General features: G+C 43.4%; 43 protein-coding genes. 18 read left to right on the top strand and 25 right to left on the bottom strand.

The genetic code is table 11. The features are described 5' to 3' along the window. Positions 1 to 165: 165 nt before the first annotated feature. Complete coding sequence (gene rfbD / locus K1M91_RS18220) at positions 166 to 1,053, bottom strand: dTDP-4-dehydrorhamnose reductase (RefSeq protein WP_232803691.1); 888 nt, start codon at positions 1,051 to 1,053, stop codon at positions 166 to 168. Between the two features lie 328 nt (positions 1,054 to 1,381). Between rfbD and K1M91_RS18215 the strand changes: the two genes are divergently transcribed. Next, positions 1,382 to 1,843: a cytochrome c5 family protein gene (locus K1M91_RS18215; protein WP_232803690.1), complete on the top strand. Its 462-nt coding sequence runs from the start codon at positions 1,382 to 1,384 to the stop codon at positions 1,841 to 1,843. 145 nt (positions 1,844 to 1,988) lie between these two features. Here K1M91_RS18215 and rep read toward each other — a convergent pair whose 3' ends face one another. Next, the gene (gene rep, locus K1M91_RS18210; RefSeq protein ID WP_232803689.1) at positions 1,989 to 4,007 is read right to left on the bottom strand and encodes a DNA helicase Rep; all 2,019 of its coding nucleotides are present in this window, start codon (positions 4,005 to 4,007) and stop codon (positions 1,989 to 1,991) included. A gap of 235 nt (positions 4,008 to 4,242) precedes the next feature. After that, the gene (locus K1M91_RS18205; RefSeq protein WP_232803688.1) at positions 4,243 to 5,010 is read right to left on the bottom strand and encodes a tRNA isopentenyl-2-thiomethyl-A-37 hydroxylase MiaE; all 768 of its coding nucleotides are present in this window, start codon (positions 5,008 to 5,010) and stop codon (positions 4,243 to 4,245) included. 205 nt (positions 5,011 to 5,215) lie between these two features. Between K1M91_RS18205 and K1M91_RS18200 the strand changes: the two genes are divergently transcribed. Next, the gene (locus K1M91_RS18200; RefSeq protein ID WP_232803687.1) at positions 5,216 to 6,367 is read left to right on the top strand and encodes a hypothetical protein; all 1,152 of its coding nucleotides are present in this window, start codon (positions 5,216 to 5,218) and stop codon (positions 6,365 to 6,367) included. 76 nt (positions 6,368 to 6,443) lie between these two features. Further along, the gene (locus tag K1M91_RS18195; RefSeq protein ID WP_232803686.1) at positions 6,444 to 7,082 is read left to right on the top strand and encodes a LysE family translocator; all 639 of its coding nucleotides are present in this window, start codon (positions 6,444 to 6,446) and stop codon (positions 7,080 to 7,082) included. Here the strand turns inward: K1M91_RS18195 and K1M91_RS18190 are convergent. Further along, positions 7,079 to 7,366, bottom strand: coding sequence for a hypothetical protein (locus K1M91_RS18190; RefSeq protein WP_232803685.1), 288 nt, complete (start codon positions 7,364 to 7,366; stop codon positions 7,079 to 7,081). The two genes, K1M91_RS18195 and K1M91_RS18190, sit on opposite strands and share 4 nt — an antisense overlap. Positions 7,367 to 7,922: 556 nt before the next feature. Between K1M91_RS18190 and K1M91_RS18185 the strand changes: the two genes are divergently transcribed. Further along, entirely contained in the window at positions 7,923 to 9,680 is a 1,758-nt protein-coding gene (locus K1M91_RS18185; protein ID WP_232803684.1) for a family 20 glycosylhydrolase, read from the top strand. Between the two features lie 472 nt (positions 9,681 to 10,152). Here the strand turns inward: K1M91_RS18185 and K1M91_RS18180 are convergent, their stop codons facing one another. From K1M91_RS18180 to K1M91_RS18160, 5 genes are all read right to left on the bottom strand, one after another. Continuing rightward, positions 10,153 to 10,857: an ABC transporter ATP-binding protein gene (locus tag K1M91_RS18180; protein ID WP_232803683.1), complete on the bottom strand. Its 705-nt coding sequence runs from the start codon at positions 10,855 to 10,857 to the stop codon at positions 10,153 to 10,155. Further along, positions 10,857 to 11,624, bottom strand: a complete 768-nt coding sequence (gene livG / locus K1M91_RS18175; RefSeq protein ID WP_232803682.1) for a high-affinity branched-chain amino acid ABC transporter ATP-binding protein LivG — start codon at positions 11,622 to 11,624, stop codon at positions 10,857 to 10,859. The genes K1M91_RS18180 and livG overlap by 1 nt, the downstream gene beginning before the upstream one ends. Next, the gene (locus tag K1M91_RS18170; RefSeq protein WP_232803681.1) at positions 11,617 to 12,885 is read right to left on the bottom strand and encodes a high-affinity branched-chain amino acid ABC transporter permease LivM; all 1,269 of its coding nucleotides are present in this window, start codon (positions 12,883 to 12,885) and stop codon (positions 11,617 to 11,619) included. Before K1M91_RS18170 ends, livG begins: the two co-directional genes overlap by 8 nt. Next, positions 12,882 to 13,808 (bottom strand): high-affinity branched-chain amino acid ABC transporter permease LivH, encoded by a 927-nt coding sequence (gene livH / locus K1M91_RS18165; RefSeq protein ID WP_232803680.1) that lies wholly within the window; start codon positions 13,806 to 13,808, stop codon positions 12,882 to 12,884. Before livH ends, K1M91_RS18170 begins: the two co-directional genes overlap by 4 nt. Positions 13,809 to 13,888: 80 nt before the next feature. After that, positions 13,889 to 15,007: a branched-chain amino acid ABC transporter substrate-binding protein gene (locus K1M91_RS18160; RefSeq protein ID WP_282561184.1), complete on the bottom strand. Its 1,119-nt coding sequence runs from the start codon at positions 15,005 to 15,007 to the stop codon at positions 13,889 to 13,891. Between the two features lie 405 nt (positions 15,008 to 15,412). Here K1M91_RS18160 and K1M91_RS18155 point away from each other — a divergent pair, with 405 nt between their 5' ends. The 11 genes from K1M91_RS18155 to K1M91_RS18105 all read left to right on the top strand — a co-directional run bounded on the left by K1M91_RS18155 (position 15,413) and on the right by K1M91_RS18105 (position 26,392). Then, positions 15,413 to 16,297, top strand: coding sequence for a substrate-binding domain-containing protein (locus K1M91_RS18155; protein WP_232803679.1), 885 nt, complete (start codon positions 15,413 to 15,415; stop codon positions 16,295 to 16,297). 101 nt (positions 16,298 to 16,398) lie between these two features. After that, complete coding sequence (rfaD, locus tag K1M91_RS18150) at positions 16,399 to 17,340, top strand: ADP-glyceromanno-heptose 6-epimerase (RefSeq protein WP_232803678.1); 942 nt, start codon at positions 16,399 to 16,401, stop codon at positions 17,338 to 17,340. A 10-nt stretch (positions 17,341 to 17,350) separates the two neighbouring features. Further along, positions 17,351 to 18,301, top strand: coding sequence for a lauroyl-Kdo(2)-lipid IV(A) myristoyltransferase (lpxM, locus tag K1M91_RS18145; protein WP_232803677.1), 951 nt, complete (start codon positions 17,351 to 17,353; stop codon positions 18,299 to 18,301). A gap of 10 nt (positions 18,302 to 18,311) precedes the next feature. Beyond that, complete coding sequence (locus K1M91_RS18140; protein WP_232803676.1) at positions 18,312 to 19,583, top strand: O-antigen ligase family protein; 1,272 nt, start codon at positions 18,312 to 18,314, stop codon at positions 19,581 to 19,583. Then, positions 19,580 to 20,656 carry a glycosyltransferase family 4 protein gene (locus K1M91_RS18135; protein WP_232803675.1) on the top strand — a complete coding sequence of 359 codons (1,077 nt, stop codon included), beginning with the start codon at positions 19,580 to 19,582 and terminating at the stop codon, positions 20,654 to 20,656. The genes K1M91_RS18140 and K1M91_RS18135 overlap by 4 nt, the downstream gene beginning before the upstream one ends. Positions 20,657 to 20,718: 62 nt before the next feature. Next, positions 20,719 to 21,099 (top strand): capsular biosynthesis protein, encoded by a 381-nt coding sequence (locus tag K1M91_RS18130; protein WP_232803674.1) that lies wholly within the window; start codon positions 20,719 to 20,721, stop codon positions 21,097 to 21,099. After that, positions 21,090 to 22,682 carry a capsular biosynthesis protein gene (locus tag K1M91_RS18125; protein ID WP_232803673.1) on the top strand — a complete coding sequence of 531 codons (1,593 nt, stop codon included), beginning with the start codon at positions 21,090 to 21,092 and terminating at the stop codon, positions 22,680 to 22,682. Before K1M91_RS18130 ends, K1M91_RS18125 begins: the two co-directional genes overlap by 10 nt. Positions 22,683 to 22,750: 68 nt before the next feature. After that, positions 22,751 to 23,695, top strand: a complete 945-nt coding sequence (locus K1M91_RS18120) for a glycosyltransferase (RefSeq protein ID WP_232803672.1) — start codon at positions 22,751 to 22,753, stop codon at positions 23,693 to 23,695. Positions 23,696 to 23,727: 32 nt separating this feature from the next. Then, entirely contained in the window at positions 23,728 to 24,747 is a 1,020-nt protein-coding gene (locus K1M91_RS18115) for a WavE lipopolysaccharide synthesis family protein (RefSeq protein WP_232803671.1), read from the top strand. Continuing rightward, positions 24,744 to 25,472, top strand: a complete 729-nt coding sequence (locus K1M91_RS18110) for a glycosyltransferase family 2 protein (protein ID WP_232803670.1) — start codon at positions 24,744 to 24,746, stop codon at positions 25,470 to 25,472. The genes K1M91_RS18115 and K1M91_RS18110 overlap by 4 nt, the downstream gene beginning before the upstream one ends. Then, positions 25,469 to 26,392, top strand: a complete 924-nt coding sequence (locus K1M91_RS18105) for a WavE lipopolysaccharide synthesis family protein (protein WP_232803669.1) — start codon at positions 25,469 to 25,471, stop codon at positions 26,390 to 26,392. The genes K1M91_RS18110 and K1M91_RS18105 overlap by 4 nt, the downstream gene beginning before the upstream one ends. A gap of 59 nt (positions 26,393 to 26,451) precedes the next feature. Here K1M91_RS18105 and K1M91_RS18100 read toward each other — a convergent pair whose 3' ends face one another. Together K1M91_RS18100 and K1M91_RS18095 are read right to left on the bottom strand one after the other, a co-directional pair. Further along, positions 26,452 to 27,216 (bottom strand): glycosyltransferase family 2 protein, encoded by a 765-nt coding sequence (locus K1M91_RS18100; protein ID WP_232803668.1) that lies wholly within the window; start codon positions 27,214 to 27,216, stop codon positions 26,452 to 26,454. Positions 27,217 to 27,219: 3 nt separating this feature from the next. Then, entirely contained in the window at positions 27,220 to 28,266 is a 1,047-nt protein-coding gene (locus tag K1M91_RS18095; protein WP_232803667.1) for a CDP-glycerol glycerophosphotransferase family protein, read from the bottom strand. 168 nt (positions 28,267 to 28,434) lie between these two features. On the opposite strand from K1M91_RS18095, the gene waaA reads away from it, so the two are divergent. After that, entirely contained in the window at positions 28,435 to 29,817 is a 1,383-nt protein-coding gene (gene waaA, locus K1M91_RS18090) for a lipid IV(A) 3-deoxy-D-manno-octulosonic acid transferase (RefSeq protein ID WP_232803666.1), read from the top strand. Between the two features lie 51 nt (positions 29,818 to 29,868). On the opposite strand, the gene K1M91_RS18085 is transcribed toward waaA, so the two are convergent. Continuing rightward, positions 29,869 to 30,570, bottom strand: coding sequence for a 3-deoxy-D-manno-octulosonic acid kinase (locus K1M91_RS18085; RefSeq protein WP_232803665.1), 702 nt, complete (start codon positions 30,568 to 30,570; stop codon positions 29,869 to 29,871). A 123-nt stretch (positions 30,571 to 30,693) separates the two neighbouring features. Between K1M91_RS18085 and K1M91_RS18080 the strand changes: the two genes are divergently transcribed. Continuing rightward, on the top strand, positions 30,694 to 31,737 hold the full coding sequence (locus K1M91_RS18080) for a glycosyltransferase family 9 protein (RefSeq protein WP_232803664.1): 1,044 nt from the start codon (positions 30,694 to 30,696) through the stop codon (positions 31,735 to 31,737). A gap of 163 nt (positions 31,738 to 31,900) precedes the next feature. On the opposite strand, the gene K1M91_RS18075 is transcribed toward K1M91_RS18080, so the two are convergent. Together K1M91_RS18075 and K1M91_RS18070 are read right to left on the bottom strand one after the other, a co-directional pair. Then, the gene (locus K1M91_RS18075; protein WP_232803663.1) at positions 31,901 to 33,181 is read right to left on the bottom strand and encodes a nucleotide sugar dehydrogenase; all 1,281 of its coding nucleotides are present in this window, start codon (positions 33,179 to 33,181) and stop codon (positions 31,901 to 31,903) included. Positions 33,182 to 33,301: 120 nt separating this feature from the next. Next, a complete protein-coding gene (locus K1M91_RS18070; RefSeq protein WP_232803662.1) occupies positions 33,302 to 34,294 on the bottom strand; it encodes a hypothetical protein in 993 nt (330 codons plus the stop codon). 137 nt (positions 34,295 to 34,431) lie between these two features. On the opposite strand from K1M91_RS18070, the gene coaD reads away from it, so the two are divergent. After that, a complete protein-coding gene (coaD, locus tag K1M91_RS18065; RefSeq protein ID WP_232803661.1) occupies positions 34,432 to 34,941 on the top strand; it encodes a pantetheine-phosphate adenylyltransferase in 510 nt (169 codons plus the stop codon). Between the two features lie 164 nt (positions 34,942 to 35,105). On the opposite strand, the gene mutM is transcribed toward coaD, so the two are convergent. From mutM to K1M91_RS18010, 11 genes are all read right to left on the bottom strand, one after another. Continuing rightward, positions 35,106 to 35,918, bottom strand: a complete 813-nt coding sequence (mutM, locus tag K1M91_RS18060) for a bifunctional DNA-formamidopyrimidine glycosylase/DNA-(apurinic or apyrimidinic site) lyase (RefSeq protein WP_232803660.1) — start codon at positions 35,916 to 35,918, stop codon at positions 35,106 to 35,108. Between the two features lie 85 nt (positions 35,919 to 36,003). Continuing rightward, a complete protein-coding gene (locus K1M91_RS18055; protein WP_232803659.1) occupies positions 36,004 to 36,474 on the bottom strand; it encodes a hypothetical protein in 471 nt (156 codons plus the stop codon). 80 nt (positions 36,475 to 36,554) lie between these two features. Then, the gene (locus tag K1M91_RS18050; RefSeq protein WP_232803658.1) at positions 36,555 to 37,622 is read right to left on the bottom strand and encodes a chemotaxis response regulator protein-glutamate methylesterase; all 1,068 of its coding nucleotides are present in this window, start codon (positions 37,620 to 37,622) and stop codon (positions 36,555 to 36,557) included. Positions 37,623 to 37,636: 14 nt separating this feature from the next. Further along, the gene (locus K1M91_RS18045; protein WP_232803657.1) at positions 37,637 to 38,239 is read right to left on the bottom strand and encodes a chemotaxis protein CheD; all 603 of its coding nucleotides are present in this window, start codon (positions 38,237 to 38,239) and stop codon (positions 37,637 to 37,639) included. Between the two features lies 1 nt (position 38,240). Further along, complete coding sequence (locus K1M91_RS18040; protein ID WP_232803656.1) at positions 38,241 to 39,083, bottom strand: CheR family methyltransferase; 843 nt, start codon at positions 39,081 to 39,083, stop codon at positions 38,241 to 38,243. Positions 39,084 to 39,113: 30 nt separating this feature from the next. Beyond that, positions 39,114 to 39,656: a chemotaxis protein CheW gene (locus K1M91_RS18035; RefSeq protein ID WP_232803655.1), complete on the bottom strand. Its 543-nt coding sequence runs from the start codon at positions 39,654 to 39,656 to the stop codon at positions 39,114 to 39,116. A 12-nt stretch (positions 39,657 to 39,668) separates the two neighbouring features. Further along, positions 39,669 to 41,636, bottom strand: a complete 1,968-nt coding sequence (locus K1M91_RS18030) for a methyl-accepting chemotaxis protein (protein ID WP_232803654.1) — start codon at positions 41,634 to 41,636, stop codon at positions 39,669 to 39,671. 53 nt (positions 41,637 to 41,689) lie between these two features. Then, on the bottom strand, positions 41,690 to 42,220 hold the full coding sequence (locus K1M91_RS18025) for a chemotaxis protein CheW (RefSeq protein ID WP_232803653.1): 531 nt from the start codon (positions 42,218 to 42,220) through the stop codon (positions 41,690 to 41,692). Between the two features lie 14 nt (positions 42,221 to 42,234). Then, complete coding sequence (locus tag K1M91_RS18020; RefSeq protein WP_232803652.1) at positions 42,235 to 44,412, bottom strand: chemotaxis protein CheA; 2,178 nt, start codon at positions 44,410 to 44,412, stop codon at positions 42,235 to 42,237. A 1-nt stretch (position 44,413) separates the two neighbouring features. After that, positions 44,414 to 44,737, bottom strand: a complete 324-nt coding sequence (locus K1M91_RS18015; protein WP_232803651.1) for an STAS domain-containing protein — start codon at positions 44,735 to 44,737, stop codon at positions 44,414 to 44,416. Positions 44,738 to 44,753: 16 nt separating this feature from the next. Beyond that, entirely contained in the window at positions 44,754 to 45,122 is a 369-nt protein-coding gene (locus K1M91_RS18010; protein WP_232803650.1) for a response regulator, read from the bottom strand. Positions 45,123 to 45,841 lie beyond the last annotated feature (719 nt).

Here is a 45,841-nt window from a genome sequence, read left to right as displayed (position 1 = left end):
TCGCGTAGTTCACTATGCCACAAAGGTGCTGGCCACAACGAACGTTTTGTATAAATACCCAACAATTCGCTGCAAAAGCAATCACGAAAGATCAACAGACCCGAGTTACTCATCGCACGAACTGCGCACTACCACACCAAAAAGTAGCTATAAAATCTAATAATTTTATTTAAACATAATTTCAGATAGCATCCGTTCAACTCCGATAGCCCAGTCGGGCAACTCTAAATCAAATGTTTGCTTAAACTTGCTGGTGTCTAACCGGGAGTTATGTGGACGTTTTGCTGGGGTGGGGAACGCACTGGTAGGTACGCCCTTTACTTCAGTAACAGCGAGTGTGATTCCTGCTTCACGGGCTTTACTAAATACCAATTTCGCGTAGTCATACCAAGTAGTGCTACCCGCAGCAACTAAATGATAAAGTCCAGCGACTTCCGGCTTACTCTTAGCAATACGGATCGCATGAGCGGAACAGTCAGCCAATAACTCCGCACCCGTTGGTGCACCAAACTGGTCATTAATTATTGACATATCACTGCGCTCCTGGCCAAGACGTAACATCGTTTTGGCAAAATTAGCCCCTCGTGCAGCATAAACCCAGCTAGTACGAAAAACGAGATGACGCGAACAAAGTGCTGCCGCATGCTCCCCTGCTAATTTAGTCTCACCATAAGTGTTAAGTGGCGACGTTTGATCCGTTTCAACCCAAGGTTGCTCACCACTACCGTCAAAAACGTAGTCCGTTGAATAATGCACTAACCAAGCACCTAATTTATTTGCTTCTAATGCAATACTCTTAACACTGGTGGCGTTGAGTAATTCAGCGAATGATTTTTCACTTTCAGCCTTATCAACTGCTGTGTGGGCTGCGGCATTAACGATAACATCCGGCTTAACTAAACGAACAGTCTCTGCCACACCGGCAGGATTACTGAAGTCACCACAATAGTCTGTTGAGTCAAAATCAACGGCCGTAAGGTGCCCTAATGGAGCTAATGAACGTTGCAACTCCCATCCTAATTGACCATTTTTACCAAATAATAGAATCTTCATTACATACACTCTCCATCATTTTGCTCAACCTCAAGTTGGTCAGCATTACTGTTAAAATTGTTACTCATACCACTTAACAAGAAGTTAGTTTTCGGGGGGAGTTACCCTGTGAGCATTGATTACATGGCATCGATCATAACTCGGATGCGCTACGACATGAATGATTAGTTGATTTTACAGCGTATTTTATAGTAGTGACATACTTTAAAGGAAGGGTGAACATATGCTCAAACCATTCTTAATCTGGGCGCAATTGTTTATCCCATGCAACATAGCGGTTATAATCGGCTAATATTCTAGGAAGATATAACAACAAGCCTGTAAAGGCATGACAACATTGGAGCAAATTGTGAGTAAATTTCAACACTTATTAACACTTCGTCAGCTAGCTATTGCCACCTTAGCCGTGTTCTCAACACTCAGCTTTGCTACCAGCGCAGACATGTCAGATGAAGCCATTGCAGATCGTATAAAACCTGTTGGTGATGTTTACCTTGATGGCGAGTTACCAGACGTAGCCCCCGCAACTGAAGCAGTAGCAGATGCAGGCCCACGTGATGGCGCCACGGTTTATAATACAAAATGTATGGCTTGTCATGCTACTGGCGCAGCTGGTGCACCAATTAAAGGTGATGCAGGCTTGTGGGCCCCACGCATTGCTCAAGGCAAAGAGACACTTTACACTCATGCGATCAATGGCTTTAATGCCATGCCTGCCAAAGGTACTTGTATGGATTGTTCTGATGATGAAATCAAAGCCGCTGTTGATTTTATGATTAGCGGTCTATAACAACCCCATATTCGGTGTAGGAGCGTCAGTAATGGCGCGATATTGAGCACTCTTTATCGCTGAATGACTTTTGCTCCTACTTATTGAGTATTCGCAGTAAAGCACCAGTGATAACGCACGCTTCATCGCGGAATAAACTCCTCGCCTAAGATTTGTTGAATAACGCTCTTAAATTCGCAATTCCCTTTTGTCCTTTCTCTTGTTTTTGCTCTTTGGTTTGCGTTTGTTGGCCGGTTTTTTCCCATACCACATCATCTTGTGGCAGTTCATGCAGGAAACGACTTGGCTCAGGGCGCAGTGACTCACCATATTGACGACGTTCACGGCACAAGGTGAAGGTCAGCTCTTGTTGAGCCCGAGTGATCCCAACATAAGCGAGGCGACGCTCTTCTTCGATATTGTCTTCATCAATACTGGTTTGATGGGGCAAAAAGCCTTCTTCCATGCCTATCATAAACACAAACGGGAATTCTAAGCCTTTTGAGGCATGTAACGTCATCAGTTGCACTTGATCAGCTTCGTCCTCACCTTCGTTGCGCTCCATCATGTCGCGCAGCATTAAACGGTTAACCACTTGTGCCAAGGTGAACGGCTCTTCTAAGTCATCGCCTTCTAACCAACCAGTGACCCAGCGAAATAGCTCGGATACGTTTTTCATGCGCATTTCCGCCGCTTTGGGGCTAGGGCTGGTTTCGTAAAGCCAATCTTCATAATGAATTGTACGTACCATATCACGTACCGCATCCACCGCACTGCCACGCTCGGCTTGATCTTTAAGCTCCACTAACCAGCGGCTAAAGTTGCGCACCGACTGCAGGCCGCGCCCAGTTAAGGTCTGCTCTAGCCCTAATTCAAAGGTAGCAGCAAACAAGCTGATGTTACGTAGGTTGGCATAGTTACCTAGCTTCTCTAACGTGGCAGGGCCGATTTCTCGGCGTGGTACATTTACGATGCGCAAAAAGGCATTGTCATCATCATGGTTCGCTAACAAGCGCAGGTAGGCCAACATGTCTTTAATTTCTACCCGTGAGAAGAACGAAGTACCACCACTTATTTTGTAAGGGATGCGGTTGGTCATCATGGCTTTTTCTAAAACGCGGCTTTGATGATTACCCCGATACAACACCGCATAGTCTTTAAAGTTGGTGTTGTTCATAAATTTGTGGCCCATTAACTCCGCCACCACACGCTCTGACTCATGCTCTTCATCTTTGGCATACAGCACTCGTAGTGGCTCGCCGTAATGTAATTCACTAAACAGCGCCTTTTCATATTCGTGAGGATTATTGGCGATCAAGATATTGGCTGATTTGAGAATTCGCTGGGTCGAGCGGTAATTCTGCTCTAATTTAATCAAACGCAAATTGGGGTAATCGGTTTTCAGCAGCACCAAGTTTTGCGGCCTTGCCCCGCGCCATGAATAAATCGATTGGTCATCGTCACCCACCACGGTAAAGCGCGCGCGCTCACCTACCAGTAATTTAACCAATTCATATTGGCTGGTATTGGTATCTTGATATTCATCCACTAGCAGGTATTGAATTTTTTGCTGCCAGCGTAACCGCACTTCTTCTTTAAACTTAAGCAACATGGTTGGCATTAAGATCAAGTCATCAAAATCGAGTGCATTATAAGCCGTTAGATGACGCTGATATTTTTCATAGGCTTGAGCGAAGATAATTTGGTCGGCGCCGCGGGCTAGTTTGATCGCTTGCGGCGGTAAGATCAGATCGTTTTTCCAGTTAGATATTTGCGTAACCAATTGCGACAGCAAGTCTTTGTCTTCTTTCAGCTCTTTCTCGGTCAGCTCTTTAAGTAGCGCAAGTGAGTCTTGATCGTCAAACAACGAAAAACCCGGCTTAATTCCAATCACCTTGTGTTCTTTACGAATAATATCTAAGCCGAGGGTATGAAAGGTCGACACCATTACACCTTTAGCGGCTTTTTTGCCTAAGGTTTGCGCCACTCGCTCTTTCATTTCACGCGCGGCTTTATTAGTAAAGGTGACGGCTGCAATGGTCTTTGGATTGTAGTTACACTGCTGTACGAGATAAGCAATTTTATTGGTGATCACCCGTGTTTTACCACTGCCCGCACCGGCTAATACTAAACAAGGGCCTGAGATATATTTAACCGCCTCATCTTGGCGTGGATTCATTTGCATAATCGTCCCCCCGTAGGAGCGGTATTTATACCGCGAATGCTCTTAAATATCGCAGCATAAATGCTGCACCTTGTATGTTGAACTTGTTGATTCGTGTTTTTTGTAGGAGCAGAGTATTAAACAGCATCGGGCACACTACAGTGAGATGCACCGTTATAGAATTCTGTTAGTAGGAACGGTATTTATAACGCGGATGTGCTTAAACATCGCAGTATAAATGCTGCTCCTACATTTATTAAGCAACACTAGGCACACCGCTATGAAATTTAAAATCGGTATCTGGGCTAGTAATCAGCTCCGCTTCCGCTTGACCTATTAAGGCAACCCGCTCGCTAATGTCATCCGGTGAGATTTGCTGCGCCAAGGTTAAGTAATCTTGATAATGGCGCGCTTCAGAGCGCAATAGTGAGATATAAAATTTATTCATATCGTCATCAAGGTGTGGCGCAAGCTTAGCAAAACGCTCACAAGAGCGAGCTTCAATGTAAGCACCAATAATCAACTTGTCCACCAATGCTTGGGGTTCGTAAGTACGCACTTGCTTAAGTAAGCCTTTAGCGTAACGACCAGCGCGGATATTTTCGTAAGGGATCCCGCGCGCATCCATGATTTCTAGCACTTGGTAAAAATGATGCAACTCTTCTTTAATCAGTAGCACCATTTTGTCGATCAAATCTTGGCTATAAGGAGAATCACTTTTTGCCATGATGCTTTTAGAGATGTTGCTCTTTCCTTTCAAACTGGCTAAGTCACCTTTTTTACGATAAGCAAAATCTTCATAAGGACTAAACCAATCTAATAAAGTCTGAGCACTTTCAGGTGTCACCGCGTATTTACGAATCAAAAACATCGCCGACTGCCCTGCTTTTAGTTCACACATTAAGTGGTCGACTAATAGTACTGTTAGGTTTTCAGCTTTTACCGCTTCTTCTACCCAAGCATCCGGAGTGGTGCAGTGTAAAAACTGATGGATCGGCTCTAATAACTGTTCAACTTCGCTCACGGCGCACTCCAACTAGGTCACGAAAATTTTCGCAGAGGGTAGCATATTTGCTAATTTGAAGCGAAAACAACAGACGTGAAAAAGTCACTTGCAACAGCACACAACACCATACTATGGCATGAGATAATAATATTGCAGATCACAAAACTGTCATACTTGGTGCTTACCATGCGCGCTGTATCTTAAACCACAAGGAAGTAAGCAAATGAAGCTACCAAAACTATTATTAGGCTCTTTAATAGGCCAATGCTTGATTGCTGGGTTGTTGGTATTAACTTTTATCAAAGGGGCTAATAACTTAGAAGCACAACAAACTAATGTTCAGCGCTATCAAGAAATCAAGGCCAAAATTGCCATTGATATTAAACAAACCGTGATTGACTACCTTAATACAGGTGACGCGACTATCTTAGCCAAGGCAGAGGCACAGCTTGAGGTGCTAGAAAACTCTTTACGCCAAATTAATAATGAGAAAACCGCCAGTATTATCTATCAAGTGGCGTTACTACGACTCGATCTAAGCCAAAAATACCGCGCTGCTGGTAAGTTAGGTAACAATGCTCAAGCTGTACTGGTAAACGCTGAGCGCGAATTAGCTGACAACGTCAAACTACTCGCTGAATACGGTGAAAAAGCCATGGATATAAACCCTGGCGTAGCAATGCAATATCAAATGCTAGCAGCGGAAATGGCACAATCTGCCCATGTATTAAGTTTATTGCGCAGCCAATACCTCAATAGCCGCAGCGAGAAAACACAAAGCAGCATTGCCTTTCAGTTATCACAATTAAAAACACAAGTGAAACATACCCAAGGGTTAAGCCCATTAGGCTTAATGGATACCGTTAATGACAGCGACGATTTCTTTGGTACCGATGACAGCGAGATCGCAAGAGATCAAATTATTACTATTACCGATAACCTGAATAGCTTAATTCAACGCTATCCAAAAGAGATTGATTACACCCAGCAGCAGCTGGCACAAACTCAAGTGCTAAAAGATGAATTACTTACGCGCACCAATCAAGTTGCGTTAAATATAAAATCTATTGAACACAACCTATTTGGCGTAAAATCTAATGCTTTTGTTAATACGCAATACACCCTTTATATTCTAATAGCCCTTTCGGTATTAATGGCTATCGCGCACTTTATTAGCCAGCACCACCTGTTTCACCGCCCACTTAACCGCTTTCATACGGCCTTACGTAGACAAGCCGAGAACGGTGGTGTGTTTAGTATCGAGCAGCACAACTTTAGAGGTGACATCAGCCAATTAGTGGCCGACTATAACCGACTGGTAGAACAGACAAAAACAAAAATGTCGCGATTAAAACTGCTGTATCAAACCACTTAAGATCCGACTCTTTCGCTTCACACTTGCCGCCAGTATCAATATTGACGATACTGGCGTTTTTGGATGAGATTTCGCGATGCCATTAGAGCTTTGGTTTACATTATTTCTTATTTGCTGTTTAGGTGCCGCTAGCCCCGGCCCCAGCCTCGCCCTAGTCATGCGCAACACCCTTTCTTTTGGTCGTCACGCAGGTATTAAGACAGCGTTTAGTCACGCCTTAGGGGTAGGTATTTGGGCCATATTGAGTATCTCAGGGGTCGCATTGCTGATGATCAACACGCCGAGTTTGTTTAATTTAGTGAAGCTCGCCGGTGGTTTATTCTTACTCTATTTAGGCTGGAAAACTTGGTGTAGCGTGAAACACACCACCAAAATTGAAGCCGGAGTTGTACAGCAGCCAAGCCCGTCACCTTGGTCAGACGGCTTTATGATGGCGCTACTCAGCCCCAAAATTGCGTTATTTTTTATTGCCTTATTTAGTCAATTTGTGAGTGCAGAAAATGGCTTAACCAGTCAGATTATTATTTTTGTTACTGTCGCTGGCGTTGACTTTCTTTGGTACTTACTAATTGCTTGTGTTATCGGGCAACCTATAGTGGTGAAGTATTTAGAACAACAGCAGAAACTAATAGCGGTCAGCACAGCGCTAGTACTGACCTTATTTGCTGCTTACATGGTGGTTGACTCAAGCTTACTATTGCTAAGTGCCAGTTAAACTGATTCTGGCCCTTTGCCATGCTTTTTATAAGGCTTTAAAAAACTGCCTGCGGGGGCCGGCTCAATATCAAATTGTGGTTTATGACGTTTAACCACACTACCGCTATTAATTCCGACAATAGAGTGAGTCAATCCCACTTTTGTTTTCATAAAGGAGCCGCTAGGCGGCGCGTTTAATGCGGCAATATCTTGTGGCTTTCCCGTGCCTGATAAACTTGGTGCACTATATCCACCAACGGATGCCGACGCTCCCGAGCTTCTAAAATAACTTTTAGCCATCATTATTTCCCTTTGCTTGTTGATACATGGCACGACTAACAACCAAAATAATTAGATCGTAAACAATTGTTATGAACAATCGTTGTCAACAAATGTTGTAAACCTAAGCTAACCCAGTTGTATTGCGTATTATCAATATTGATTCAGTTGTACCTCTAACGGGAACATACTGACGAGTGCCGTATCATGTTGTGCTCATTATTTGTTCAGGTAGAACAAATCCAGACTAGCACCATCTTATCAAAAAGTAAAAGAAGTCGCTTTATTTACAATAACTTAACAAAAAAACCACAAAGCATAACTGCCATTTTTTGCGATTATAATCAGCTGAATTTTAAAGACTAACTAAGTAAAACGAAAACCTCACCTTGTTTCGATTACGTATAAACGTTAATCGATTGCTTAAAAAACAACCTTTCATTAACTTTAGTTGGTGAGATTCAACTTTCTCAAAAGCATGGATGTTTAAAACTATCAAACTTACAAACATTAACTTGATAGTTTAAAACATAATTAGGTATGCTCAACACCAGATAATCTGATAGAAATAGAGGTAGGCATGTCGTTAGCTGTTTTTCCACAACCTAAATATTGGCAACCTCAGGCAGGGGTATTTGCGCTACCTAGCCAATGGCCTGAGCAAGCGCTCAACTGCAGTAGTTTATTCCCGAGTTGGGTAGAGGAAACATTAAATGTCGCCCTAACGCCGCAACAGTTTGAAATTTCTATTTCACCTACCCTAGTAAAAGTGCGTTATGGCTGTACTCAAGGGCGGCTCTATGCACTCTATACGTTAAAGCAACTATGCCAACATGGTTCCGACTTACCCTGTGGTCAGATTATTGATGCGCCAGACTACCCTGGGCGCGGTATTTTGTTAGATATTAGCCGCGATAAAATCCCGTCGTTAACGCATTTATTTTCACTGATTGATCTCTGGTCTGAATTACGTATCAATCAGTTGCAACTGTATACCGAACACACTTTCGCTTGGTCGCAACATCAAACCGTGTGGGCAGACAAATCCCCCATGACAGCAGAAGAAATCCAGCAAGTAGACCAGTACTGTCAAAGCAAAGGCATAGAGTTAATCATTAACGTGGCCACCTTTGGTCATATGGAGCGCTGGCTCGCCCACCCTGAATATAAGCATTTAGCCGAGCAAACCACTGGCTTTTATGATCAGCGCGGTGATTTTCGTCCTTTTTCTTTTGGCCTTAATCCCGTTAGTGATGAGTCGGTTAACTTTGTTAGCGGCCTAATTGATGAACTGGTGCCGAACTTTACCAGTCAAACCATCAATATTAACTTTGATGAAACCATGGACTTAGGCGTCAGTGCCAGTAAAGCCGCCTGTGAGGCGACCAGTAAAGGGCAAGTGTACGTTGACTATCTTAACAAGATCCTCAAATTGACCAGAGCCAAAGGGCTACACACGCAGATATTCAGTGACATGCTGTTTCAATATCCCGATATATTGGCGCAATTACCGAGCAACTTGACCTTACTTAACTGGGGCTATGAGGCTGATCACCCTTATGACGAGGAGCATCAGCAGCTCGCTAAAACCGGATTACCCTTCCAAGTTGTGGTATCAACTTGTTGCTTTGCCTCTGTTTCTGGCCGCTGGCAAAATACCAAAACCCATATGTTACGCGCGGCCAAATCTGGCTTGCGATTTGGCGCAACAGGTTATCAAATATCAGAATGGGGCGATATGGGCCATGCCCAACAAGATATTTTCCCTTATGCTGGCTACCTATACGGCGCGGGTTTGGCTTGGAATATAGAGCAAAATGAGCAAGCCGATGTAACATTCTGGCTCAATCATTTTGTTTGCCAAGGTGACGAACAAGCCGCATTCTGGGCACTGCGCTTGCAAGATATCTATTTAGATTTAGGCATTGATACACCTAATGCCTGCTTTCTTGGCCCGCTATTGTTTGATCAAAAATTTCGCCGCCACCTGCGCCGCTCAGAAAATTTAACTGATGCGGGATTCGATCGTGCGCAATCGCAACTAACGCTTTGCTTAGAGGAACTAGCAGAAGGCACCACAACCGCTATTCGTGAACAGCTGATTTTTACCGCTAAATTACTCCATCATGGCGTGTTACTCGGCAAGCAAATGTTGCTGCAACACACCCGCGCCATTGAAGAATTTGATTCTGCCAGCAAGCAAGTATTAGCAGCGGACTTAGCGCCATTATTGCCCCAATATAAAGCCTTATGGCTGGCAACCAATCGCGCAGGCGGTTTAGCAGATAGCGTTGGCCGATTGGAATACTTGCACAGCCTTTATACCCAATCAACTTGAAGATGCATGTTTCAGAGCGCCACCGTGTTTCCAATACTAGGCGCGCCAATGCAGGAATGTAGGCACCTTTTAAATTAGCGTAACAACGTAGTGGATACACGGTGGCGCTCCCAAGGGGCAAGTTTTACAGGCGTTTATGCCGCGTGATTGATTTTGATAAGGGGAAAGCCATTACCTGCAATCAATGCCTTGCCTAAACGCCTGTAAACTCTTGCTGAAATCAAGCATCTCCAGGTTAATTGGGTATATGCCGCTGGTAATTAGTCGAGTCGGTTTACTGAATTGCGACCATGCTGAAATGGTGCGTTTGCTAGTAAAATGTCTTTTTCAGGGACGAAAAAGCCAAGCCTACACGGATGTACTTGCGGCGATTTTGCGAAAAAACACACTGTTTCCATGGGCTGAAGGAATGGAGTTAATAGCCGTAGAAAATCGTTTACTACGGCTATTGATTGTTCTTAGTGAAGATAAATTAACCACCAAGGTATGCTTTGCGTACTTCCTCATTGGTGAGTAGGTTAGCGCCAGTATCTTCCAGTACAATGCGACCATTTTCAATTACATAGCCGCGATCAGACAAACGTAATGCTTGGTTAGCATTTTGCTCAACCAAAAATACCGTAATGCCTTTTTCACGCAGTTTTTCAATGATATCGAAAATTTGTTGGATAATAATTGGCGCTAAACCCAGCGAAGGCTCATCCAAAAACAACAGCCTAGGCTTGCTCATTAACGCCCGCCCCATCGCCAGCATTTGTTGCTCACCGCCCGACATAGTGCCAGCACGTTGATGCTTACGCTCTAACAAACGTGGAAACAGCTCGTATACCTCTTGCTCCAAACGCGCAAATTCCGCTTTATCATCAAGAAAAAAGCCGCCCATATGCAGATTTTCTTCTACTGTTAAGCGAGCAAAAATACGCCGCCCTTCCGGCACAATAGCAATGTCTTTACGCATAATTTGCGAAGTCGATTGCTGATGAATAGGCTCACCTTCAAAAAGGATCTCACCATTGCTGGCTTTCGGGTCGCCACAAATAGTCATTAACAGCGTGGTTTTACCCGCACCATTAGCACCGATTAAACTAACAATTTCACCCGCTCCTACACTGATATTCACATCATGCAGGGCTTGGATCTGACCATAATGGGCCGATACATTTTTAAGCTCTAACATTAAAACTCCCCTAGATAAGCTTTGATCACATCAGGGTTGGATTGAATTTCTTTCGGCGTCCCATTGGCAAGTGGACAACCTTGGTTCACCACATAAATACGGTCAGAAATTCCCATCACTAACTTCATGTCATGCTCAATTAATAATATCGAGATCTTATGCTGATCGCGTAATTCCACAATTAGCTCATCTAGCTCATCGGTCTCAGCAGGGTTTAACCCAGCTGCTGGCTCATCTAACATCAGAAGGCTAGGCTGTGTCATCATGCAGCGAGCAATTTCTAAACGACGCTGCTGGCCATAAGCAAGATTACCCGCTTGGCGGTTAGCAAATTCGGCTAAACCAATGCGCTCCAACCAATTAGCCGCGCGCTCAATCCCCTCTGCTTCCGCTTTTTTAAAGCTTTTGGTCTTAAATAACCCAGAGAGAAAATTAGTATTCAGGTGACGATGCTGTGCCACCAGTAAATTTTCTACCACGGTCATATCTTTAAACAAGCGCACATGCTGAAAAGTGCGCACCATGCCCTTGCGAGAAATGACATGACCCGGTAATTGTTGCACAGGCTCACCACGATAAATTACCTGCCCAGCTGTTGGCTTATAAAAGCCAGTTAAGCAGTTAAACACCGTGGTTTTACCGGCGCCATTGGGGCCGATGACAGAAATAATTTCCTGTTCATTAACTTCTAAAGCAACATTGTTCACAGCCAATAAGCCGCCAAAGCGCATAGTTAGGCCTGAAACCTCTAATAATTTATTATCCATTGCGCATCTCCATTTTTGGACGGGTCATGGGTAATAAACCTTGTGGACGCCAAATCATCATAAATACCATCATTAAACCAAACATCAGCATGCGGTATTCATTAAACTCACGCGCCATTTCCGGCAAGATAGTCATAATAATTGCCGCTAAGATCACGCCAATTTGTGAGCCCATGCCACCTAACACCACAATGGCTAAAATAATGGCAGATTCAATAAAGGTGAAAGATTCTGGGCTAATGAAACCTTGTCGAGCAGCAAAAAAGCTTCCCGCAAAGCCAGCGAAAGCCGCACCAATAGTAAAGGCTGATAGCTTAATAATGGTTGGGTTTAAGCCCAGTGAACGACAGGCTATTTCATCTTCGCGTAAGGCTTCCCAAGCACGACCAATGGGCATGCGTAATAAACGGTTAATCACAAACACCGTTAATACCACCAGCAGCACTGCAGCAAGATACACAAATATCACTTTATAAGTTGAACTGTAATCGATACCAAAAAAATCGTGGAATAGTGTTGCTTCGTCACTCGACGGCCGGCGGTTAAACTCTAAACCAAATAAGGTTGGCTTATCAATTTGGCTGATACCATTGGGGCCACCGGTAAGATCGGTCATATTGTTTAACATGATGCGAATAATTTCGCCAAAACCTAGCGTAACAATGGCAAGATAATCGCCCCTTAGCCGCAGCACCGGGAAACCGAGCAAGAAACCAAATAAGGCCGCTAAACAACCGGCAATCGGCAATGCCGTCCAAAAGCCAACACCAAAGTAAGTATTTAATATACCGTAGGTATAAGCGCCAACGGCATAAAAGCCGACGTAACCTAAATCAAGTAAACCGGCTAAGCCCACCACAACATTGAGGCCTAAACCCAACATCACGTAAATCAGCGTTAAAGTGGCTAAGTCAACCGCACCGCGCGAGGCCACAAATGGCCAAATCAACAGGCCAGCCAGTGCCGCAATAGTCAAAAAGCGATATAAAGTTGGCTTCTCTTCAGGCGCAGGTAATTTAAAACCTGAATCTTGGCCCTTACTTTTAATACCGCTAAACACACGGCTGATCGGCGCTTTAAATAGCTGAGTGAAAAACACCAAAATAACACCGACAATTACCCAAGTGGTATGGGCCGCATCATTTAATATAATCCGCAGACCATCGGGTTGATTATCAAGTTGTAGCCCTAACAGCCAACTGGTTAAAATCAGCATTACCACCGAAGCGATAAGCGCATCAATAAAACTGGATTTGCTCATACTTTTTCAACCTCCGGCTTACCTAGAATGCCGGTTGGCATAAACAACAATACAAAACACAGCAGACCAAAGGACACCACATCTTTGTATTCAGAGCTAAAGTAGCCCGCCGTAATCGCTTCGGTGATCCCAAGAATGAGGCCACCCAGAACAGCTCCGGGGATGCTGCCGATACCACCCAATACCGCAGCAGTAAACGCTTTTAGTCCCGCCATAAAGCCAAGATAAGGATTAATGACACCGTAATACATACTTAGTAATACACCCGCTACGGCGGCCAATGCAGCGCCAATAACAAACGTAATGGAAATGACTTTATTGGTATTGATACCCAATAGGTTGGCCATACCTATGTCTTCAGCACACGCGCGACAAGCACGGCCCATTTTTGATTTAGAAATAAAAGCTGTCAGTACCGTCATAGAAATGAAAGTCACGACAAATATCACCACTTGCATGTAAGACAGGGTGACATTAAAAGCATCGGCAGGGCCAATGGTCCAACCGCCGGTGATCAAACTTGGCATAGCAATATCGCGTGAACCTTGCGCTAAACGGACAAAGTTTTGCAAAAATATCGACATACCAATGGCGGAAATAAGCGGAATTAGACGGTTACCACCACGTAAGGGTCGATAAGCAACCCGTTCAATGCTCCAGCCATAAGCACTGGTGATCATGATACTCAAGGCAAAAGCCGCGATAAGCAGCAAAACTAAGCTATCGATACCTAACATGGCGAGACCTGCAAGCACAAAAAAAGCAGCATAGCTGCCTATCATGTAAACCTCACCGTGAGCGAAGTTGATCATACCGATAATGCCATACACCATGGTATAACCAATGGCGATCAAGGCATAAGTACTGCCAATAGTGACACCATTTAAAATCTGTTGAAGAAAGTAATAAAACTGCTCAGACATAATGTCCTCAACTTAACAAACTAAGCCAGGCTTAACTGGCTTAGTGATAAAGCCGAGCAGGGCTCGGCTGGGAGTTTAACTTATTGATTTTGCGTTGAGGTGCCATCTTTATGCCAAGTGAACACACCAAATTCAAAACCCTTTAGGTCACCCTTACTATCCCACTGCAAATCGCCCATTACGGTTTTAGCAACGTTGCCACGTAAGTATTCCGCTAGCTCAAATGGATCTTCTTTACCTGCTTTCATACCTTGTGCCATCGCTTGAATGGCGGCATAACCAGTCCATACAAACGGGCCTGTCGCGTCTTCACCTTTCGCGACAATGTGGTCAACTACCGCTTTGTTAGCAGGATCCAAATCGTACTTCTTCGGTAATGTCACTAATAAACCTTCAGAAGCTTCACCCGCAATGGAGGAAATATCTTTGTTACCTACGCCCTCAGGTCCCATGAATGTGGCATCTAAGCCTTTTTCTTTCGATTGACGCAGCAATAAACCTAGCTCAGGGTGGTAGCCACCGTAATAAACAAAGTCAACATCTAGCTTTTTCAATTTAGCAATGATCGCTGAAAAATCTTTATCGCCCGCAGTGATACCTTCAAACGCCACCACTGGAACATTTGCAGCTTCAAGCCCTACTTTCACCGACGAAGCAATACCTTCACCGTATTGTTGCTTATCATGAATAACCGCTACTTTTTTCGGCTTCACATGCTCAACAATATACTTGGCAGCGGTTGGCCCTTGGTCACTGTCTAATCCTATAGTACGGAAAACTAATTCATAACCTCGACCCGTGATTTCAGGACTGGTTGAAGCGGCGGTAATGAGCAGGATACCTTCATCTTCATAAATATCTGACGCTGGTTGGGTGGCACTGGAACATAAGTGACCTAATACGTATTGTGCACCGTCGTTAACAATTTTATTTGCAACAGCAACCGCTTGCTTAGGATCACAAGCATCATCATAAATAACGGCTTCTAATTGTTTTCCGTTGATGCCACCAGCTTTATTAATCATTTCGATGGCGGCATTACCACCGGTAAATTGCATATCACCATACTGCGCCACAGGCCCTGTTACAGGGCCCGCCATGGCTATTTTAATTGTATCGGCAGCATTGGCTAAGGCCGAAGAGCCCAATAATGCTATTGAAACGGCGACGCCAGCTGCGGTTTTAGTCCACTTATTCATTCAACCCTTCTCCATCAATTTTGAATTCATTATTATTTAGTAACAAACTGATTACGCCTTTTTAGTGTGGCCAGTCAGCTTCAACCTAACCTTTTTAACACCTTGAATATTAGATGAACAAATCCAACTACGTAAAATTTGTTGCGGATCAGATCTTTAACTGCGACATTTTGAGCTTAAAAAACTATCAATATCAGTCAATAAATCCACACAAGAAAGAATTTGTCGATTTACATTTTATTAACAAAGCAATCAAACAAGATAAAAAACCAGAAGTAAATTTTTAATCAGCGTCAAAACGGGTCATAACATTTAGTGCACAAAATTAAATACAGCCCTGTATGCAGATGATATATTTGCGGAACGCTGTATTTATAATCAATAAAACTATCAATGGTGGCTGATATGTGGCAGAAATTTGTTTTACTAATATTCGCTCTAACCTGCCTTAATGCATGCTCACCTACGCCAGCAAAAATTGCTTTGTCTTTACCTGACTTAAACAATCCCTACTTTCAAACCATCGCAACAAGTGCCAAAGCATACAGTCAATCCCGGGGTTATCAGTTGGTATTGATCCACAGTAATGGCAGCAGCCATACTGAGTTTGAACAAGCCGTTGCCGCTAAGAAACAAGGAGCACAAGTGCTGATTATTGTGCCCAGTAAAGCCGATGGTTCGATCAAAACGATCCAATATGCAAACCAAGTTAATTGGCCCGTGATCAGCTTGGATCGCAATGTTAATGGTGGAAAAGTCGTGCAACACATTAGCTCTGATAATTATATGGGCGGTAAAATGGCAGCAGAGTTTTTACTAGCGATGACCAAACGACAAGGTTCGCTATTAGAGCTTACTGGTCCCAGCGATATCTCCGTGACGCTGGACCGCAGCCAAGGTTTTGCCGATGTACTTGGAGCTTACCAACTTCCCAGCAGCATTAAAGCTGATGCAGGTTTTAGCCAACAAAAAGCGCGGCAAGTCACCGCAGAGATGTTAGCGCAACACCGCCATATTAGCGGTATCTTTGCCCATAATGATGAAATGGCATTAGGCGCAGCGGCTTTATCCCAGACAAAAAATATTACCATTATTGGTTTTGATGGCACAAAATCGGGCCTCAGAGGCATTGCACAAAACGTCTACGATGCAACCTTAGTGCAACAGCCCGAAGTAATGATAACCACCGCCATTAACAGCGCGGTTAACATTATTAATGGTGCAAGGCCAGTCCCTTACCTCAAAATTCCATTACGCCTGCATACAAATTCCCCCCTTAATAATAAGTGACAGCAAGCCGCAGCGATAAAACACAGTTCGGATTTGCCCTTAACAGTGATAGAATTTACCTTTAAACACATCTTTCGTTTCATATAGATAGGTAGGCATTGATGATTATTGTCACAGGCGGCGCTGGCTTTATCGGCAGTAACATAATTAAAGCACTGAATTTAGCTGGATATCACGACATCTTAGCAGTGGACGATCTCACCGATGGCACTAAGTTTGTGAATTTGGTTGATTTAGAAATCGCTGATTATATGGACAAGGATGAATTTATCTCTTTAATTATTTCAGGTGAAGAGCTAGGCCCCATTGAAGCGATGTTCCATCAAGGTGCGTGTTCATCCACGACTGAATGGGATGGCAAAATGATGATGGACAATAATTACGCTTACTCAAAAGACTTACTGCATTATTGTTTAGATCGGGAAATCCCCTTCTTATATGCCTCATCAGCCGCAACTTATGGCAATGGTGAAACCTTTATCGAAGAGCGTCAATACGAAGCGCCATTGAATGTATACGGTTATTCAAAATTTCAATTTGATCAATATGTCCGCCAAATTTTGCCAGAGGCCAACTCACAGATCGTTGGGTTTCGCTACTTCAATGTTTACGGCCCACGTGAGCAACATAAAGGCAGCATGGCGAGCGTGGCATTTCACTTAAACAACCAAGTAAAGGCGGGTGAAAACCCAAAACTGTTTAAAGGTACGCAAGGCTATGCTGACGGCGGTCAAACTCGTGACTTCCTTTACGTTGGCGATGTTGCAACGGCAAACCTTTGGTTTATGGACCATCCTGAACATTCTGGAATTTTCAATTTAGGGACAGGAAAAGCTGAACCATTTAAAGCAGTGGCGGAAGCCGTAATAAGACATCATGGTAAAGGCGAAATTGAATATATTGATTTTCCCGATCATCTTGTTGGCCGTTATCAGAACTTTACCCAAGCAGATCTCACTAAGCTGCGTTCGACTGGCTTTGATCTTCAATTCAAAACAGTGGCAGAAGGCGTTGCCGAATATCTTTCAATCATCAATAACTAAACGAACTAGCATGCAGACTGAATTTGACCCAAAAGCGCATAACCCACAATTTCATAAGGGTATGCTAAAGCCGACATATTGGGGAACTTGGCTAAATGTGCTCCTACTCGTTTTAATTAGCTTACTGCCCTATTTTGTTCGTCGCACATTGGTATCTGTACTAGCTCGAGTCGCATTGAAGATAAATAGCAAAGCGAACAAACGAGCACGAGTAAATTTGTCGATGTGCTTCCCTGAAAAGAGTCAAGCCGAGCGCGAAGCCATTTTATTGAAAAGCTTATTGGTTGGAGGAAACTATTTATTAGCCTTCCCGAGGTTAAGTCTGCATGATAATAACTGGTTAGAGAAATACACTAACATTGTCGGATTAAATAACTTAACCCAATACACAGACAACAAAGAAAATGTGATTTTATTGATCCCACACACTTGGGCGTTAGATATCCCCGGAGCTATTTTTGCGTCACGGCAGATCCCAACAACGGCTATGGCAAAAAAACAAAAAAATGAGGTGATGGACTGGCTAATCAACCGACAACGTATCCGTTATGGAGGTTATGTATATGAACGTTCGCAAGGAATTAAGCCTTTTCTACGTTCTATAAAACAAGGTTACCTTGGCTGCTACCTGCCTGATGAAGACCTAGGCGCAGAAAACAGTGTATTTGTGGACTTTTTTGCCACACAAAAAGCCACCATTAAAGGGTTAGGTAAGTTATCTAAACTCACCAAAGCCAAAGTTGTACCTGTATTTTCTATGTTTAATTTAGCGACTGGTCAGTTTGAGCTTGATATTTTACCCGCCTTAACCCCCTTTCCTAACGACAGTGAAGAGCAAGATGCTCGCATGATGAACGCTTGTATTGAAAACTATGTCAACGAACATCCCGAGCAATATATGTGGATTTTACGTCTGTTAAAAACTCGGCCAAATAATGGCGAAAATCCTTATAATCAATAAGATGAAATTAATGAAGTCAAAAGTTCACTTGCTAGTAACCATACTAACCTGCCTGTTTCCCATCATTTGCTTAAGCTTTGGTAAAGGCTATAACTATGGCGCAACACCATTATTTCTGTGCGCTATTTTTTTGCTAAAAGAAACAAGAATCGCCTTGAGTGTACCTCAAGTCAAACTAATCAGCTTAGTCTTTGGCGGTTATTTTTTGGTGTTTGTATTAGCAATGCTGGTGCACGGTGAATCTGCCAGCTATATCGACCAAACCAGTCGCATTATCATGGCTCTGCCCGTGTTATTATTGCTAATTTGTTACCCGCCGAAGCTAAAATGGCTAATGATTAGCTTTATGATTGGCTCAATTATTGCCGGTTGTATTGCACTTTATCAAACTCAAGTACAATTGATGCCAAGAGCATTTGAACGTTGGGGTCCAGTGGGGACGACTTGGTGGCACAAGGGCTATATGCCGATACAAAGCGGCAATATAGCAATGACTCTTGGTATTATCTCCCTTTGTTTTGTATTGTATTTTCATAAAACGAAGCAAACTACATGGGTGATAGTTGGGTCACTAGGAGCGCTATTCGGCATGCTGGCTAGCTTTTTATCTGGCTCACGCGGTGGCTGGGTTTTACTGCCAGTAGCCCTCATTTACTTAGTTGTAAGTAACACGAAATTCTCACTTAAAACGTTGACAGGCACCGCCGTTTTTCTCATTTTATTAATTGGCTGCGCAGCATCTAATGATGTTGTCCGGGAACATTTAAGACTCAATGAGGCGATAAATAATATTTCGCAATACAGCAATGGCGACAAAAACACTTCAATTGGCGTTCGGTTTGAGCTGTGGAAAAGTGCGACTATTACTATCAAACAATATCCAATATTGGGACTGAGTAAAGCACAGCGAGTAGCAGAGCGTGAACAACAAGTAGCAGCAGGTATAATCGAGCTGTATAGTGGCGCAGAAACCTATCACGCGCACAATGAATACATTGAAGCCTTGTCAATGCGCGGCCTATTTGGTTTAGTTGGCCTTATTGCCATGCTAGTAACGCCCATTTTAATTTTCATGAAAAACAAAGACGCATCTCACCCCAAGCTCAGCGCGGTTAATCAAGCGGGCATCGCTGCAAGTATCATGTTTATTGGGTTTGGCCTAACCCAAGTTTTTCTTGGTCATAACTCAGGTATGATTTTTTACTCGTTTATTATGGTTACTTTGCTAGCCTTGAGTATTCGACTAAAACAAAATCACTCCCAACTAACAGGACAACTATGAAAATCCTCGTCGCGAGCTCATATCTACATGCTTGGAATAGTGTTCGCCCTGAAGCTGAAATGTTTATTGAAATGGTCAAGCAAGGCCATACCGTTACGGTATTAACGCAAGGCAGCGCGGACTACAACCAGCGCTTTAATGATTGTGGCGTTAAAACATTGGATTGCTATCCCAATAAAAAAATATCTATAAAAACCATTAAAGCGATGCGTAAAGAACTGCTCGCAGGTGATTACGATATTTTTTATGCCTTTAATTCTAAGACCATTCCCAACGCGATTTTGGCCAGTATCGGACTTAAGGTAAAGGTTGTAACCTATCGCGGTACAACGGGGGGGCTATATCGCCATGATCCTAGCGCCTACCTTACTCATTTAAATCCGAGAGTTGATGGTGTTGTTTGTGTGTCTGACGCAGTGCGGCAAGATGTACGCCAGCGTGTTTGGGGAATAAAAGATAATGTCGTCACCATATATAAAGGCCACCAATTAGCATGGTATCAGGTTGAACCAACCCCGCGCAGTGAGTTTGGTTTGACCGAACAACACGTTATTGCTGTGTGTGCAGCTCATGTACGACCGAGCAAAGGTATTTCGGTATTGATCCAAGCCTGCCAACAAGTGGACAATCCCGATTTTCATTTGCTATTAGTTGGCAGCGGCTTTGAGCCGCATTTAGATGAAATTGCTGCCAGCCCAATGGCCGAGCGGATCCACTTAGTGGGCCATCGTCAAGACGTTCCTTCTATTATGGCCATGGCTGATTTTCAGGTGCAGCCTTCCATTAGTGGTGAGGGCCTACCGCGCACCATTATTGAAGCGATGGCAAATGGCACCACGTCTGTGGTAACTACCACCGGCGGCTCACCAGAGTTAGTGGATGATGGTAAAACCGGTTATGTCGTCCCTACCAAAAACGCCATAGCTTTTGGTCAAGCGATGAATAAGCTAGCCAATAACAGAGCCCAAATTGCCGCATTCAGCCAAGCCGCAAAAACAAAATTAGATAATGAATTCAATGCCAAACAAACAGTGCAGCGCCATATCGATTTTTTCCAGCGTTTGTTAGGCTAACTATTTCCAAAGGCCTCATCGGATAAAACCTTGGCCGCTGTCTTGGTATTAAAGGATAGATAATGAAAAAACTCGTTGTAGATTTAGATGGCACCATCACCTTAGGTGACACCAATGACTACCCCAATGTTTCACCTAACTTAGACGTGATCAAACAATTACGCAGCTATAAAGAACAAGGGTTTAGCATTTGCATTCACACTGCACGTAATATGCGCACCCATCAAGGCAATGTTGGCTTAATCAATATTCATACCTTGCCTATCATCACCGCATGGTTAGACAAACATGAAGTGCCTTATGATGAAGTGATCGTAGGCAAACCTTGGTGTGGTCATGAAGGCTTTTACATTGACGACCGTTCGGTACGTCCGTCTGAATTTGCGTCTATGAGCTTTGCTGAAATCGAAGCCCTATTAGCCAAGGAAAAAGCATGTTCCTAATTATGTCGGCGGCTTATATCAGCCAAGAGCTTGAATCTGAGTTTGGTACTATTCCGCCTGCATTTTTGCCACTAGGGAATAAGCGCCTGTTTCAGCATCAAGTTAACAGCGCGCCAACGGGTAAGCGGGTTTTTCTCACCGTACCAGAAAGCTATGCCATTAGTGATTTTGACCGCAACTGGTTACGACAACGCAACGTCACTATTTTAGCTATCCCCGATGATATTTCTCTGGGCGCCTCTTTAATTTCAGCCCTTAACTTGGTCGGCCAAAACGTAGATGAACCGTTATCGATTCTGTTTGGTGACACCCTGATCCCAGAGCTGCCATCAGGTGAAGATATTGTTGCCATCAGTGAAGTAGAAAATAGCTACAACTGGGCGGTGGTCACTCACGATGAAACTGAACTACTCAAAACCAACCAAATTCGTAGCGAACTAGACAGCGCCAATGTAGTCAGTGGCTATTTTAAATGTAGCCAACCAAAAGTGTTAATTAAAGCCCTCATTCAAGCTCATTGGGACTTCAACGGCGGTATGAATTTATACCATGCTCAAGTAGGCCTGACGACGGTTCGTATCGACAACTGGCTTGACTTTGGCCATGTCAATACCTACTACCGCTCTAAAGCAAAATACACCACGCAGCGCGCCTTTAATGAGCTTACCATCACGCCGCGTTGGATTGAAAAGTCGAGCCACAAAAGTATAAAAATCCAAGCTGAAGCCCATTGGTTTGAACAACTGCCGCCAATGATGCGCACTTTTACGCCACAGTTTTTAGGCGCGACCCATGATAAAAATGCTGAAAGCTGTGCCTATCGTCTCGAGTATTTACACCACACTGCGCTCAATGAGCTTTATGTGTTTTCAGCCTTACCAGACATGGTTTGGCGACGCATCATTAACGGCTGCTTACATTTTATCGATGAATGCTTGTTACATTCCGCGCCGTCACAGCAACCCGTATCGGATTTAGCCACCCTATTTGCGGAAAAAACTCAGTCGCGATTAGCGCTGTACTGTAAAACACAGCAGTTAGATCCAGAAAAAAAATGGCACTATAACCAAAGTCTCACTTTATCACTGACTGAACTGGATCGGTTAAGTCAAGATTACTTACCAAAGATACAACACGCTAGTACGGTGATGCATGGCGACTTCTGCTTCAGTAATATTTTGTACGACTTTCGCACTAACAGCATAAAAACCATTGATCCGCGTGGTTTAAACCAGCAGCAAGAACTGACTATTTTTGGTGATGTTCGCTACGACTTGGCCAAATTAAGCCATTCAATTATTGGTTTATATGATTGGATTATCGCGGGATATTTCGACTTAACGATCACTGAAAACATCATCGATTTTGCGCTGTTAAAGCCCAAAGAGCTGAAAGCCACACAACAATTTTTCATGACGCAAGTTGAGCAAAAATATGGCCTGACTCGCAGTGAAATCTACGCCATGCAGATCCAGCTGTTTTTATCTATGCTGCCTTTACATGCAGATGATAAAAACCGCCAAAATGCCTTATTAGCCAATGCCTTCCGGCTATATCAGCTGTTAGCCGAAGAACAGTCATGATTTACCTGATAAAACCAAACCAATAGCATAACGTCATACTGCCCATGAAGAATCAGAGATATAAGTAAATGACGAGACACATATTACATATACATGATCAAGCACTGCCACCTACACCATCATGCGGCGGCTCAAATCGGTTGATTGATTGGTTAGCGAGCGCACAAAGTCAACTGGGCTGCAAAGTAACTGCCCTATCTCCACGGGGAGCATCTAATAGCAGTTACCAACATGTGACCTGTGATGTCAAAAATATTGATTTCGATACCCTGATTAAAGCGATCCCTCAGGACGTCACCGATATTGAATATCATGGCGGCTTAAGTGACGAGCTAGCCTACGCGCTACAGCAAAGATTTAACAAATTTGTTTCAGTGGTCCATGCCGGCGCGGCAAACACCCCTAATTGTGTCTATGTGTCTAAATCTCATGCTCAACAAGCGAATGCTGAGGTTTATGTACACAATGGCATCCCAGTTGAAAGCGTCGAATTTAATGGAAAAAAATCAAATTTTTCATTGTTTCTTGCTAAAGTAAAGCGCAGTAAAAAAGGCGTTGTACAGGCGATTAACATTGCAAAAAAAACCAATCAGTCTCTTATTGTTGCTGGAGGCCATCGGTTTGGCTCACCTGAAACCTGGTTTGCTTGGCATTCAAAAATAAAACCGGTAGGTTATGTTGACGGACAAAAAAAGCGGGATTTATTAAAAAATGCTAAAGCATTGTGGGTCCCCATTAATTGGGAGGAGCCCTTCGGGCTGACGGTGGTTGAAGCAATGATGTCCGGCACTCCAGTCATTGCCTATAACCGTGGAGCAATGAGTGAGCTCATTATTGATGGCGTGACCGGCTTTGTTTGTAATAATGAAGCTGATTTTATTGCTGCCATTGATAAAACGGCCTCTCTTGACCCGCAAACGATCAGACAACACGCTTTATCACATTTTAGCGCGGAAAAAATGGCCAGTGCACACCTCGATTTGTTAGAAAAAGCCGCACATTCATCATGGTAGCCACTAAAATATAGACTTACAGGTACAAGCAAATGAGATTTGAAGACATTACCATTGTGGTACAAGGTCCAGTGCAGAATTATGCCGCACGAGCCATGGATGAAGGCATTACGCAACGTTGCTTGCAATCAATTCGAACTTACCTACCGGGTGCAAAAATCATTTTATCTACTTGGCACGACCAAGATCTTGATAATTTAGATTTCGACCAATTATTACTCAATAAAGATCCAGGTACCAACATCCGCTATTTTACAGCTCCGGATAAACCAAAGTTATTTAACAATAATCGCCAGATCGTGTCGACACTGAACGGTTTAGCCGCAGTAACCACCAAATACGCGCTAAAATTAAGAACCGACAATTATTTAATATCAAATGAATTCATTGCATTATTTGAGCAAGCATTCATTCGACAAGCAGAACAAAGCGTGTTTCAGCAGCGCATTGTGATCAGCAATACCTTTAGTCGCAAATACGCCAAAGGGAAGCCCGTTGCCTATCATCTTAGCGACTTTTTTTACTTCGGTTTGACCCAAGACTTATTAAAACTTTGGGATATCCCCTTACAAGATAACTATGACTTATCACAGCAACAGCAGGTCAGCACGTCCTACCCTTATTTCCCAATTGATTGTACGCAAATGTTTTGGCAGGAAGGATTAAAACAATTCAACCAGCAAATTGAGTTGCTACATTTGCACGATCTAGCGGGTGACAAACTAAAAGCTAGTGAAGCCTTTATTGCTAACAATCTTATTATTGCAGAGCCAGAAAAAATCGGCCTCGCGCTTTGTCAAAAGTTTCTTGGAAAATCAAGAGCTAACCGTACTCGAGGCAAATGTAGCTTTTATCAGCTGAGTGACTGGTACGTGTTATATAAAAAGTATTGCGATCCCACCCATCCATTACCTTATCTAGCCCTATTTAAACTTTTCCTACAACGGCTTATTTATGTATTTCCAAGTCGGTTTGAAACAAAAATGAAAATAATCAGTCGGACTAAAAAAATGTACCGTTATAGCCAAATATTGGCTAAGGACAGCAAATGATAGTGATTCCAATGGCGGGCCTGAGCTCTCGCTTTTTCAAAGCCGGCTACCAACAACCTAAGTATATGTTGATGGCACATGAACAAACCTTATTTGCTCATGCCATCAATAGCTTTAAAGCTTATTTTGCTAGTGAAACATTTTTGTTTATCGTCCGTGATTTATATCAAACACGTGATTTTGTCGAGCAGCAAGCACAAGAATTAGGCATCCAGAACATCATTATTGTCGAGCTTAACGAAGCGACTCGTGGCCAAGCTGAAACCGTCACCCTAGGCTTAGCGCAACTTGAGCAACAGTCTGGTCCCATAACTATATTCAATATTGATACCTTTCGACCCAACTTTTTATTTCCTGCCATTCAGGCTCAATGTGATGGCTATTTAGAAGTGTTTCGCGGCTCAGGTGATAATTGGTCTTTTGCCAAACCAATTAACGAACAATCCACTCAAGTGATTGAAACAGCTGAAAAGCGCCCTATTTCTGACTTATGCAGTACCGGCCTTTACTATTTTTCTGAGATGCAAGATTACCTTAGTGCCTATCATCATTATGCTGCGCTGCCGCAAGGCCAATGGGAAAAGGGTGAGCTTTATATTGCGCCTTTGTACAATTATTTAATCGCACAAGGCAAAGCAATTCATTACTACCTGATTGAGCGAAGTGAGGTTATTTTTTGCGGGGTACCAGCAGAATATGATGCCTTTAAAGAGGCGAGTCTATGAGCAAATTTGGGCATATCAGCGTCGTTGTGCAGGGGCCAGTACAAAACATGCCTGATCGCCTCCACCATGAAGCAGGGATCACCCAACGTTGTTTATCCAGTATTCGCACATTCTTACCCGATGCCAAGATCATTTTATCGACGTGGCACCATCAAGATCTAACGGGATTAGAGTACGACGAGCTGGTGCTCAGTGATGACCCCGGTCAGAATAACGACGGATTTTGTCCAAAAAACTATTATCGCCAAATCACGTCAACCAAGACTGGTTTGGCTCATGTCACGACACCTTATGCAGTTAAACTGCGCAGTGACAATTTTTTGAACGGCAATGAGTTTGTCGCATTGCAACAGCGGTACAGTGCGCATAATCCCGTTGATAAGCTGTTTGCAGAAAAAGTAGTGATAAACGCCAATCTATTTCGCAAAAACTCTCATGGCCGTGATGTGATCATGAGTCCAAGTGATTTTTTTTATTATGGCCAAACAGAAGATTTGAATAAAATTTGGCAACAGCCTAATTTTTTGGACCAACCTTTTGCTCAAGCCTTACTGACCAAAACACAACAAAGCCAGGCTAAATACGCTTTAGAAGCAGAGCAAACCTATTGCCAGATTTGGCTCCGTAGCCTTACTGAACGAGCCCCCTTGATGGGTCATCGGTTTGACCATAGCCGCGAAGATTTAGAATTTTGGCAACGCTTTTTGGCTAGTAATATTATTATTTGCGAACCAGAGCACATGGGATTGGGTTTACGGAAAATATCAAAGAGAGCTTTGAAACGAGCCAATGAATTTAGTCACCTTGATTGGCTTGCGCTGCACAAACAATATTGTGATCCAACACTAAACATACCGCTCAGTTTAGAGCAATTTAGACTGTCTGCAGTGCGCTTAATTAAAGCTTGTCGACCAAAATAACAATCGAAAGTCTGCCAACACAATATTATTTTTATCCCAATAACTTCAAAATGCAGGAGTCAGCGCCCCTTTTCCAACAGCCACAGCCCAACGTACTTATTAAAGTTAACTTGGGCATAGGTCATGGCCATAATAAAACCGACGCTGCCATCTAAGAAACCGCGGCGTAAAAAATAAATATGAAAAAAAGTCCAACTGGCGCGCAGTAATGCCAGCAATAAGCCATGAGACTTTTTGCCCTTACGATGATATTTCTGCGCCCCTAGCCAAGCGTACTGCGCCGCTTTATCAAGACCATGACCGTAATCACGATGGGTGTAATGGAGTAAAAAACCTTTTAATGTGCCAGTACTGCCCGCTGCTGGAATAACCGTTTCATGAACCTCATCGGGTGTGTATGCAGCACCTTCACGCTTAAACAAACGCAGCACCGAACGTGCACTACGACCGTATTTTAAGGTTTTGCCGTACAAGGTAACGCCCCAAGGTAAACGATAAGCCGTGTGTTTAATAGTCGGTTGCGCCAACAAGTTCGATAAGGCTTGTGCCATGGTGTCATCAAGGGCTTCATCAGCATCAATAGAAAGCACCCAGTCACAACTCGCTTGCGCTAATGCACGCTGTTTTTGCTTACCAAAGCCGGGCCAATCTGTGCTTGTCACGTTGTCGGTATAACGATGGCATATTTCTACCGTGCTATCAGTCGAGCCACTATCGAGCACAATGATTTCGTCGGCAACCTTAGCAACAGACTGAAGGCAACGTTCAACACGATCGGCTTCATTTTTGGTGATTAAAATAACAGACAGGGTATGTTTACTCATGAGTTACCATTTCCAATAATTAAGTTTTTGGCGCATTTGAAAGTTACGATAGACATTCTTTGGCTTTTTATCCTGCCAGCCACGCTGCAAAATATCACTCACGACTTTCAATACACGAGGAGCCGATTGCCCATCTAAATAAGGTGTCACACTTGGACCATACTGCGCTATCGCGGCTAATAATTCATGGCTAGGATTTAGCCCCAGCTCAATTGCATCGGCTAATTTTTCCGGCTCGGTGATATTAATAAAACAAGCCTGAGGGTCACGGTTGTTCACTGTCACGACAGGCTTTTTCAGCAACAGAAACTCCTGAAATACCGAAGAGTTATCACACACCATTAAGTCAGCACGATGCTGCAATGGAATCACTTGGTCGTTCTCGAAAAAGCTCAGATTAGCATTTTCTAACGCGCGATATTTGGCCACCGTAGTGTGATCCATTTTTGGATGCAAAGTGATAAGCCAATGCCATTGGTCAGACTGGCTTAGCAATTTTATTTGCTCATACACGGCTTCTGCGCACGATAGAGTCGGGCTAAAGGTTGAGGCAAATAATATTTGCGGCCTAGGCCAAGTTTGTTCACATTGGTAATTAAACAGACTGTCTAGTTTCAGCCAGCCGGTTTCTTGTACTTGAAAGTAACCACGTTTATTGGCCTGTGCTTGCAAGGTGGCACTGCGCTCATGACCCTCGGTGCAATACAGATCGAACAGACCACGTTCAGGGTAAACATTACCGCGTTTACTCTCATTTAAACCATGAAAAACCTGTACTTTAAGACCTGGGATAAAGGCTGGCACGCGGTCACCCGGAACAAATACAGCGTCGGCCTGATAGTTAACAGCGGCGGCCACATCAACCAGAGCCACTTCATCATCCGCTAAAAACGTCGGTGACACTTCATCACCCACCAACAGCCAAGCTACCTCATTACCTTCCGCTTTTGCCACTTGTTGTAAAGGCCGCAAAATAGCAAAGGAATAGTTCTGCTCGATATAGAATAAAAATCGGTAGGGCCCAGATGTACCATTAATCGTCTTTATCATGAATTTTCAAATACACCCATTCAATGCAAGCAAGTGGCCAAATCATATCAGAAAAAACCACTAGAGCGAGCCGTTACTCGTTGCTCTATACCCAAACTACTTGGAGTTGCAGGTAGGCGGCACGCTCGTCCATCCCATGAGCATAGATAAACGATGTGATAGGGGTGAATGAGCTTAGCCAACACTGATGCGGCTTCAAGTAGAAAGGGGATAAACTATTTAGCTAATAGACGTTTAGGTATAAACTCAACTTTCAAAGCCCTTTTTCTTGGTGATCCAGTGTTAATTCGTATTCTCTATACTTTGATCTTGTTACTTGCCGCCCCTTTGCTGCTATTTGGTTTATACCAATCCAAACCGAACAAGCCCAAGTTTGGCACAAGATGGAAAGAGCATTTTGGTTTAACACCGACACTCACAAATGCCCAGCCGGTTATTTGGTTACATGCCGTGTCAGTCGGCGAGTCTCTTGCTGCTATTCCAGTGCTTCGCGCGCTAAAGCAAGGCTACCCTGATTACCAAATCGTGGTGACCACCACCACCAGCACAGGCGCGGCGCAAATTGCAAAGCTCGGCGATCTTGTCAGCCATCGCTATATGCCTATCGACCTGCCCGTTTGTATTAACGGCTTTATCCGCAACATTAAGCCCAGTTGCTTGCTGATCATGGAAACAGAGCTATGGCCCAACACGCTTGCCAGCGCTAAATCGGCAGGCATACCCGTTTGCATCGTTAACGCTCGATTATCTGCGCGCTCTGCTGGCCGTTATGGCACGTTTCAATGGGTATTTAATGAAATATCACGCCACATCGATCACCTGTTTTGCGTGGCCCAAAGTGATGCTGATCGCTTTAAACAACTCGGATTAACCGCGCAACAAGTCAGTGTTACCGGCTCAATAAAAAACGATATTCAAATAAACTCAAGTGTTACTGAACAAGCGCAAACATTACGCCATCAGCTTGGCGCTACGCGCCCTGTTTGGGTCGCAGCCAGTACCCATAAAGGCGAAGATGAGCAAGTGCTAGATGCATTTAAGGCCGTACTTAAAACCTTACCTGATAGCTTGTTGATTTTAGTACCGCGCCACCCGGAGCGTTTTGATGCGATGGCACAACTTTGCCAAGATATGGGGTTCAGTGTGCAGCGGCGCAGCCAAGGGTTTAATCCCACTCAACCATGTCAAGTGTATTTAGCCGATAGCATGGGCGAGATGCTACTTATGCTCGCCGCAGCCGATGCCACGTTTATGGGCGGCAGTTTAATTGGTGATGCGGTGGGAGGCCATAACATGCTAGAGCCTGCTGCATTGGCAAAACCGACGATTACTGGGCCAAGCTATTATAATTTTACCGAAATCGCCGAACAGTTACGTCAAGCGCAAGGGTTGTGGGTCTGTCAAAACAGCGAACAACTGGCGGCGCAAGTGACGCAGCTGTTATCCGATCAGGGATTAGCGCAGCAAGTGGGCCAAGCCGCATTACAAGTGGTAAAGCAAAACCAAGGCGCAGTAGCGAAAACCGTACAAGGCTTATCTACTTATCTCTAGCAGAGTAGGAGCTGAATTTATTCAGCGAAAAAGCGTGAAGATATCGAAAGGTCAGCCTTGATAACCCGCCATCAGCGCTTGCCAGTCAGCCTGATTAAAGTGAATTTTACGCTTGCCGACTTCTTTATGAAACGATCGCAGTAAACGATCTAAATTCCCCTGTTGCCAAGCTTTACCTTTTTGCTCATAACACTTATCAAAGTCAATGAGCCAAACTTGGCCTTGCTCATCAAACAAAATATTGTGCGCATTTAAGTCAGTATGATTCACCTGCAACTGATGCATTTTTGCCACTGTTTGGCCAATTTGCTGCCACACGCTTTCGGGTAACCCTTGCTTGATTAACAATCCGACTAAATCTTGTGCATTGGGCACTTTTTCAACCAGAATATCGGCGTGATAAGTTAGGCCACGTTTAATGGCGCGAGCAGCCACTGGACGCGGGACATTGACGCCACCCTGCGCTAGTTTTTGTAATAGCATTAACTCTTGATAGCTGCGGGTTTGCTGCCAACCGGTAAACCAATAAGCATCGGCCACCAGCTTGCCAAATAAACCACCGCGGCGATAATGACGCAGTGCCATATCAACTTTTTCACCACGAACAAACCAAGTAGTGCCGCGGCCTTGCGCCGAACCTATCAGCGCATTTTGCTGTTGCCAAAAATCAGCGTCAAAACACAGCACGGGATCTTCTTTGAGTAATGTTTCATCAAACCAAACTTGGCCTTGGGGAAGTGTAAGGTGCTGCATTCATCCTGTCCCTTTTGTCACAATATCAATTAACGATTAAGGGGGCATTTTACAATTAACTGAGCAAGCTGCATAATTCTGTCTTCAATCAATTTCATCTCCCATTTATAGCGAGACTGGTCCATGGCTTTGTTTACTGCTGCGCCCAATTCTTTATGTGTTTTACGTTTGTCAGCGATTGGCGATGTGTGCCACGCGATTAGCGTGATCCAAGCCATTCAAGATTATTGGCCCAGCACTAAAATCACTTGGGTCTGTGGCAAAATTGAAGCGCAATTAATCGGTGACTTACCGGGCATTGATGTGGTCATCTTTGATAAAAAAGCAGGCTTTGCTGGCATGCGTCAAGTTTGGTCTAAGCTAAAAAATCAGCGTTTTGACACCCTGTTACACATGCAGCTTGCCTTACGCGCCAGTATGTTGTCGTTAGGAATTAAGGCGAAATACCGCGTTGGTTTTAGTAAAAATCGCAGCAAAGAGGGGCAGTGGTTAGTCACCAATCGCCATTTGCCAAGCTCCAACAGCATACATGTACTGGACAACTTTGCCGAATTCGCGCGTTATTTGGGTGTGCCATTTGAATCACCACAGTGGAACATTCCGCTTGGCGAAGCCGAACTCGATTTTGCTAAGGGCTATTGCCAAGGCAAAAAAACCTTAGTGATTTCACCTGCGGCCAGTAAAGATGAACGTAACTGGCTCACCGACCGCTACGCCGCCATTGCCGATTATGCTACTGAACAAGGTTTACAGGTGATCTTATGTGGCTCACCGGCTCCGCGAGAGCTAAAACTGGCACAAGCTATTAGCGATCTGTGCCAGCAGCCCATTATCAACTTAACAGGTAAAACCTCATTAAAGCAGCTAACTGCCGTGTTGGCCGCTGCTGATGTGGTGATAGCGCCCGACTCGGGTCCAGCTCATTTAGCCACCACACAAGGCACCACAGTGATCGGTTTATATGGTCATAGCAATCCTAAGCGCACCGGCCCTTACAACGATTTAGATAAAGTAGTAAGTGTTTATGAGCAGCATGTGGTTCAGCAACAGCAAAAGCCTATCGAGCAATTAGCCTGGGCAACTCGGGTGAAAGGCGATCATGTGATGCAAGATATCACCCTAGCAGCGGTGCAAGCCGAGCTAGATAAGGTAATCAGTCAGTTATAAATGCAAGCTGGACTTATTAGTAGCGGTAAAATCCAAATGAAGGAAGCGTATAGTTATTCGCAATATATCTTTTTCAGGGATGAAAAAGTTAAGCATACAAGGATGTACTTGCTGTGGTGTTGCGAAGAAATAGTCGCTTCCTGAACTTATTTATTATCATCTCCTACAATCGCCCGGTCACTAGCGGGCTATCTAAAATTCTTTTCACATCAAATATCACGCAACCATTGGGATTTGACAACCCCTTATAGTCCGCTTCAGACAGCGCCATGATTTGACGATGAGACACAGTGAGCACCAAAGCGTCATATTGCTGTTCGGGTAACTCTGTGTGTAATTCAATGCCATATAAACGCTGCGCTTCTTCCGGATCGGCCCATGGATCAAACACTGCCACGTTAACGTCCATGGTTTTCAGCTCATTGATCACATCAATCACTTTGGTATTGCGTAAATCGGGGCAATTTTCCTTAAAGGTCAGCCCCATAATCAACACCTTAGATTGACTCACTTGGATTTTTTGTTTGAGCATCAAACGCACCACACGATCGGCAATGTAAATGCCCATGTCATCGTTTAAGCGTCGTCCCGCAAGAATCATTTCAGGGTGATAACCCAGCTCCTGAGCTTTATAGGTTAAATAATAAGGGTCAACACCAATACAATGCCCACCGACTAAACCTGGATGAAAATGTAAAAAGTTCCACTTAGTCGCCGCAGCATCCAGCACTTCTTCAGTGTTAATACCGATTTTATCGAAGATCAGTGCTAACTCATTAATGAGGGCAATATTGACATCACGCTGGGTGTTTTCGATGACTTTCGCCGCTTCAGCCACCTTAATCGAACTGGCTTTGTAGGTACCTGCCATGATCACCTTGCCATACATGGCATCAACAATCTCTGCCACATCAGGGGTAGAGCCCGAGGTTACTTTAACAATACTGGTTAAGGTGTGCTCTTTATCACCCGGATTAATCCGCTCTGGACTGTAACCACAATAGAAGTCCTGATTAAATACCAAGCCTGAACCTGCCTCTAATAGCGGCACACACACCTCTTCAGTTGCGCCGGGAAAAACAGTGCTTTCATACACCACAATATCGCCACGCTTTAATACCTTAGCTACGGTTTCTGACGCGCCCACTAAAGGAGATAGATCAGGTTGATGATGCTTATCGATGGGAGTTGGAACGGAAACGATAAAAAACTGACAGCCAGCCATGTCTTGGGGATCAGAGCTAAACATGGCTTGGCTCGCTTGCAGTTGCTCGGTAGTGGCTTCCAGTGTGCGGTCACGGCCTTGGCGCAGCTCAGCTACGCGCTGAGCATTAATATCGAAACCCACTGTGGCAAAATGCTTAGCAAATTCGAGGGTCAAAGGTAAGCCGACATAACCTAAACCAAGCACGGCCACTTTTTGGGGCATTTGCAAACTGGACATATTCACTCCCTTGAATGCGATGATTCGCCTTCAGAAAGCTTAGTACAGAGTGCTCGGATTAATTAGATATCAGGTGAAATAATATCGCCTGCCAAGTAATCGCAAAACGCTTAGATGCAATCAATGGCTAGGTAGCACAACCTCAGCTAACGCAGCAGAGCTTAATGGACTACTTTCAGCACTGATTAATAGGGTTTTATCATTCTTCCATAGTAGCCCTTCCCACTGCGAGTACTCAGGCAACTGATAATATTTGGCATGGCTCAAATCCACTTCGCCGCCCACGACATCAAAAATCCAAATAAAAGCATGGCCAAACAAGCGCTGTTTACTGTAACCCAGCAAAGCTAGCTGTCCCGAAGGCTGGTGATAGTCTACCGCGGTGATCAAGCCTTGCACCGGTAACGTTTGCTGGGCCTTTAGCAACTGGGGCGAAGTCCCAAATTCAGCTTGATATAACTGAGTTTGCTGATCTTGCCAGTTCTTTGAAAACAACCACAACTGATTGTCCACCATAGTAATTGCTTCGCAATCATAGTTATGCTCATAAGCTTCAAGATCGGCAGTTTGCTTCTCTAGCTTAATATTGATGCGATCACTGCTTAAACGCGAACCATTAGGGGCAATATCGATTTCATGCCAAGGTACTTGGTAAATTTGAAAAGTGTCGCGCTTACCACTGTTGTTGCCGCAATCAGCAATATAAAGATAGGCATCATCTTGGGCTAGAGATTCCCAATCACGGTTAACCGCGTCGGTCACTTTAAGCTTGGTTTCAATAAACTGGTTACTTAAATTTAGCTTGTATAAAAAAGCACCATCGCCGCTGTCATTAATGGTCCAAAGCTTGCCATAACGCATTGCTAAACCCGATGTTTCACTCACATCACTAGGTAATGAAGCCAGCACAGTAAACTTCACTTGCTGCTCAGTTAAAGTGCTAATTTGCATATCACCAGAAACGGGAGCGACAGCTTGTATTTCTTGCGTTACCTCTGCTTCATCGTTCCACACTGAAGGTACACTGCAACCACTTAGAAGGGTAAAACTTGAGCATAAAACTAGATTAACCACCAAGTTATAACGAGAAAAGAAACACAGCCTTGTTAACACTTCAACCTTCCTTATTTATTTTAAATCAGTTATACCCTAAGCCAAAACAGCCCTAAGGAGCCTGTTCAGCAAGTGTGGCTTGAGTATATACTAACGCGAATCATAGCCGTTTCAGATGACAACAGGAATATCTCGACATGACAGTACGCGTAATTTATCCAGGCACTTTTGATCCCGTCACTAATGGTCACATAGAACTGATTGAACGTGCCTGTAAAATGTTTGGAACTGTGATCATCAGCATAGCTGCTAGCCCAAGTAAGCAGCCAATGTTTGATTTAGCCGAGCGGGTTGCCTTATTACAACAGGCAACAGAGCATTTAGATAATGTGCAAATTGTTGGCTTTAAGGGCTTACTCGCCGATTTTGCTAAGCAGCATGACGCTCAAGTAATGATCCGTGGCGTACGGGGCAGCAACGATTTTGATTATGAACTGCAATTAGCTAACATGAACCGTAAGCTCAATCCTGATCTTGAAACCGTAATCTTCACGCCAAGCCCTGAAAATAGTGCAATTTCTTCTACCTTGGTAAAAGAAATTGCCAAGCATGGTGGCGATGTAAAAGATCTTGTCCCCGCATCAGTTAAGCAAGCCTTACAAAATAAAATAACCTCAGTTTTGCTTAAGCCTATTACGAATGGATAAAGTATATTTTTACTGCACAATTTAAGTTTTCAGGGATGAAAACACAAAACGTATAGGGACATATTAACCGCGTTTTTGCAGAGGAAATATACTATTTTGCTTATCCAGAACTCGGGTTAAAAATAGTACATAGGGAATCCCACATTATTCGACGTTAGCAAAAGTTAACGCTGACACTGAGTGCAAAATACGGTGCTACGTTGGCCTAAGCGGATCTCTTGTAAGGTGTTACCACAATGTGTACAAGGCAACCCGGCGCGACCATATACCGCCAGTTGTTGCACAAAATAGCCCGGTTTACCATCGGCTTTAGTAAAATCTTTAAGGGTAGTACCGCCTTGAGTAATCGCCTCTGCGAGCACGGTTTTAATATGTTCAGTCAATATTTGATAGCGTGCTTTAGAAATATTACCCGCGGCGCGCTTAGGGTGAATACCACTACGAAATAAGCTTTCATTAGCATAAATATTACCTACACCTACAACATTGGCATTATCCATAATAAACTGCTTCACCGCAGTTTTACGGCCACGTGAACGTTCAAACAGGGTCTCATCGCTAAAGTCGGCGGTTAATGGCTCAGGCCCCAGCTTGGCTAGCAATGGATGTAATTCAGGCTCGCCTTTCACCCATAAGCAAGCGCCAAAACGGCGCGGATCATGTAGCCGCAACAATTGGCCACTGTTTAACACAATATCGATATGATCGTGTTTTTGTACCTCACTGCCAACTGGGAGGACGCGCAAATTGCCCGACATGCCTAAATGTAAAATAATGCTGCCCACTTGCGTGCGCAATAAAATATATTTAGCGCGGCGCTCTACTCGCTCAATCACTTGATCGCAAGCCTCTTGAATCGAGTCTGGCACCGGCCAGCGCATTCTTGGCTCACGAACAATAACTTGCTTAATGGTCGCCCCTGTTAAAAACGGGGCGATGCCTTGACGGCTTACTTCAACTTCGGGTAACTCAGGCATGATAGGCTCTTTGGGTCATAAAACGGCATGGAATAAAGGGTATGATACGTAAACAAGTAAGCGTCGGTTTAGGTTAAGCTTTCACTTATTTCGGCAACAGCTTATGAATATTAAGCTCATCCAGCTGCAATAACTGTGACTGCCAATTACTGATCACTAAGCCACTGTCTAACTGGTAAAGCGTCAAGCTGACCGGCTCGTCCACACCAGCTAACCAAAATTGATAAACTTGACTGTATTGGCTAACAGGCAACTGTCCTTGGGCTAATTCTAGGGTGTTAAGAGGCTCAGACAACCAAGCATTCATCATTGTGTTAAGCTGTTCAGGCGCAAGGCCAATATCAGGGCGGCTCCGCCAACTGCGACCAATACGTTCGATGGTATAATCTGGCCCTTGCATCGTTAAAATCATGCCGTGACTAGGTAATAAAGTGGCTTGCTTAGGAGTGGATATATCTTCGTGAAGCATGCGCTTATGGCTGAAATTAAAGATAAAGATCATACCTAGCACAGCAAAGATTAATACGTTATTCCACGCTTTTTTACTTAATTTCATCATGCCTCCTAAACCTATGTTGCGATCATAATGCAGTCGCACCAAGATGCAAGCACTACCAAGTAGGAGGGCGTCGTTTGTTACTTTATCGCTTTCATTATTAGCTCAGGGATCCGCTGCAAGGGTAACTGTATATCGACACCGCCAAGCTTTACCGCCTCTTTTGGCATGCCATAAACCACGCAGGTTTTTTCATCTTGTGCTGCGGTATAAGCGCCCGCGTCGTGCATTTCTTTTAGCCCTCTGGCGCCATCATCGCCCATACCTGTCATAATAATGCCCACCGCATTAGCGCCAGCTGCCTTTGCGACAGAACGAAATAACACATCAACAGAAGGGCGATGCCGACTAACCAATGGGCCATCTTTCAACTCCACTCGATATTGTGCGCCACTGCGAATTAGCAACATATGTTTGCCACCATTAGCGATTAACACCTGACCGGGAACAACGCGATCATTATGCTCAGCTTCTTTCACATTCATCTGGCACAAAGAATTTAAGCGACCAGCAAAAGCCGCAGTAAAATTCTCAGGCATATGTTGCACCACCACGATACCGGGCGCAGTGCGAGGTAAATTCACTAACACCGCCTCTAACGCTTGTGTTCCACCGGTCGAAGTGCCAATGGCAATCACTTTATCGGTCGTTTCAGACATAGGTTTATTCGCGCAAGGAGCAATAACCGCATCAGCACTCAGCTTAGATGTAACGGGAAGTGCACTAGGGGCTCTGGCCCTGCCACCAACCTTTGCCATCGCAGCGGCCTTGATAGCGTCAATCATCATCGCCCTTTGCTCTTGTAAAAAGCCTTTTAGTCCAGCCTTAGGCTTAGTGATCACGTCAATGGCCCCAGCGGCCAGAGCTTGCATCGTCGCATCAGCTCCTTTGCCCGCAAGGGTTGAACAAATCACCACTGGCGTCGGCCTTTCTGCCATGATTTTTTTCAAAAATGTAATGCCATCCATACGAGGCATTTCAATATCCAGAACAATCACGTCAGGCCACTGACTGGCCATTTTTTTCATCGCAAAAATAGGATCAGAAGCCGCGCCTATGACTTTAATGCCAGCAGCGCCATCTAACTGCTGGGTCAGCACTTGGCGCACGACAGCAGAATCGTCGACGATTAATACGTTAATGGCCAATTGAACTCCATAAATTACCAAAATTTCACATGTTGAATAGCGTGACCACTTTTCAGTTGAGATAGCTCTTTGTTAAAGTAGCGGCGCTCCTCTGCGGCAACTTGTTGCTCGACACTGGTTGCAATCCGTTTCATAAAAACGGAGTAGTCATCGCCGACAAAATGAATCATTCGGCCATGATCGCCGCCTAAATGATGCGCCTGTAGCGGTATTCCTTCGTTAGCTAAAAAGTCCATAATAAACTGGCTATTTGCACTTCCAACGGCAAAAAAACTGTGCCCTGAACAACCAAGATTTATCACATTACCGCCACCAAATACTTTTGCTTGCAATAAACTACGCTGCGCGCCTTTATGCAACATACCATTGATTAATAGCTCCATTGCATGCACACCGTAACGCCCTGCTTGTGATTCCATAATAGGCTGATGGGAGCCACTCTGGCGACTTGCTAATAAGAAGTGATTCATACCAAAAACGCGATTAATGGGATCCCATAAACAAGCGGCAACGCAAGAGCCAAGTAGCGTGGAGATAACATCACGGTTGGCACTGACATAAAATTCTCCGGGGTCAATGACAACACGCTCACCTCCTTGAATTTTATATCTTTTCATATCACTCTTTCTTTCGGTGAATAGAAGGTTTAAGCATGGTTAATTTATCGGTAATACCGTGCAAAGTCTCTGAATGACTAGTAATTAAATAGCCACCGGGTTTAAGCTTTTGAATCAATTTATCAATGACCATTGTTTTAACGGCTTGGTCAAAATAAATCATGACATTACGAACAAATATCACATCAAACAAACCAATATTGGGTAAGGTTTTAGTTAAATTTATTTGCTCAAATTGACAGCAATTCCTTAGCTTACTGTCCACTAAAAAAGTGCCCTCTTGCTCGCGTACCCCACGCAAGCAATACTTGTGTAGAAACTCTTGATTCATGCTGCCCATGCGACTGAGCGGATAAACCCCGCGCCTACAACTTGCAAGCATTTTAGTACTGATATCTGAGCCTAAAACATACCAAGGTTTGCCTGTTAAATATTTCGCCAAAACCATCGCTAAGGTATAAACTTCCTCTCCTGATGAACATGCTGCACTCCAAATTCTAAGCTCATCACCTTGCCACGGCTTAATAAGTTGATCGACTAAAAAGTCAAAGTGCTGGGGCTCACGAAAAAAATACGTTTCATTGGTGGTTAACAAATCCACCATTATTTGAAACTCGTCTGGCGACTGTTTGCTATGGATAAGAGCATAATATTCATCAAAACGCTTTAGCCCATAATGAACCAAGCGTTTAGTTAAACGCGACATCACCAAGTTCTTTTTACCGGGCGCCATAGAAATACCAGCGACCTCATATATCAATGTTTTAAATTGATAAAACTCCTTGTCGGTAATAGGCCGAACTTGGAAAGGATTGCGCTCTGCTATTTCACATGCTTGATTCACGGTCTTTAAATTTTCCTAAGCAATTAATTTTTAAACACAAAAAGAAGACTGAGCCGCGACAATCTGTTCAGATAGCTCCTCAACACACAAAACCTTTTCTTTGTTAAGTAAAATGACAAAATCTTCTTCATAACGACCAATTTGGCTAATAAATTTGCTGTCAATATCCGTACCAAAGTCTGGTGGCTTTTGTCTATTCTGCTCAGGAATAGTTAAAATCTCATTCACCTGCTCAACGAGAATTCCCATCGTTTGCGTCTCATCGTGAAATGCCAAGCTAACCAAAACAATACAGCTCTTTTTGGTTAGCTTAATAATATGAGAGCCTAGTCTTGCTCCTAAATCGACCACAGGAACCACATTACCGCGTAAATTAATGACTCCTCTAATACTATTTTGTGTCATTGGTACCCGAGTCATTGAGCTCACCTCAATGATCTCTTTCACATCTAAAATACCAATGGCCATTAGCTTTCCCAACACTGAGAAGGTCAAGTATTGATAAGCGCCATCCGCCACCCCATCTCCTAAGTAGTGGTCTTGCTTATTTACCGCCATCGCCAATTCATTCATTTTGATAGCCTCTTAAAAGCGCTCAAAGTTCTTTTCGTTAAACGCCAACTCTAAGCCGCCACCCGATGAATTTCTGGGTTTAGTCGCTACTGACTTAGTGGCTGCTGGAGCAGACCAATTATCTTGCCCTTTCCCCGCAGCTTGTGCCGATGACAACTTAAAAAATGCAACAGCTTGCTGCAGTCCATTCGCCTGCGCACTTAACTCCTCCGCCGTAGCTGCTAATTCCTCTGAGGAGGCCGCATTTTGTTGCGTCGCTTTATCCAACTGAGACATCGCGCTATTAATTTGGCCCACGCCTGACGATTGCTCTTCTGACGCTGCTGAAATTTCTTGCACTAAATCTGCTGTTTTACTGATGCTAGGCACAATTTCTTCTAATAAGCGCCCAGCTTCTTCTGCGATAGAAACACTATTTGTTGCTAGTGCGTTGATTTCCTGAGCAGTTACACGACTGTTCTCTGCCAGTTTACGTACTTCAGCCGCCACCACAGTAAAGCCTTTACCATGCTCACCCGCTCTTGCTGCCTCAATCGCGGCATTCAAAGAAAGCAGGTTCGTTTTGTATGCAATATCTTCAATCAAACCAATTTTGTTGGCGATCTCTTTCATGGCGTGCACAGTACGATTAACCGCTTCACCGCCTTTGGTCGCCTCTTCAGCAGCCTTAGTGGCCATACTATCGGTCACACGAGCATTGTCTGTATTTTGCTGCACCGATGCATTGAGCTCTTCTACCGAGGCAGTTGTTTCTTCAACACTGGCTGCTTGCTCGGTCGCTGCTTGGCTAATCGTTTGCGCTGTGGCACTCACCTCTTGAGACGCGCTCACTAAATTGTCGGCATTGCCTCTCACTTGTTGAATAACACCGCTAATATGGTCAACCATATCCATCATGGCTTTATATACACCTGTGGCATTAGCTTGATTATTAAATTTAATATCTAAGTTACCGTCCGCGATTTCACGTGCAATCGCTTCCATATCTCGTGGCTCGCCGCCTAGCGGTTTTTTAATCAACCGAACCAAAAACCAAGATAACAGTATGCTAAATAAGGTCGCTAATACCGACACCCACATAATCAGCGAAATAGTATTTTCATTCTGAGCTTTAACTTGAGGACCTAACGCTTCTTGATCTGCTTGTACCGATAATTTTACTTCTTCTGATGCCTTTGCCACTTTTGGGCCAATTGCATCAAGCTCATTTTTGATAACATTATTACGCGCGATCATTAACTCATTTACTTTGTTTAGTCCTTCTACATAAATATCCCGTTGCTGCATAAATTCTGTAAACAACCTTCTCCGCTCGGGATTTTGTAAATTTTCATCTAATACTTTCGCTCTAGCGATGACATTCTTATCCATCTCTTCTAGCGCTCGATCCATATCAGCTTTACTGGCTGAAGCTAAATATTTAGCTGAATATAACCGACCCAGTAAAACCGATTCTTGGGTGTCTCCTGCATAAAAAGCCGCGTCAGGATCTTGATCTCTATGGGCTGAGTCCATGATAGAACTCATTAACTGCTGCATTGCATTCCCCGACGGCACCAGCGTCGACTTTTCAATTTCTTTTAGCTCAGACATAAGCACAACCGCTTTATCAAACGCTTTGTTGTAATTGCCAATTTCATTGGCAATAAAAGCAACGTTTTCAGCTCGCTCTGGCTTTTTAATTTCACTCTGCGCTTCTTTGGTATATTCCAAAAGTTTTTCGTAGCGCTCTTTAAAAGAAGCAATTGTTTGGTCAGTGTGATTAATAGTGTAATCTTTCGCAAACAAGCGAACCAATAGCATATTAGCTTCCACTCGACTGGCAAGATTAGAATCGATTGCTAACTCGCGATATTCATTAAACCCATTCATAGACTTTTTCAAGCCGATAAATGCAGAGAATGAAACCCCAACCAGTAATAACATTACCAACGCATAGCCTAGGCTTATTTGATAACTTAGCTTTAAGTTTTTGAACATATCTCTCTCCTTTTTAAGAGTTGTTCCAACTAAAAAATCACTTTATTTTGGTCTTAATTAATTTCCATCAAGGATTTAATTTGGCCTGATGACAGTATATTATCGACCTCTAAAATAATGACGAAGACTTCATTTAATTTCCCCATGGCTTGGATATAATCAGCATTATTACTGTCTCCTACTTGAGGTGCCGGCTGAATACTTTTGTGATCAAATTCAACAATTTCTTTAACTGCATCCACTAAAAGGCCAATAGCTTGATTGCCTCCAGATGGAGGGTTAACATCAACTAATACAATACAACTTTTATCACTTAGCTTGCTCATGACTCCTTTCGCCGTTTTTAACGACAAATCAACTACCGGCACAGCCGCCCCTCGCAAATTAATCACACCTCGAATAAATTCTGGCATCCTAGGAATAAACGTTATCTCACTTACTTCAATAATTTCATTTACTGCCAATATATTTACGGCGAGGGTTTCATTAGCCACAGAGAAGGTTAAATACTGGGTAACAGTTTCAATATACTGTTGATGAAATTCTTCATGCTCAATGCCATAGCCGGTAATAAGTTCTGCCATGAGTTATCCCCTACCTAAACCGATTCAAGTGTTTTTACATCAGTTGTTTTAGCACTCGCTAAACCAATTAAACCTTGTACATCTAATATCAATGCGATCTCACCACTACCCAATACAGTGGCCCCACTTACGCCTTTTAACCCTTGAAAAACTTTACCCAGAGGCTTTATAACGGTCTGTAATTCACCAAATAATCGATCGACAACAATACCCGCCTTTGCCCTACCTGCTTTAACGATAACTAAGCTTTCTCGACCGCGATGGCTTTGCTGATAGTTAACGCCAAAAAATTCACTCAACTTTATGTAGGGCATAACTTGACCGCGCAAGTTCACATAATGACTGTTTTTATCGAGGTGCCATTCATCGGTGTTCATTTCCACACATTCCTCAACCATGCTTAATGGAATGACAAAGCGCTCTTGCTCCACCCCAACCATAAAACCTTCTATTATGGCGAGTGTTAAAGGAAGGTGAATCGTCACTAACGTGCCCTTACCCCGCTCGCTATCCACTTCAATCGTTCCACGTAAAGCATCGATATTGCGTTTAACCACATCCATACCTACGCCACGTCCAGAAATATTACTGGCGGTATCTTTAGTGGTCAGCCCTGGTTCAAAAATCAATCTTAATATTTCTCGCTGACTTAATTCCTGCCCAACATTAATCAGCCCTTTTTCTTCGGCTTTTTTACGTATTTTATCGGTGTCTAAACCAGCACCATCATCTGCTATTTGAATAACAATATGACCGGAGTCATGTAATGCATTTAGGCGCAGCACTCCTTTTCTGGGCTTACCTTGCGCCACTCTTTCATCTGGAGTCTCAAAACCATGATCGAGAGAGTTTCTAACTAAGTGTGTAAGGGGGTCGTTAATTTTTTCAACAACTGTTTTATCTAGCTCTGCTTCACCGCCAGTAATAACTAGCTCAACATCTTTATTTAAATCTTTACTGACATCGCGCACGACTCGACGAAAACGTGAAAAGGTTTCACCAATTTGCACCATGCGTAATTGCAAAGCATGATCGCGAATATTTTCCACTAAACCTTCAACACCACTTACTACCTCTTGCACATCTGCGAGATCATGCTTTTCAACTAAAAGCTTTACAGCGGCATTAGAAATAACCAACTCGCCAACAAGGTTAATCAGCTGACCAAGACGATTTGCATCTACTCGAATGTATTGCGTTTCTTGAGCGATCTTTTCTCGTATAATTTCTTGCTTTGCAACTGCCTTTTCGACAACGTCTTTACTAACAACATGTTGCTCGACTAAAATTTCACCTAATGGTTTAATCTCTTTTGTTGTACCATCATTAAGAACGCCGTTTTGGAGCTGCAATGCACTGTTCAACTCTTGCTCTGTTAATGCACCCACTTGGATCAATAACTCACCAAGCTTATTGAGTTCCTCACCTGTTAATTCTTCCAATAATGCCAAATATTTTTCTAGCTCAGAGTGCGGCGGCACAATACGTAGTTCGCAATCATCTAGGGCAAACTCAAAAACTGACTTTATTTCTTCTTTATTGGCCGAGCTTGATAGTGCAATTCTAAAGGAGAGATAGCATGATTCAGGATCCATGTCCTCCCAGCAGGGGAAGTCGTGAGTAAAAGTAATTATCTCAATTATTTCACCCATTCTTTTTAAATAATTAATAAATGATAAAGGGTCAAGCCCATTTCTTAAGGCATCCGGTTTAAAGTCTAATGAAATAACCCAGTGATCCTCTGAAGGACTTCTTTTATCACTGACTTCGATTTTTTCATTAGTATTAGTAACCGTAAGTTCACTTGGCTGCTCTGGAGTTAATTCATTTAATAGCTTTTTCCCCGCTTCTTGAAGCGTTTCAGAAATATCTTCCTGCTCTCCTGAAATAAACTCCACCAAATTAGCGGTGTGATCTTTACACTTTAATAATAGGGCGATGAGATCAGGATCAACTGAACGTAAGCCATTACGAACATTATCCATTACCGATTCAACAGGATGAGTAAAAGCTACGATGGCATCAAAACCAAAAATCCCCGCAGCTCCTTTTATTGTGTGTATGGCTCGAAATACACTATTTAAATGTTCGGCATCATTCGGGACTTGCTCCATTTCGAGCAAAGCATTTTCCATTTGCTCAAGTAGCTCTTCAGATTCTTGGATAAATATCTTTTTAGTATCATCAAGCATATTAAAATTCCTTTGCTGGCAATACGATGGGATCACCAAATAAGGCTTCAAGATTCAGGGTCTCTAATACATCAATCACTTGACGATTATGTTTAATAAATCGCAGTGTTTTTCCTTTTTTCTTTGCTTGTTGATGTAACAAAATCAATATTTGTATACCAGCACTGTCAATATCCGATACACACTCTAATGAAATCTCCAACTCGTCTTGTTTTGATAACACATCTTGCAACTCCTGCTTCATCATTGCCGCGGTATATATAGTTAACTCGTCGTTAATTTCTAAAAAGTGGGCACCGTTATGCTCTTTAGCTTCAATACTCATCGAGTGATCCCCTTGTTTACGGTAAAACTAACTTAGCCACAGCATCTAACATTTGCGGTGGTTGAAATGGCTTAACAACCCATGCTTTTGCTCCTGCTGCACGTCCTTCTGCCATTTTTCCCTGTCCCGCTTCGGTGGTTAGCATAATAACGGGCGTAAACTTATATTTTGGGTGCTGCTTCACTTCTTTCAGGAAAGAAATGCCATCCATATTGGGCATATTGACGTCACTGATAATCAGGTTAATTTTTTGACCTGACATTTTACTTAGCGCGTCTTTACCGTCACAAGCTTGAATAACATCATAGCCAGCACCTTTTAAGGCAATACCAACAACTTGTCGAATTGACACTGAGTCATCAACCACCAAAATGGTTTTAGCCATACAACCTCCTTACACACCTTTTATTAACTAAATTGCCCAAAGGGGTTTATTGAGTCCCTTAGCAACTTCTCCTTCGCACTCAACATTTAAAACATTCACCCAGAATCAGCGTGTTTTATTCTTGGACTGAAGTTCTACATGATTTGGAGATTCAGCTCTGAATACTGTTTTTTAAGTCACTCTTTCCAAATTACTTCACCCTAGTCTAATTTAAGTGAAAAAAAACTAAGGGAAGAAACATCCAAACCGACGCTAAGACTGCATACTCCACGATAAATTAAACGGCTTTGATGCCTACACCCGTCGCGACGACGGCGAGTAAAAATAGAAGCTGCATTACAATTTGAACTCATGAGTGATTCTCATCAGTCAATTTAAAATAACTTTTTTATCGCGTGCATAACAAAGAGTGTAGTAAGGCTGTCACAGTTCTTCATTGTTTTATTGATTAATTCTTGACTTAAGACAAGTGGTTGGTGTTATAAACCAGCTTAGATAATGATAAAAAAAAACAAAAAACAACCATTAATTCATGAGGATAAATAGATCGCAGAAATTACCCCCTCAGCTAGAGACGAGCAAAAAATAGTTCATGGCTCATGCTAAGTCGCAGGAGATCACCCCCAGAAATGTTCTGAGTTTCTAGGGTCTGTTGATCTTTGCTGTATAGATTTTGTTCAGCAGTACATAGGCAGCCACATTATAGCAAACGCCAGTGA

Origin of the sequence: Motilimonas sp. E26, from assembly GCF_021278025.1 — a bacterium.
Taxonomy (GTDB): Bacteria; Pseudomonadota; Gammaproteobacteria; order Enterobacterales; family CBDFNC01; genus Motilimonas.
The sequence above is the reverse complement of the archived record's forward strand: the minus strand, read 5'-3'. Positions and strand labels throughout refer to the sequence as shown.

Coding starts and splice junctions, on each gene's coding strand:
- rfbD (WP_232803691.1), bottom strand. CDS start 1,053: ATGAAGATTCTATTATTTGGTAAAAATGGTCAATTAGGATGGGAGTTG.
- K1M91_RS18215 (WP_232803690.1), top strand. CDS start 1,382: ATGACAACATTGGAGCAAATTGTGAGTAAATTTCAACACTTATTAACA.
- rep (WP_232803689.1), bottom strand. CDS start 4,007: ATGCAAATGAATCCACGCCAAGATGAGGCGGTTAAATATATCTCAGGC.
- K1M91_RS18200 (WP_232803687.1), top strand. CDS start 5,216: ATGAAGCTACCAAAACTATTATTAGGCTCTTTAATAGGCCAATGCTTG.
- K1M91_RS18195 (WP_232803686.1), top strand. CDS start 6,444: ATGCCATTAGAGCTTTGGTTTACATTATTTCTTATTTGCTGTTTAGGT.
- K1M91_RS18190 (WP_232803685.1), bottom strand. CDS start 7,366: ATGATGGCTAAAAGTTATTTTAGAAGCTCGGGAGCGTCGGCATCCGTT.
- K1M91_RS18185 (WP_232803684.1), top strand. CDS start 7,923: ATGTCGTTAGCTGTTTTTCCACAACCTAAATATTGGCAACCTCAGGCA.
- K1M91_RS18180 (WP_232803683.1), bottom strand. CDS start 10,857: ATGTTAGAGCTTAAAAATGTATCGGCCCATTATGGTCAGATCCAAGCC.
- livG (WP_232803682.1), bottom strand. CDS start 11,624: ATGGATAATAAATTATTAGAGGTTTCAGGCCTAACTATGCGCTTTGGC.
- K1M91_RS18170 (WP_232803681.1), bottom strand. CDS start 12,885: ATGAGCAAATCCAGTTTTATTGATGCGCTTATCGCTTCGGTGGTAATG.
- livH (WP_232803680.1), bottom strand. CDS start 13,808: ATGTCTGAGCAGTTTTATTACTTTCTTCAACAGATTTTAAATGGTGTC.
- K1M91_RS18160 (WP_282561184.1), bottom strand. CDS start 15,007: ATGAATAAGTGGACTAAAACCGCAGCTGGCGTCGCCGTTTCAATAGCA.
- K1M91_RS18155 (WP_232803679.1), top strand. CDS start 15,413: ATGTGGCAGAAATTTGTTTTACTAATATTCGCTCTAACCTGCCTTAAT.
- rfaD (WP_232803678.1), top strand. CDS start 16,399: ATGATTATTGTCACAGGCGGCGCTGGCTTTATCGGCAGTAACATAATT.
- lpxM (WP_232803677.1), top strand. CDS start 17,351: ATGCAGACTGAATTTGACCCAAAAGCGCATAACCCACAATTTCATAAG.
- K1M91_RS18140 (WP_232803676.1), top strand. CDS start 18,312: ATGAAGTCAAAAGTTCACTTGCTAGTAACCATACTAACCTGCCTGTTT.
- K1M91_RS18135 (WP_232803675.1), top strand. CDS start 19,580: ATGAAAATCCTCGTCGCGAGCTCATATCTACATGCTTGGAATAGTGTT.
- K1M91_RS18130 (WP_232803674.1), top strand. CDS start 20,719: ATGAAAAAACTCGTTGTAGATTTAGATGGCACCATCACCTTAGGTGAC.
- K1M91_RS18125 (WP_232803673.1), top strand. CDS start 21,090: ATGTTCCTAATTATGTCGGCGGCTTATATCAGCCAAGAGCTTGAATCT.
- K1M91_RS18120 (WP_232803672.1), top strand. CDS start 22,751: ATGACGAGACACATATTACATATACATGATCAAGCACTGCCACCTACA.
- K1M91_RS18115 (WP_232803671.1), top strand. CDS start 23,728: ATGAGATTTGAAGACATTACCATTGTGGTACAAGGTCCAGTGCAGAAT.
- K1M91_RS18110 (WP_232803670.1), top strand. CDS start 24,744: ATGATAGTGATTCCAATGGCGGGCCTGAGCTCTCGCTTTTTCAAAGCC.
- K1M91_RS18105 (WP_232803669.1), top strand. CDS start 25,469: ATGAGCAAATTTGGGCATATCAGCGTCGTTGTGCAGGGGCCAGTACAA.
- K1M91_RS18100 (WP_232803668.1), bottom strand. CDS start 27,216: ATGAGTAAACATACCCTGTCTGTTATTTTAATCACCAAAAATGAAGCC.
- K1M91_RS18095 (WP_232803667.1), bottom strand. CDS start 28,266: ATGATAAAGACGATTAATGGTACATCTGGGCCCTACCGATTTTTATTC.
- waaA (WP_232803666.1), top strand. CDS start 28,435: ATGAGCTTAGCCAACACTGATGCGGCTTCAAGTAGAAAGGGGATAAAC.
- K1M91_RS18085 (WP_232803665.1), bottom strand. CDS start 30,570: ATGCAGCACCTTACACTTCCCCAAGGCCAAGTTTGGTTTGATGAAACA.
- K1M91_RS18080 (WP_232803664.1), top strand. CDS start 30,694: ATGGCTTTGTTTACTGCTGCGCCCAATTCTTTATGTGTTTTACGTTTG.
- K1M91_RS18075 (WP_232803663.1), bottom strand. CDS start 33,181: ATGTCCAGTTTGCAAATGCCCCAAAAAGTGGCCGTGCTTGGTTTAGGT.
- coaD (WP_232803661.1), top strand. CDS start 34,432: ATGACAGTACGCGTAATTTATCCAGGCACTTTTGATCCCGTCACTAAT.
- mutM (WP_232803660.1), bottom strand. CDS start 35,918: ATGCCTGAGTTACCCGAAGTTGAAGTAAGCCGTCAAGGCATCGCCCCG.
- K1M91_RS18055 (WP_232803659.1), bottom strand. CDS start 36,474: ATGAAATTAAGTAAAAAAGCGTGGAATAACGTATTAATCTTTGCTGTG.
- K1M91_RS18045 (WP_232803657.1), bottom strand. CDS start 38,239: ATGAAAAGATATAAAATTCAAGGAGGTGAGCGTGTTGTCATTGACCCC.
- K1M91_RS18035 (WP_232803655.1), bottom strand. CDS start 39,656: ATGAATGAATTGGCGATGGCGGTAAATAAGCAAGACCACTACTTAGGA.
- K1M91_RS18030 (WP_232803654.1), bottom strand. CDS start 41,636: ATGTTCAAAAACTTAAAGCTAAGTTATCAAATAAGCCTAGGCTATGCG.
- K1M91_RS18025 (WP_232803653.1), bottom strand. CDS start 42,220: ATGGCAGAACTTATTACCGGCTATGGCATTGAGCATGAAGAATTTCAT.
- K1M91_RS18020 (WP_232803652.1), bottom strand. CDS start 44,412: ATGCTTGATGATACTAAAAAGATATTTATCCAAGAATCTGAAGAGCTA.
- K1M91_RS18015 (WP_232803651.1), bottom strand. CDS start 44,737: ATGAGTATTGAAGCTAAAGAGCATAACGGTGCCCACTTTTTAGAAATT.
- K1M91_RS18010 (WP_232803650.1), bottom strand. CDS start 45,122: ATGGCTAAAACCATTTTGGTGGTTGATGACTCAGTGTCAATTCGACAA.